The organism is Microcoleus sp. Pol1C5, assembly GCF_036701115.1.
Taxonomy (GTDB): Bacteria; Cyanobacteriota; Cyanobacteriia; order Cyanobacteriales; family Microcoleaceae; genus Microcoleus.
Genome location: NZ_JAUBQE010000017.1, coordinates 57,672 through 115,342, shown reverse-complemented (window position 1 = coordinate 115,342; position 57,671 = coordinate 57,672). Strand labels below are relative to the sequence as shown.

The 57,671-nt window shown below is 46.7% G+C and carries 42 protein-coding genes (2 of these 42 cut by a window edge); 26 read left to right on the top strand and 16 right to left on the bottom strand.

What is annotated here, in order from left to right; genetic code table 11:
- A protein-coding gene (locus tag QUA23_RS11980; protein ID WP_333076204.1) for a DUF262 domain-containing protein crosses the window boundary here: on the bottom strand, positions 1–80 show its beginning. Its footprint begins 430 nt before the window's first position; 80 of the gene's 510 nt are visible here — the first part of the coding sequence; the start codon lies at positions 78–80; the stop codon falls past the left edge of the window.
- 213 nt (positions 81–293) lie between these two features.
- Here QUA23_RS11980 and QUA23_RS11975 point away from each other — a divergent pair, with 213 nt between their 5' ends.
- The 3 genes from QUA23_RS11975 (at position 294) to QUA23_RS11965 (ending at position 5,034) form a co-directional block, all read left to right on the top strand.
- Positions 294–2,216: an ABC-F family ATP-binding cassette domain-containing protein gene (locus QUA23_RS11975; RefSeq protein ID WP_333076205.1), complete on the top strand. Its 1,923-nt coding sequence runs from the start codon at positions 294–296 to the stop codon at positions 2,214–2,216.
- Positions 2,217–2,899: 683 nt separating this feature from the next.
- On the top strand, positions 2,900–4,120 hold the full coding sequence (locus QUA23_RS11970) for a hypothetical protein (RefSeq protein ID WP_333076206.1): 1,221 nt from the start codon (positions 2,900–2,902) through the stop codon (positions 4,118–4,120).
- Positions 4,121–4,455: 335 nt separating this feature from the next.
- Positions 4,456–5,034: a TIGR04376 family protein gene (locus QUA23_RS11965; protein WP_333076207.1), complete on the top strand. Its 579-nt coding sequence runs from the start codon at positions 4,456–4,458 to the stop codon at positions 5,032–5,034.
- 843 nt (positions 5,035–5,877) lie between these two features.
- Here the strand turns inward: QUA23_RS11965 and QUA23_RS11960 are convergent.
- The 5 genes from QUA23_RS11960 to cbiD form a co-directional block, all read right to left on the bottom strand.
- On the bottom strand, positions 5,878–6,885 hold the full coding sequence (locus QUA23_RS11960) for a pirin family protein (protein ID WP_333076208.1): 1,008 nt from the start codon (positions 6,883–6,885) through the stop codon (positions 5,878–5,880).
- Between the two features lie 44 nt (positions 6,886–6,929).
- Positions 6,930–7,145, bottom strand: coding sequence for a hypothetical protein (locus tag QUA23_RS11955; protein WP_333076209.1), 216 nt, complete (start codon positions 7,143–7,145; stop codon positions 6,930–6,932).
- Positions 7,146–7,559: 414 nt separating this feature from the next.
- On the bottom strand, positions 7,560–12,071 hold the full coding sequence (locus QUA23_RS11950; RefSeq protein WP_333076210.1) for a CHAT domain-containing protein: 4,512 nt from the start codon (positions 12,069–12,071) through the stop codon (positions 7,560–7,562).
- 702 nt (positions 12,072–12,773) lie between these two features.
- Positions 12,774–14,375, bottom strand: coding sequence for a glutamine-hydrolyzing GMP synthase (gene guaA, locus QUA23_RS11945; RefSeq protein ID WP_445243259.1), 1,602 nt, complete (start codon positions 14,373–14,375; stop codon positions 12,774–12,776).
- Between the two features lie 347 nt (positions 14,376–14,722).
- On the bottom strand, positions 14,723–15,844 hold the full coding sequence (gene cbiD, locus QUA23_RS11940; protein ID WP_333076212.1) for a cobalt-precorrin-5B (C(1))-methyltransferase CbiD: 1,122 nt from the start codon (positions 15,842–15,844) through the stop codon (positions 14,723–14,725).
- A gap of 803 nt (positions 15,845–16,647) precedes the next feature.
- On the opposite strand from cbiD, the gene QUA23_RS11935 reads away from it, so the two are divergent.
- From QUA23_RS11935 to QUA23_RS11920, 4 genes are all read left to right on the top strand, one after another.
- On the top strand, positions 16,648–18,081 hold the full coding sequence (locus QUA23_RS11935) for an MFS transporter (protein WP_333076213.1): 1,434 nt from the start codon (positions 16,648–16,650) through the stop codon (positions 18,079–18,081).
- 636 nt (positions 18,082–18,717) lie between these two features.
- A complete protein-coding gene (locus QUA23_RS11930; RefSeq protein ID WP_333076214.1) occupies positions 18,718–19,761 on the top strand; it encodes a DUF2235 domain-containing protein in 1,044 nt (347 codons plus the stop codon).
- A gap of 84 nt (positions 19,762–19,845) precedes the next feature.
- Entirely contained in the window at positions 19,846–21,492 is a 1,647-nt protein-coding gene (locus tag QUA23_RS11925; protein ID WP_333076215.1) for a peroxidase family protein, read from the top strand.
- A gap of 62 nt (positions 21,493–21,554) precedes the next feature.
- Positions 21,555–22,892: a catalase gene (locus tag QUA23_RS11920; RefSeq protein WP_333076216.1), complete on the top strand. Its 1,338-nt coding sequence runs from the start codon at positions 21,555–21,557 to the stop codon at positions 22,890–22,892.
- Between the two features lie 272 nt (positions 22,893–23,164).
- Here the strand turns inward: QUA23_RS11920 and rpsD are convergent, their stop codons facing one another.
- A complete protein-coding gene (gene rpsD / locus QUA23_RS11915; protein WP_006631941.1) occupies positions 23,165–23,773 on the bottom strand; it encodes a 30S ribosomal protein S4 in 609 nt (202 codons plus the stop codon).
- A 196-nt stretch (positions 23,774–23,969) separates the two neighbouring features.
- Between rpsD and QUA23_RS11910 the strand changes: the two genes are divergently transcribed.
- Positions 23,970–24,599, top strand: coding sequence for a hypothetical protein (locus tag QUA23_RS11910; protein WP_333076217.1), 630 nt, complete (start codon positions 23,970–23,972; stop codon positions 24,597–24,599).
- 77 nt (positions 24,600–24,676) lie between these two features.
- Positions 24,677–25,024, top strand: a complete 348-nt coding sequence (locus tag QUA23_RS11905) for a rhodanese-like domain-containing protein (RefSeq protein ID WP_333076218.1) — start codon at positions 24,677–24,679, stop codon at positions 25,022–25,024.
- 91 nt (positions 25,025–25,115) lie between these two features.
- Here QUA23_RS11905 and QUA23_RS11900 read toward each other — a convergent pair whose 3' ends face one another.
- Positions 25,116–26,840, bottom strand: a complete 1,725-nt coding sequence (locus QUA23_RS11900; protein WP_333076219.1) for an AAA-like domain-containing protein — start codon at positions 26,838–26,840, stop codon at positions 25,116–25,118.
- Between the two features lie 302 nt (positions 26,841–27,142).
- On the opposite strand from QUA23_RS11900, the gene metK reads away from it, so the two are divergent.
- From metK to QUA23_RS11885, 3 genes are all read left to right on the top strand, one after another.
- The gene (gene metK / locus QUA23_RS11895) at positions 27,143–28,405 is read left to right on the top strand and encodes a methionine adenosyltransferase (RefSeq protein ID WP_242718244.1); all 1,263 of its coding nucleotides are present in this window, start codon (positions 27,143–27,145) and stop codon (positions 28,403–28,405) included.
- Positions 28,406–28,613: 208 nt separating this feature from the next.
- Positions 28,614–29,789, top strand: a complete 1,176-nt coding sequence (locus QUA23_RS11890) for a family 10 glycosylhydrolase (protein WP_333076220.1) — start codon at positions 28,614–28,616, stop codon at positions 29,787–29,789.
- Between the two features lie 459 nt (positions 29,790–30,248).
- A complete protein-coding gene (locus QUA23_RS11885; protein WP_333076221.1) occupies positions 30,249–32,165 on the top strand; it encodes a HEAT repeat domain-containing protein in 1,917 nt (638 codons plus the stop codon).
- A gap of 63 nt (positions 32,166–32,228) precedes the next feature.
- On the opposite strand, the gene QUA23_RS11880 is transcribed toward QUA23_RS11885, so the two are convergent.
- Entirely contained in the window at positions 32,229–32,366 is a 138-nt protein-coding gene (locus QUA23_RS11880; RefSeq protein ID WP_333076222.1) for a hypothetical protein, read from the bottom strand.
- 357 nt (positions 32,367–32,723) lie between these two features.
- Here QUA23_RS11880 and QUA23_RS11875 point away from each other — a divergent pair, with 357 nt between their 5' ends.
- Positions 32,724–34,685: a HAMP domain-containing sensor histidine kinase gene (locus QUA23_RS11875; RefSeq protein WP_333076223.1), complete on the top strand. Its 1,962-nt coding sequence runs from the start codon at positions 32,724–32,726 to the stop codon at positions 34,683–34,685.
- A gap of 313 nt (positions 34,686–34,998) precedes the next feature.
- Here the strand turns inward: QUA23_RS11875 and QUA23_RS11870 are convergent, their stop codons facing one another.
- On the bottom strand, positions 34,999–35,184 hold the full coding sequence (locus QUA23_RS11870; protein WP_332952640.1) for a ribbon-helix-helix domain-containing protein: 186 nt from the start codon (positions 35,182–35,184) through the stop codon (positions 34,999–35,001).
- A gap of 126 nt (positions 35,185–35,310) precedes the next feature.
- Positions 35,311–35,496, bottom strand: coding sequence for a ribbon-helix-helix domain-containing protein (locus QUA23_RS11865; protein WP_333076224.1), 186 nt, complete (start codon positions 35,494–35,496; stop codon positions 35,311–35,313).
- A 213-nt stretch (positions 35,497–35,709) separates the two neighbouring features.
- Between QUA23_RS11865 and QUA23_RS11860 the strand changes: the two genes are divergently transcribed.
- The 5 genes from QUA23_RS11860 to QUA23_RS11840 all read left to right on the top strand — a co-directional run bounded on the left by QUA23_RS11860 (position 35,710) and on the right by QUA23_RS11840 (position 38,301).
- A complete protein-coding gene (locus QUA23_RS11860) occupies positions 35,710–36,189 on the top strand; it encodes a hypothetical protein (protein ID WP_333076225.1) in 480 nt (159 codons plus the stop codon).
- A 160-nt stretch (positions 36,190–36,349) separates the two neighbouring features.
- Positions 36,350–36,514, top strand: a complete 165-nt coding sequence (locus QUA23_RS11855; protein ID WP_333076226.1) for a hypothetical protein — start codon at positions 36,350–36,352, stop codon at positions 36,512–36,514.
- An 87-nt stretch (positions 36,515–36,601) separates the two neighbouring features.
- Positions 36,602–36,865, top strand: a complete 264-nt coding sequence (locus tag QUA23_RS11850; RefSeq protein ID WP_333076227.1) for a hypothetical protein — start codon at positions 36,602–36,604, stop codon at positions 36,863–36,865.
- Positions 36,865–37,248 carry a type II toxin-antitoxin system VapC family toxin gene (locus QUA23_RS11845; RefSeq protein WP_333076228.1) on the top strand — a complete coding sequence of 128 codons (384 nt, stop codon included), beginning with the start codon at positions 36,865–36,867 and terminating at the stop codon, positions 37,246–37,248. The genes QUA23_RS11850 and QUA23_RS11845 overlap by 1 nt, the downstream gene beginning before the upstream one ends.
- A 9-nt stretch (positions 37,249–37,257) precedes the next feature.
- Entirely contained in the window at positions 37,258–38,301 is a 1,044-nt protein-coding gene (locus QUA23_RS11840) for a tetratricopeptide repeat protein (protein WP_333076229.1), read from the top strand.
- Between the two features lie 42 nt (positions 38,302–38,343).
- Here QUA23_RS11840 and QUA23_RS11835 read toward each other — a convergent pair whose 3' ends face one another.
- Positions 38,344–38,928 carry a hypothetical protein gene (locus QUA23_RS11835; protein WP_333076230.1) on the bottom strand — a complete coding sequence of 195 codons (585 nt, stop codon included), beginning with the start codon at positions 38,926–38,928 and terminating at the stop codon, positions 38,344–38,346.
- 66 nt (positions 38,929–38,994) lie between these two features.
- On the opposite strand from QUA23_RS11835, the gene QUA23_RS11830 reads away from it, so the two are divergent.
- Positions 38,995–40,548, top strand: a complete 1,554-nt coding sequence (locus QUA23_RS11830) for an NAD(P)/FAD-dependent oxidoreductase (RefSeq protein WP_333076278.1) — start codon at positions 38,995–38,997, stop codon at positions 40,546–40,548.
- A 229-nt stretch (positions 40,549–40,777) separates the two neighbouring features.
- Complete coding sequence (locus tag QUA23_RS11825) at positions 40,778–42,544, top strand: NFACT RNA binding domain-containing protein (protein ID WP_333076231.1); 1,767 nt, start codon at positions 40,778–40,780, stop codon at positions 42,542–42,544.
- Positions 42,545–42,986: 442 nt separating this feature from the next.
- Here QUA23_RS11825 and QUA23_RS11820 read toward each other — a convergent pair whose 3' ends face one another.
- Entirely contained in the window at positions 42,987–45,074 is a 2,088-nt protein-coding gene (locus tag QUA23_RS11820; protein ID WP_333076232.1) for an iron uptake porin, read from the bottom strand.
- A gap of 300 nt (positions 45,075–45,374) precedes the next feature.
- Here QUA23_RS11820 and QUA23_RS11815 point away from each other — a divergent pair, with 300 nt between their 5' ends.
- The 6 genes from QUA23_RS11815 (at position 45,375) to QUA23_RS11790 (ending at position 55,831) form a co-directional block, all read left to right on the top strand.
- Positions 45,375–46,541 carry a glycosyltransferase gene (locus QUA23_RS11815; protein WP_333076233.1) on the top strand — a complete coding sequence of 389 codons (1,167 nt, stop codon included), beginning with the start codon at positions 45,375–45,377 and terminating at the stop codon, positions 46,539–46,541.
- A gap of 243 nt (positions 46,542–46,784) precedes the next feature.
- Positions 46,785–47,516 carry a sugar transferase gene (locus tag QUA23_RS11810; RefSeq protein ID WP_333076234.1) on the top strand — a complete coding sequence of 244 codons (732 nt, stop codon included), beginning with the start codon at positions 46,785–46,787 and terminating at the stop codon, positions 47,514–47,516.
- Positions 47,517–47,972: 456 nt separating this feature from the next.
- Positions 47,973–49,004 (top strand): GDP-mannose 4,6-dehydratase, encoded by a 1,032-nt coding sequence (gmd, locus tag QUA23_RS11805; protein ID WP_333076235.1) that lies wholly within the window; start codon positions 47,973–47,975, stop codon positions 49,002–49,004.
- A 407-nt stretch (positions 49,005–49,411) separates the two neighbouring features.
- Positions 49,412–50,356, top strand: coding sequence for a GDP-L-fucose synthase (locus tag QUA23_RS11800; RefSeq protein ID WP_333076236.1), 945 nt, complete (start codon positions 49,412–49,414; stop codon positions 50,354–50,356).
- Positions 50,357–51,038: 682 nt separating this feature from the next.
- Positions 51,039–54,266, top strand: a complete 3,228-nt coding sequence (locus QUA23_RS11795; RefSeq protein ID WP_333076237.1) for an efflux RND transporter permease subunit — start codon at positions 51,039–51,041, stop codon at positions 54,264–54,266.
- A 383-nt stretch (positions 54,267–54,649) separates the two neighbouring features.
- Positions 54,650–55,831 (top strand): RtcB family protein, encoded by a 1,182-nt coding sequence (locus tag QUA23_RS11790; RefSeq protein ID WP_333076238.1) that lies wholly within the window; start codon positions 54,650–54,652, stop codon positions 55,829–55,831.
- A gap of 118 nt (positions 55,832–55,949) precedes the next feature.
- Here QUA23_RS11790 and QUA23_RS11785 read toward each other — a convergent pair whose 3' ends face one another.
- The 3 genes from QUA23_RS11785 to QUA23_RS11775 all read right to left on the bottom strand — a co-directional run.
- A complete protein-coding gene (locus tag QUA23_RS11785) occupies positions 55,950–56,321 on the bottom strand; it encodes a DUF4278 domain-containing protein (RefSeq protein ID WP_333076239.1) in 372 nt (123 codons plus the stop codon).
- 242 nt (positions 56,322–56,563) lie between these two features.
- Positions 56,564–56,908, bottom strand: a complete 345-nt coding sequence (locus tag QUA23_RS11780) for a BON domain-containing protein (protein WP_333076240.1) — start codon at positions 56,906–56,908, stop codon at positions 56,564–56,566.
- A gap of 616 nt (positions 56,909–57,524) precedes the next feature.
- Positions 57,525–57,671: the final stretch of a DNA cytosine methyltransferase gene (locus tag QUA23_RS11775; protein WP_333076241.1), read on the bottom strand. It continues 1,116 nt past the right edge of the window; only the last 147 of its 1,263 coding nucleotides appear in the window; the start codon falls outside the window, past its right edge — the gene reads right to left on this strand; the stop codon is at positions 57,525–57,527.

The window sequence follows — 57,671 nt, the reverse complement described above, 5'->3', positions numbered from 1 at the left end:
TCGTAGTCAATTTCTTGCCTTCTTTCGTCAATTTGCTCTTCGGCGATACTGATAATGTCTTGCCTAATTGCTTGAGACATAAGAACCTGCGTCTATATAACTTTGCTTAAGTAACTGTAGCTATAATCAAAGTATAGCAGGACTTAGCCTCATCAACCTGGTTTCTCGGAAAAATCTCGATCGCTAGATGTCTGCGAATAAACCTAGTTTATGACCTCGACGTGCGTAAGTGATGCAGCCGGACTCGATCGAACTTGCGTTAAACTAAGTCAGGTAAATGACTTTCTATAGAGATGACTATTTTTACTCTGCGATCGATCAAAAAAGACTTCGGCATCAAGGAACTCTTGACAGATGCCAGTTTCAGCCTCGATGAAGGCGATAAAGTCGGACTCATTGGCACTAACGGTTCGGGCAAATCAACGCTGCTGAAAATGATTGCAGGCTTGGAGTCGATCGACTCTGGCGATCGCTGGGTCAATCCAGGCTCTAAAATTGTCTATCTCCCCCAACAGCCGGATTTAGACGAAAATCACACGGTTTTAGAGCAAGTATTTGCCGACAGCGGCGAACAAATGGCTTTAGTGCGCGAATACGAGGAAATTTCCGATCAACTGTCCCACGGCAAAGGCGATACCGACAAGTTGATGGCACGGCTATCTGCGGTATCCGAACGCATGGAAGAAGTGGATGCGTGGGATTTGGAAACCAAGGCGAAATTGATTTTGACCAAGTTGGGGATTCAGGATTTTGATGCGAAAATTGCCGATTTGTCCGGCGGCTACCGCAAGCGAATTGCCTTAGCAACAGCCTTGTTGTCCGAGCCCGATGTGTTGCTGATGGATGAACCGACAAACCACTTGGATGCGCTGTCTGTGGAGTGGTTGCAGAACTATTTGAACGGCTATCGCGGTGCTTTGCTGCTGATTACGCACGATCGCTATTTTCTCGATCGCGTTACCAATCGCATCCTGGAGATCGATCGCGGCGACCTTTACAATTATGCTGGCAATTACGCTTATTACTTGGAGAAAAAAGCCCTAGCTGAAGAATCCGCCGCCAGCAGTGTTCGCAAACACGCGGGTGTATTGCGGCGCGAATTGGAATGGCTCAAACGCGGGCCCAAAGCGCGGAGTACCAAGCAAAAAGCTCGGATCGATCGCATTAAAGATATGCGAGCCCAGGAGTTCAAAACAGCCAACGGGAAAGTCGAAATTGCCACAGCCGGCCGCCGGATTGGTAAGAAGGTGATTGAGTTGCTGAATATCTGTAAAGCTTACGGCGATCGCACTTTAATTAAAGATTTTACCTACAATTTCACACCCGAAGACCGGATAGGAATTATTGGTAGCAACGGTGCGGGAAAATCTACGCTGATGGATATCATCACCGGACGCATTCAGCCGGATTCGGGTACAGTCGAAATTGGGACAACCATTCATATCGGTTATTTTGACCAGCATTCAGAGGATTTGACGCCCAACGAAGACCAGCGAGTTATTGAATACTTGAAAAGTGTGGCGGAATTGGTGCAAACAGCGGACGGGGAAATCATTACCGCTTCTCAAATGTTGGAAAAGTTTCTGTTTCCACCCAACCAACAGTATGCACCGATTAACAAACTTTCGGGCGGGGAAAAGCGCCGGTTATTTCTGTTGAAAGTGCTGATGAGCGCGCCCAACGTGCTGATTTTGGACGAACCGACAAACGACTTAGACGTGCAGACTTTGGCGGTTTTGGAGGATTATCTCGAAGATTTTAACGGCTGCGTGATTGTGGTGTCCCACGATCGCTATTTTCTCGATCGCACGATCGACATGGTTTTCGCCTTGGAACCTGGCGGCAATTTGCGTTTGTATCCCGGCAATTATTCGGTGTATTTAGACTACAAGAAAGCCGAAGAAGCTAAGGAAATCCAAGGGCAAAAAGAAAAAGAAAAACTTACACGCCCCGCTGAATCTAACAATTCAAAATCCCCCACTTCCACTCAAAAATCTACCAAAGTTTCCTTCAATGAAAAGCGGGAATACGAACAATTAGAAAGTAAAATTCCGCAGATGGAAGCTGAAAAAGAAGAGATTGAGAAGATTTTGTACAACAATGCTCCCACCGGGTTTGCCGAGGTGAAGAAGTTATCGGATCGTTTGGCTCAGTTGACGCAGGAGATCGATCGGGCGACTGAGCGCTGGTTGGAATTGGCGGAACGCGTGGGTTAATTTGAGTTGTCCGAGTCTTGTCTTTAGCTCCTGCTCACAATGACAGGAGCTAGAGGAATTATGAGTTAAAAAATCTCATGCTGAAACAAATATATATTGACAAATTTCAAAAATTTTTGCTTTTTGTACCAAAAATAGTATTGTAAAAAAAATCTTAGGAATAGTGCTTATTTAGCCGACAATTTGGCAACCTTTGACAATTTATTACCTAAGTGTGATGAAGCTATGGTAGTATTAAAGTTATAAAATCGGTTGCTTGTTATTACTGTCAAGCAAACTGACCAACAAACTTAAGACGAGTAAAAGTCTGAAATCCTTGTTAAAGCTGCAAGGCGATCGGAAACAGCACTAAAAAACCCGCTTTTTTTGCGATCCTCAAGTAAAGCTGTATGTCAAAAACTGTGAAGACCCGGAGGGTGGGGTTGACACAAGCAGTAGAATATGCAGTAAAAGCCAGCGTAACCAAATAAGACTGGCAGCAGCAAACAGGGACTAAAAGGTCCAAAACAGGTAAAAAAAAGTCGATCGGGCAAAGTAAGTTGGCCGAGGACTAAAAATATGGTGATGAGTGAGATACAATTGACCTGTTCTGAGCCAAGAATTGGTCAACATCACAAGTATCCTGTAGAAGTCTGAAGTTGAGAATCTCAGGGTTGTCGAGGAGCGGGAGCAAACAGAAAACTATGCCTCAAAAAGTAATCGCCAAACAGATGTCTTTGGAATCAGCGTCAGATCCGATCGCCGTGAGGGCGACGGTGGAAACAGTGCCAGCCGAAGCAGTGGCAGTAGAGTCCTACGCCGATCAGTTGATGGACGAACTGTTTGAAGGAGTCGATCGAGCATTCGACGGCAGCGACGGACTGCCATCGGAACCAGTGCAGCCTGAATTCGTGGCGCTCAAGTCGATCTCTGTACCTCAAATAGTTTTGTCGCAGTTGGCACCCCCCCAGCCGCAGGGGGGCGAAAAAGACGTAGAAGCGATCGCCCGCCAAGTCGCCCTAGAAACAGCCAAAAAACAGCAGTCCAAACAATCATTCGACAGAATGCTGCTGGGAGCAGCATTTGGGTCGCTGCTGCTAGTCATGGGGTTATGGCTCGCAAGCAGGTCGGGACTGGTGCGCTTGCCCGCCGCCCCCGCACCAGAGACACCCGCAGCAAGTGGCAAAACAGCACCAGACACCCCGTTTGTCGAATACGTGCAGCGCTCCCTAGAAGCGATCGAACAAAAAAAAGCACCCCAAGCTAACGCCCAACTTGCAGGAGTTCCCGGAGCCCCCACCCCAGGGACCCTGCCGAGCATTCCAATTTCCGGCGCGCCGCCGGCAACCGCAGGTCTTTCGACAGCAGTCAACCGCATTGCTAATGCCCTCGAACAAGCTGCGTCGCAGCCGGGAGCACCAGCACCCCAAGTCGTAGTCATCCCTCCCCCCGCTCAGGTGACTGTGGCTCCGGCGGCTCCGGTAGCTGCGGCTCCGGCGGCTCCTCAAACCAGCGCAGTTTCCCCCTCACCTGCTGCTCCAGCCTCCGGTCGTGCGATCGCCGCTGCAGGCAGTCGAGATCCCCTCGCCGCTTCCCCTTCCCCCTCGGACTCTCCCCAGCCAAAGATTTTGGCTCGCGAAACCGAACCGGCACCAGCGCCCCCAGCCCAGCAATCCGCGCCCGCGCCCGAGCAATCGGCACCGGCCGTCAGCAGCGCCCCGACTTCCGCCCACACGCTGGTAGGGATTTTGGAGTTGGGCGATCGATCGGCCGCTTTGTTTGAAGTAGACGGCGTAGCCCGCAGAATTTATGTCGGCGAAAGCATTGGCGCTAGCGGTTGGACGCTGGCAGAAATCAAAAATCAAGAAGCCGTTATCCGCAAGGGAGGAGATGTGCGATCGGTTTTTGTCGGCCAAAAGTTCTAATCCGTTATCAGTTATCAGTCATTAGTCATCAGTCATTAGTTATGAGTTAGGTCATCGGTAATCAGTAATGGGCAGCGATCGGGCTGTATATCACGAGCAGTGAAAACAGTTATAATATAGGAACCGCCAAGACGTTCTTAATTGTTCAAACCATTGCTCTTATTGCTTCTTGCTTCTATCAGTTAAATCGCTTCCCCAATTCGTTACTGAACTTTCTCCTGCTATAACTAACAACTAAGGATCGATAATCGATCTCCAGTGACTAAGAACCAATGACTAATAACTAATGACCAATGACTAATGACTCATAAATGATGACTGAGGAATTATAAAAAATGGGCTTATTTGATGATTTCAGTCGCTTTCTAGAAACCAGATTAGAAGAATTTTTGCGTAGCAATCCCCATCTGGAATTGCAGGCAATAGAAGAACAACTGAAGGAACAAGAAGAAGACACTCTGCGACTGATTCTCGATATCCAAAAACAAGAGAAAAAACTGCAAGCCGAAATTCTCTCTGCCGCTCAAGAAATTCAGCGCTGGAACGATCGCATCAACAAAGCTAAAGCTGCTCAAAGGCTCGATTTAGCTCAAGCCGCCCAAGAGCGGCAAGCCGCTTTGTTGCGTCAGGGAAATCAGCGGTGGGGTCAAATGCAAGGCTGCAAAGAACGGATTGAAAAAGCCAAAGAACTGTACCGCCAAATTCAAGTACGGCGAAAAGAAGTCCGAGCAAAAGCCGCAGAAGCTGCAACTCGAACTACCACCACTAAAACAGAGCAGAATTGGGATACAAAGGGTTGGAATCAGAGTTCAAATTATAACAGTTTTAATGCGGCCGATCCTTTAGAAGAAAAGTTTCAACGCTGGGAAGCAGACGAAGAACTCGATCAAATGAAGCGGAATATAGGCCGATAGTTACCGGAAATTTGGGTAAAAGCCCCCTCCTTCTAGGACGGCTTTAATTAATATCCCGCTTGATGATGGAAATCCCTTAATATCGTCGTCTATCAGCTCAGAAACAGGAACTCCCTTTTCGTCAGCAATTTTGGTGATCTTCTCTTTCAATTGTTTGGTTGTTCTAACATTTATTCTCTCAGTTTCCATGGCACCTTATCCCATTGGGATATATAATATTAGTATGCCACAGCTAGGATAACCGCCCATCCACATGAGATACCAAGCTCAAACGATAAATCGGGAAATAATAATAGCTAGTGGATGGCGAACACCACGAAAAACATAGCTTAGCTAATTAACGTAAGCTCAAACCAGAAAAGTAAATTCTGGGAATTTAAACTATCGTACCCTAGGGCATACGGAAAAATGAGAAATAATTCTCAAACGATTGGGTAGACAAAACCCTCTGGGACTAACTGAATTAGGATCAATATTTGGTTCAATCGAACGGATATTTGGTTTAAGAGCTACCGCGCCGATATATAGTCTGGCGTTGCTGATTCACGGTATGAATAAACTTTTCGCTTGCTCTTACAAAACTCACCCTCAAGCGTGCCCATAGCAATTGCGAAATCTTGAATTCATACCTCTATTCAGCAACGCCCAACCTCATATTTTGGAATAATATCCGTGAAGATTAAGCTGTTACGCATCTAAATTGTATTTTTGGGCGGGCGGGACGGCCACCCCACAAGAATTTGCTCGAATTTGATTGTCAAATTTAGATGCGCGTCAGCTTAGAGTAAAAAAGACAGATTCTGAATCAACAAACAGTTTTTTAATTTAAATCGCTGCGGTTATTCACAACGGTTGCTCTGCTTGAGAAGGTGGCTCTTCTGGCAGCGGAATAAACTCTGTCTCTTGAGGAACTTGAGCAAACCGTCCCTCTCTCCAATCGAGTTTAGCTTGCTCAATGCGCGAGTGCCGACTCGAAACAAAATTCCACCACTTATGCCGCTCACCAACAGGTTCACCGCCAATCACAATACAGCGAGCCTTGCCTGAAGCAGAAATGTTTACTTCAGTGCCTGAATTTAGAACTGCCAACCGATGTTGTTCCAGAGGCACTCCATCGATCGCAAGCCCATCTGTTACGCTGTAAACCGCCTGTTCGCTGTAATTGCCCGGTAAGGCAAATTGCTTGCCAGGAGGTAGTTGCACGTCTAGATAAATCATGGGTGAAAATATTTGAACTGGGGAAGTACGACCATAGGCATCACCGGCAATTAGGGTGAACGAAACTCCTGCATCCTCCCAAACAGGCAACTCAGAAGCCGGATGATGCCGAAACCAGGGGTCGGTTTCTTCGTATTCATCGGGAAGTGCTATCCAGGTTTGAATGCCATGCAGGATGGCTTCTTTGCTGCGCTCGTCGTCAGGCGTGCGTTCGGAGTGGACAATGCCTCGCCCTGCTGTCATCCAATTCACCGCACCGGGACGGATTTCTTGAACGCTGCCCACACTATCGCGATGCAGCAAAACACCTTCAAACAGGTAGGTGACGGTTGCTAAGTTGATGTGCGGATGCGGTCTGACATCCACGCCCCGGCCGGGTGGAAACACCGCAGGGCCCAGATGGTCAAAAAAGATGAACGGGCCTACCAGTGCTAGAACGTCTGAGGGAAGCAAGCGACGGGCTTGGAATCCACCCAAATCTTGAATGTGTGGCTCAATGAGATGCTGGATGGTATCCGTCATAATGTTTATGAAGTTGCGAACGCTAATCGTGTATGTCAAAAGTGCATTATACAAAAAGCTATCCTTGTAGAGGGCGATCGCAATATCAGTGACTGGTCTAAACTTTCCCAATCGAAAGCTGTTGTAGAGTGTCGAGTTCTCAACGAGCTTTCTGCTTACGAGATGATGGAGAGTTCGTCACTGACTTGAATCCGACCTTTGACCAGGGAGCGAATCAGACGATCGAGTGAGCCACGTTCTTCTTCACTGATGGACTCATCAAGGATGGCGGCCATCATGCCGTAGCGGTCAGCTTTGGTAACGCGGTGAGTATCGGTGACAGTGGCAATTAATTCGTTGATAGCGCCGGGGAGAAGATTAACTGGAGACATGGGATTGTTTTGAACTCGACACCTTAATCATCTCGTGGTTTCTTCTAAGAGCAAGTGATAGTGCTGGTTTTTTTCCGTGATAATACTGAAAATATTCGGTGAACCAAGTCCGTGTTACAAGTGATGGAAGTCACAACATTGAAACCAATGCAGCGGTGCAACAATTACAACCCACCTTTCGCCCTTTGAGTGTGAGAGTTATATCAAATCTGCCCTTCATCGGAATTATCCATCTCTCTTCCCTTCCTCTGTATCCTCTGCGTGCTCTGTGGTTTAATCATTCCGATCTAACCGGAATTGATATCAAAGGGCCGGACGTGGGGTGTAAGACACCAGACAAATGATAATTGGGCACACTAAGTACCCAAGAGCAGGTATTAGGTCTCTTGAAGACAGGAAATCAGCTTTTCCGGGTTAACGTTTCTCTGCTTGGCCAATGAGGGTAAAACCGGCCCAATCTACAGGATTAGGATGTTTGACCAATGTCACCAGCATGGCCTTCCGCAGCGCTTGGGCAATATCAGGCGTTAGCTGCATCTGTCGATAAAATTCCGCCATCAACTCGGCTGTTGATTCGTCAGATACTGACCACAGAGAAACTACAACACTCGGAACGCCTGCTGCAATAAACGAGCGCGATAAACCAATGATGCCGTCACCTGTAATACGACCGCGACCCGTATTGCAAGCACTCAAAACGACGAGTTCGGCATTCAACCTCAAATTGAAAATTTCGCTAGCAGTCAGTAAGCCACTGTCACCCTTGCTTGGGGCAAGTGCGATGACTCCAGGTACCCCCAATTCCTCTAGGTCATCCAAAATGCCGTGAGTTGCTAAATGCACGATGCGCGATCGCTCTATTTGCTGTAAAACTGCTACTTTTGTCGCTTTGTCGCCTGTAAGCGGTTCAGCATTCAAAAGCTGAGCGATCGCGATCGCTTCGGCTTCAGCGTGTGGGAGTGATGACAGTTGTTGAGGAGGTTGGTTCGTCGTAAAGGCAACACTTGGCATGGTAGGATTCCCAACCACTAGCGCACCTTTTCCTGAAGCAAGCTGTTGCTGTTTCTTTGTTAAAGACAGCACTTGAATTGAAGGTGCTGTTAAAATAGTATGTTTTTCTATCAAGTAGTTTCCCGAAGTATCTTGCAGCGCGGCAAAGGGAACTAAGAACAAAGATTCATGAGGAATAAAGGTAATTCGCGACGCTGGATCTTGAGGTAGAAGGTCAGCAATTGGTTCGATCAGTAGTTGATAAAGCTCTTGCAATGACGGATCTAAAAATCGTTGCTCGACAAGAGGAATGGTTGGGGTGGGATTTGTAGCTGGTTGGGATCGCTGCTTGTTTCGCAGGCAACTGGGAATGAAGCAACGACCTTGAGTAATCAAGGCTTTTAATGAATTTTTTTCTTCAGCCAAACGTTTCAAACTGATGCGACGAAATTCAATTTTTCCGGTCGGCTGCGTTACCCAGATATAAAGTTCTGAATCTTGCAGCTTTCTTTGACCATCAGCTTCTACAACTTCTTTGATAAGCGAGTAAGAAACTAAAGTGGAATTGCGTTCTTTAGCAATTTGCTGTATTTCCGGAGTGTCGATCGGTTTTATTTGAGTTTCTGATGACTTTAAGGTAGCCTGTGCTGACTGGGCAGAAAAACGGTTGGTCAATAATCTAACAAAAGCTTGCGCCCGTCCACGCTCTGCTATTTCTAGCGCTTCCTTATGCTGATTTTGATTAGCAAGCACTTCTTGTAACATACTATAACTTGTTTCTTGGGTTTCAAAAATTGAAATTAAATTGAGGTCGTTATTTTTTAAATTTGACCGCAGAGATTCCCAAATTTCAATAGCTGAAAATAAAGCTTTGATAGCTTCTGCTGGTTGCTTTGCTTTGTAGAAAGCGTCACCTAAATTGCTGAGTGCGCGGCCTTCGGCGTGGCGATCGCTCAGTTCTCTGGCAATGGCTAAACTTTGTTGGTAAGACTCAATCGCTTGAGGATAACTTTTGACAGCATAGTAAGCAATTCCTAAATTTTCTAAAGCGCGACCTTGAACGAAACGATCGCGCAGTTCTAAGGCGATCGCTAAACTTTGTTTCTGCTCATCAATTGCTTTGGCATAATCGGTTAGGGAATAGTGTACTAACCCCAAATTGCTCAAAGCAAGAGCTTCGCCTCGGCGATCGCGCTGCTGTTTAGCGATCGCTAAACTTTGCTCTTGATATTCTACTGCCCTTGTATACTCTTTTTTAGCGTAATAAACTAATCCCAAATTTCTTAGGATACTCGCTTCTAAATCAGCCGATTTTAGGGAGTGCGCTACTTCCAAACTTTGCTCGTAGTATTCGATCGCTTTTTTATAATTGCCAATCGCGCCGTAAGCAGCTCCCAAACCAATAAAAGCTTGTCCCTTTCCCAATAAATCGGCCCTGGATTCCGCTTGTGCTAACCGCTGCTGCTGGTAAGAAATTGCTTTTTCATAATCTCCGATTGCGTAGTAAGTTGTGCCTAGATTGTTGAGCGCATAGCCTTCCCTAGCGTCATCGCGGGAGAGTCTCGCCAGCTCTAAATTCTGCTGGTAGCAGGCGATCGCTTTGCTGTAGTCTTTCGGCGCAGTTTGGAGGGGCACTCCTGCCTCCTGCCCCAATAATTGTTCCTGAGTTGAGCACTCAATGGCACTCGGTGTCAGGCTTACTAAGCCATTGTTTAGAGGTGCGAGTTCAGGGAACTGAATGCCAGATGGTGCTGGTGATTTTGGTGGCACCGGGGAAGGTATGAATACTCGTGGTTCTGGTGCCACCGGGGAAGGTATGAACACTCGTGGTTCTGGTGCCACCGGGGAAGGTATGAGCGGTGGTGGTTCTGGTGGCTGCGATGGTTGTATTGCTGGCACTGGGGGAGGTATGAGCGGTGGTGGTTCTGGTGGCAGCGGGACAGGTGATGGTGCTGGCACCGGGGAAGGTATGACCGCTGGTGGTTCTGGTGGCAGCGCGGGAGCCACCTCCACCGAAGGATTTGGTGGATTGCTAAGGAAGCTGATCTCACCTGCCTTGATTCCGCTAGTGTTGATGTTGCCCGAACTGATGTTGCCTTCTGAATAAAGGGTGACGCCGCCTCCGTTTCCAATGAAGCTAGAGGTTGTAATTCCACCGGTGGCGATCGCGTTTGTCCCATATAGGAAAATTGACCCACCGTTACCGGCTATCGAGGAAGCGTTCAAGGTGCTGGCGTTCGTATTGATGCTTCCTCCCGTGCTGTAGAGGGTAATATTGCCGGCATTGCCCGTTAAAGTTGAAGTATTCAGGTTTTCCGCTGTGATGTCCCCGGACGCTACCAGCGCGAGATCTCCGCCATTTGAAGTAATGGATGCTGCTTGAATGCTGTTTGCAGCGCCTAAAAAAACTGAACCTGCGATCGCGATATTGCCAACTTGAATGCTGGCAGGTGAAGAACTCGCGGGCGCTAGAGTGCTGTTTTCAGTGAGGGGAGTGGGTACGTTGCCAGCCGTTAAAACCAACTGCGGTCGATCGCTAGATGCGGAACTGATAGCGAGATCGCCGGATGCGATCGCGCCTTTGGCTTGCACTTCCAGAGAAGCGCCTGCGTAATTACCAAAAGAGACGTTGCCGCCTGAGACGATCGTAGAACCGCCTGAACTTGCCAAGTTGCCGGGGCTACCTTGCAGTGTGGCAATTGAGAAATCGCTGCCAGCTCTAAAGAGGGCATCACCTGATACAGTACCGTTACTGGTAAGTGTGATGCGGCCGCCAGCGCTCAGTAAGCTTTGGGAGTGATTGCGAGCCTGGATGTTTATTTCGCGATCGCCCTGCACGGTTAGGTTTCCACCCGCATTAGTAACAAAAGAGTTAGCCGCGCTGTCGCGGATACGGACAATTTCCCCCGCTTGCAATTTCAAGTCACCGGTCGTTTGTAGTTGCCTGTTTGCTAGGGTCAGGTTACGGGCCGCTGACACAGTAGCCGTTTGAGCAGACACTGCTAAATTTTGGTTGGCACCTGTTGCCTGAGTGTCGGCAATTGCCACATCGCCCGCTTCTACCCGCAAGTCTGAATTCGTTAGCTGTACGCTTCCGTCGCTGTTAACTGTAACGCCTGTAGCGTTGCTGCTACCCCCTGTCAGCAGTTGGGACAGGGTGAGGGGACTCAACGGCACAGAAGCCGAATCTAGATTAGAAGAGGGGGAAATTTCTAAACTCAGGAGATGTCCTGCTTGAGAAATGCGGACTAAGTTTTCTCCTGGCACCGATGCGATCGCAATTTGCCCGGAAGGTGCTGACAAAGTACCGGGACTGAAAACTGTTCCGCCTATTAAAGCTAGGGTTTGCCCGTTAGGTACGCGCAGTTGACCGAAATTTGCGATCGCCCCTGGCTGAGCTGTACCAAAATTTAAAGTGCTTGGCGTTCCTATCAGCATAGCGTATTCATTAACGCCAACTGCCTGAAACCAATTGTTGCCAAATCCGATTCCGGTTGCTGTCGTTGCCAAGAATGAACCAGGCACGTTTAGTTGAGCGTTGGAACCAAAAACAATCCCCGCCGGATTCATCAAAAATAAGTTAGAACTACCGCCTATTACTTGAATTAAACCGTTAATATAAGAAGCATCGCCACCCACAACTCGCCCTAAAATATTGCGAATATTTGGATCGGAAATAAAGTTAACAATTTGACCGTCTTTGAGTCCAAACTGCTGAAAGCTATGAAAGAGATTAGTGCCGTCTTTTGAGAGCTGTCCCCCGTTGATGTTAAATTGATTGCCGGAGGCATTAACAGCAGTTCCTGTGCCATCGGGAGACGGAGTAATTGGCTGTCCTGTAGCAGCAGGTGAGAATAGTAAAAAACCTAAAGATATTACCCAAGTATAAGTCAAAAGTGGCTGTTGATATCTTTGAGTTATTCTTGTTATAATCATTAGCTCTCTCCTAAAATAAATTGTTTGCTGAGCGCGCTTAAATTATAATAAAACTTTTTCATCAAAAAACATGAGTGGAGTTTAAGCTAAGCACGTTAAAAAGTGCACTCATAGATCAAGTGGCGAACGTTGATAGAACCCATTTGAGATATAAGCGGCTGCAAGCCTTATCACCATCAGCCTAATAACAATAGTCTGGAGAGTTTTTAGTTCCTAGTCTGAAATTCGTGATTTTTCCTTGGTATTTCGATTGCGGAATCACCTTGAAAACCATATTATACGGTTGGTTATCAAACACTGTCCGAAGTCTTGTAATAAAACAAAGATTAACCTTGGGACTTGTATCAACTAGAGTTCTCTAAAAATTACTGACGAGGATTTTGCAAGTCTCTATCCCAGCATTTGCCCGTTCTATTCCCCTACTTTGCCACAACCGGAAAAAACAAGGATTCGAGGATGATCCACTCTTCGTCTGTGAGGCTGGTAGAGTAGGGCATAACTGCTGGATACGAATTTTGCAGTCACTTTACTTCAAGTAAAAAATGTCAAATGGGTTCTATAAAAGCGATCGCCCTTTTCACTCCTCCATCCCCGGAAGCCCGTGAAGCGTACCTATCCCAGAGGGAATCGCCATTTTATCCAAAATCAAAATAAGTAGACAGACAAAAAAATCAGTCCGCCTACTTAATCGCTAACTAGAAATCACTCCCACTCGATCGTTCCCGGTGGCTTAGAAGTAATATCGTAAACCACCCGGTTCACCCCCTTAACCTCATTCACAATCCGGTTCGAGATCAGTTCCAACAAATCGTAAGGAACCCGCGCCCAATCAGCCGTCATCCCGTCTTCACTCTTAATAAACCGCAGAACGATCGGGTAAGCATAAGTGCGCTGATCGCCCATCACGCCTACACTGCGAATCGGCAGCAAAACTGCAAAAGCTTGCCAAAGTTCACCGTACAATCCGTGCCGATTAATTTCTTGGCGAACAATGAAGTCAGCATCCCGCAAAATATTTAGTCTCTCTGCGGTAACTTCTCCTATAATCCGAATCGCCAGTCCCGGGCCGGGGAAAGGTTGTCGGTTCACGATTTCTTCGGGAAGCCCGATCGACCGGCCGACTTTTCGCACTTCATCCTTAAACAATTTTCGCAGCGGTTCAATCAGCTTAAATCGCAAATCTTTCGGCAAACCGCCGACGTTGTGGTGGCTTTTAATTTTAACAGCAACTCGTTCGCCACTTTTCGGGTCTGCATTAGTGTCAGCCGACTCAATCACATCAGGATAAAGAGTACCTTGTGCGAGGTAGTCAAAGGGGCCCAGACGCTTCGATTCTTCTTCAAATACGTTGATAAATTCGTGACCGATCCGCTTGCGTTTTACTTCAGGATCGGTAATCCCTTCAAGTTGAGCTAAAAAGCGTTCGCGAGCATTAACATACTCAACATCAATGTGGAATTGCTCTTTAAATAATTTTACCAACCGTTCTGGTTCATACTTCCGCATAAACCCTTGGTCGATAAACATACAGGTAAGTTGGTCGCCGATCGCCTTGTGCAGCAAGAAAGCCAAAGTAGAAGAATCTACGCCGCCGGATAAAGCCAGCAAAACTCGTTTATCCCCCACTTGCTCTCGAATTTCTCGAATCGATTCCTCCACAAAAGTAGCGGTCGTCCAAGTCGGTTCGCACTCGCAAATGTGGTAAACAAAATTGCGAATTAAAGCTATTCCCCCGATCGAGTGAACTACTTCTGGGTGAAACTGAACGCCGTACAAATTTTTCTCGTGGTGAGCAACAGCAGCACACGGAGTATTGTCAGTGTGAGCGAGGATCTCAAAACCCGACGGTAACTCGGAACACGAGTCTCCGTGACTCATCCACATCGTGCTACCTTCTTCGACATTTGTCAGCAAATCGGTCGGATCGTCAATAAATAGCGATGCCTTGCCGTATTCGGCTAACTTAGCCCGCTCTACCGTGCCTCCAAGCTGCTTTACCATCAACTGCATCCCATAACACACTCCCAACACGGGTATTCCCAAATTCCAAATGTCTGGGTCGCAGTGGGGTGCTTTTTCATCGTATACAGAACTCGGACCTCCTGAAAGAATAATTCCTTTAGGATTGATAGCTTTTAACTGTTCTGCCGTAGTCCGGTAAGAAATAACTTCTGAATATACTTGAGTTTCGCGAATGCGACGAGCAATCAGTTCGGAATATTGCGAACCAAAGTCGAGAATCACGATCGTCTGGCGATCGATCTGCCCCAGAGAAGAGCTGGTGAGGTCTGATTCAGTTTTTATTTGAGTAGTCACGGTTATTGCGTAATTGCTAATTGCTAATTGGGCAGAAATTAGGGGATGTATTTGTAGCGGCTTCACTACAAGGCTGAGGAAGGCGAGCAAGCATTAGTCGCTAGGAATAAATCTTATTTATACTAGATTGCAGTCAGCGCTCGTAGTCTATTAATAGGGTCGAGGGCAAGCATAGATTTACTTCAATCCTTACCCTAATTAATTAAACTCTGGCGTCAGAAACTGCGTCCCCAAGCAACCTAGTATAATTAAGGTCTAGGGACAAAGAATTATTACTTGTTAAATATTATCCCTGAGCGATGTTTTCAACAGAATTCAGGGATATTCACACTACATTAACAAATTTGGGTCAAAAATGTATCTCCTATTTCACTTTTAACAATAATTTTGCGATCGCGCCCGAACATCACCGATCCCACGGGGATGTGCAAGTTAGTGTGAGTAAAAATGCAATCCGATGACCGCAAGTCTATTTGTCGGGCGATGTCGCCGTAAATTCGATCGACCCAATTGTTGCCAGTTTGAGCGTCCAAAGCCCGCAGTTGTCCGAGAGCCTCTTCGGCTGTTGCTGCGGCAAAAATTGCGGAACACGCATCAGCCGGCATTCCAGCCTTAGCACAGTAAGCTGTGAGAATTTCCCTGCGCCCGTCAGCGAGGTGGTGGTGAGTGTGAAAAATTCCCGCCGCCAATTTCATCAGCTTCCCGTGATAGCCAAACAGCAAAATTGACTGCACCCCCTGACATCCGGCTTCTACCAGCAGCGGGCCGAGCCAATTAGCGGTTTTGACTAACCTCTCAGGATTAATCCCCAGTTGTCGAGCCAAATCCAAGCCGTTTTCGCCGATGCAGAAAACCAAACAGTCAAACAGTTTGGCTTTTTGTTGCAGTTGTTCGCGGTAAACTTCCAACTGTCCCGGGGCGCTCAGCGGTTGAGAAATGCCTGTTGTACCTAGCAGCGAAAGTCCTTCTACCACGCCGAAAGCTTCGTTAGAAGTGCGGGTGGCTAGTTGCCGACCAGACGGCAGAATCAGGGTGACAGTAATTTTTTCTCCCCGTGCGAGTTCTCGGCTCAGATTCGATCGCAACAGTCGCATTGCGTAATCATAGATTGCCACTCCTCCACCTGCTTTATGATGTCCAATTCCCTCCCCGCCAACAATCTGTATTTGTTCCCCCTCTCCTTCTCTCCCCAATTCCACCATTGCCCAAACGGGGGTATTGCGAGTCAGATCGAGATTGTCCCCCGGATCGGAGCGAGTCACTCCTAAAGCGGTACCAGTTTTGAGTACAGACGCCTGTTCGATCGGAATTTCTGCGGTTATTTCTGGTTCCAGTAAATTTACTGATACGCTCTCTAGAGACTGGATACCCTCACGCAAGCACCGCAAAGCTGCAAGTGCGGCCGCACAGGCAAATACTGGCAGTGTATACCCGGATAAAGGTTGAGTTTTTGTCACAATCTAATGCAAAAATCCGTAAATTTGCCGATAATTGACATCACACATTAGCAGTGATAACTTTCAAATGTTTGAGTTTAATTCTAGAGTTTGCTATTATCTGCAGTTAGCATAATTTTTGTCAAGTAATAATTTTGTCCTACCAGTTGCCGATCTCACCCACACTTTGTTGGATGTGCGTTAGCGAAGCCCTCGTAGAGGCTCGCCAATAACCCACTCCGAAGCTTTAGCTGCACCTGGAGGCAATTTTTACAAAAAACCCGGACTCTCTCGCGAGCGCTGGGACTGAACAAACGGATTCCAGGAATTAGGTAAAAATAGTTAGCAACTATACTCCGCAAGTCGATCGTGTTTCATTCTATAGATTTATCTAGCCGTAAAGGTTTGAGAGCGGAATGGAGGATCGGGCGCGAAATTTGTTTTAGCCCTTGGGGTGGCTTGTTTGAGGCGGAATTCGAGCAATTTTTGGCAGGCGAAATGCTGCGCTCGCTTCCTTGTTAAGCCCTAAAACCTACTTTTGTAAAATTAGCAAACTTATATCTCCCAAGCGGTTGATGTCCCAGCGATCGCTTGCCATCTATATTAATAACCATTACCCGGAAGTACCAGTCTAGCTTTCAAGCTCACATCTTGAAGGCGGGGCTGGTTTTATCTTAAGAGGCTAGCTCAGAAATTTTGAGCGTAGAGATTAAATTTTATTGACACCTGCGCGTGAAAAATAATTTAATGACCAGCCAGCCTTAAACCCTTGCCACAGCAGGATTGGGCAATTCTTTAATCTCCGACTAAAATCCTATTACTTTATGTTTGAACCAGTTGCAGAGTTAAATGAACCTCTATCTCTTCAGACTCCTGAAATATTAGACAATCAAATATCTCAGCTCGTTTTATCTTCAAAAACTGATCTCAAAATTTCTAAACAAGAGGTTCGATCGACCCTGAAAGCCTCAACTCTAGACGGCGTTTTTGCCGCTATCTTTGAGTCGGCGACCGGCGGCGTCCTGCTGAGCAATTTCTTGCTGCAACTCGGGGCGAGCAGCGTGGAAATAGGTATATTCTCCGCTATTCCGATGGTGGTAAATCTCCTGCAACCATTAGGAGCCTACATCGCGGACCGGACAACCAGCCGCCACTGGTACAACCTTTTTGTATTCGGCGTGTCGCGGCTGCTGTGGCTGGTGCTGGCAGTGGCAATTGTTTGGGGTTCCCAGCACCAAGACCTCCACCAACTGCTTCAATGGACGCTGGTAACAGTCTTAGCAGCTAGCGTGCTGGCAGCTTTTGCCAATTCTAGCTGGTTCAGTTGGATGGCTGCTGTGGTTCCTCAGCGCTTGCGGGGACGCTATTTTGGCTTTCGCAACAGTGCTGTCAGCCTCATCACTTTGCTGGGAGTGCCGTTGATGGGATTGGGAGTGTCAACTTGGGGCGCCGATCCAATTTTCGGCTACGGTATTGTTTTATTTGTGGGTGTTTTGGCGGGAATGATTAGTTTGGGGTGTCAATTCTTTATGGTTGATGTGAATCCCCAGGTATACAAAAAAGACGCTGGGAGCGATCGGCTTACAGAGAAAAAAGAAAAGCAAATAACAGATTTTGTGCCTTCTGTGCTGAAAGATTCTAATTTTTTAATGTTTATTCTTTACTTCAGTATGTGGACATTTGCAGTTAATCTCAGCGCACCTTTTTTTAATATCTACCTGCTGAAAGATTTAAGCTTGGATGTGAGTTTGGTAACGATTTACACCAGCTTAAGTTCCGGTGCAAATCTACTTCTGCTGATGTTTTGGGGTAAGTTGGCCGATCGCTGGGGAAATCGCCCCCTGCTAATTGGGGTGGGGCTGGTGGTGGCGATAACGCCTTTGTTGTGGTTGGGTACGGGCAATTACCCGTTTGCGGTTTGGGTATGGCTGCCGCTGCTGCACTTGTTGGGGGGAACGACTTTAGGGGCGATCGGGCTGTGTAGTAACAATATTCAAATGGAGATAGCGTCGATCGAGCAACCTTCGACTTATTTTGCGATTGCCGCAGCGGTTTCTGGATTAGCTGGGGCTTTGGGAACTACCGCCGGCGGCTTTCTTGCCGAACTTCCCGGCATGAGTTTGGGGGCACTGTTTGCCCTCTCGGCTGCTGTGCGGCTATTCGGCTTGCTGCCTTTGATTTTGGTGCGAGAACCCCGCAGCTTGTCGCTGCGGTCGATCGTCCCCACTTTGGGACGTTTCAATTTAAACCGCGACTAGGAATTTTTCGCACAAATTTACCGATCGAGAAACCAGAAAAGCCCACAGATTGTTACAAGCTTCAAGCATATGACTGAAAACCTGAGACTGGTTGAAACAAATTTTCATCCAAAACATAGTCCAAAGCTGCTATGTGTTCTGCCAATATGTCACCATTATCTTGCAGCCAACTGACAAATAGATCAGATATAGCTGTTCTAAAAACTGACCTGGCATAGCGTAAATGTGTTTAAATGTTTCTTAGCTAGGGCGTCGGAGCGCTACTTCTGTTAGGAGAATCGAGCATTTTTCCCTAACCAAAGCTACTATTTCACGCTCTGAATTTTTTACGTTTTAGGAAAAGCGAGCATTTTCCCAGAACCAAAGCTAATATTTCACACTGTAAATATTTTAATTTACGAAAAATAAATAAAATTAACATTTTAATACAGCCAGCTAGACTATAAAGTGTTTTGGGACTAATATCCTGAGAATCGAAATAGCTAAAGATTGCCCAACCAGATAACAATTTCGTCGAGCAAGAAATTAGGAGGGCTTGCCTGAAGCGACCCAAAAAGGGGAACGGGGAATCTCAAGTAACCGATTAGCAATTACAGGTCGCTATCAAATTTTCAGATTCAAAGAGAGAATATAAAAATGACGAAACCAGGGAAACGTCTGATCGTTTGCTGTGATGGAACTTGGAACAAACTAGATACTACTTGCCCAACTAATGTGGTTAAGCTTGCCCAGGCAGTGAAACGGACAGCCAGTGACGGGGTTCCGCAGATCGTGTTTTATGACGAGGGAATAGGAGTAGACAGTAACAAGATTATGGGCGGAGTCACTGGGCTGGGAATCGATAAAAATATCCAAGATGCCTATCGTTTTCTTTCTTTCAACTACGATCGCGGTGACGAAATCTATCTATTCGGGTTCAGTCGCGGTGCTTACACAGTCAGGAGTCTAGCGGGGATGATCTATTGCTCCGGTCTCCTATCCCGCCGTTATGTTACCAAGGCATCAGAAGCTTACGAGCTTTACCGTAACCGAGGCATTAAACCAAATGATGACAAAGCAAAGAGTTTCCGCAAAGATTACGGAAAAGATTACGGCGATCGCGTCCCGATTACCTTGCTTGGTTGTTTCGACACCGTTGGAGCGCTCGGTATTCCTCTTGTACCCGCCTTGAAGAAGTTTGAGGGACAGATCAAAACAAGGTACAAATTCCACGACACCACTTTAAATAAGGATATTGAGAATGCGTTGCACGCCGTTGCGATCGACGAAATTCGCGAAGTCTTTGATGTTACCCTGATGAAGAAAAATCCTGATGCCCCGAACCAGAAGCTTCGTCAAGTTTGGTTTCCAGGCGAGCATGGCTGCATCGGCGGTGGTACGCCAGCATACCGCGGGTTATCAGATGCTGTCTTGAAGTGGATGTTGGATCAAATCAGTGACCTTGAATTGAAGCTTGAATTCGAGCCAGAGGCCATTGAGGATATCAAGCCTGATTATAAGGTTCCATTTCAAAACAATCCTGGGTTCTTCAAATTGGCAGGAATCAAGTGGCGCGAGGTGGGGGAGACCCTTGAGGATCTTCATGAAAGCGCGATCGAGCGCTTGAAAAAAAGCCAAGACTATCGGCCTAAGAATCTGCAAAAAATTCTCTCCAAAGTAATTGAAAATATAGAAAAATGATAAAACTTTATCAAACTCTCAGAACCGAACATCAGAAAATTTTGTAATCTACCTAATCTACAACAATCGAAAGGAAAAGGAATCATGACAAGAGATACATCTAGAGATGGATTGAGCAACAAAGCTTTAGCATATACGTTGACTCACTTCAAACCAATTTGGGATTTAGTTCAAAGTTACGAGCCTCTAAAACGTAAACTAAACAAATTTTTTCTAAATAGCATCATTTACAAACTTCCGACTCGCCCGCTTCCCTATAGCTTAATGGGCTTAGATCCCAAAATTCCAGGGACAGATATTCCCAAAAAAACTGATACCTACATCTCTTGGGATTCACTTACAGACAAGACTTATACTGGGCGACATTTACCTCCCGACCCAGAATTTAACAAAGAAGGGAATTTACCACCACTGGACAAATTAAAGACCTTATTCCAAAAAAGAAATGGAAAAACCCTTTATTCGGAAAAATCGACTCTGCTCTTTCCCTATTGGGTGCAGTGGTTTACAGATAGTTTTCTGCGGATAGATCAGCAAAACCGCTTCAAAAACACCTCCAACCATCAGATTGATATGTGTAATGTTTACGGGTTGACTCGCAAACAAACAAATATGCTCAGAGCTTTCAAAGACGGTAAATTTAAAACCCAAAAGCTCAAGCGCAAAGATGGCGTAGAAGAAGAGTATCCACTCTTTTATTATGCCGATCCTGAGCAGGGTATTATCGATCCTCAATTTGAAGGTCTTCATGCACCCCTTAATGATGAGAAAAGACAGCCCCCCGAAAAGAAAGGCAAGCTATTTGCAATGGGAGTTGAACGGGCAAACGTCCAAATTGGCTATGTCATGCTCAACACTTTATGTATCAGGGAGCATAATCGAATTTGTGATGCTTTGTCCAAAAGCTATCCGGAATGGGACGATGAGAGGCTCTTCCAAACCGCCAGAAATATTCTCATGGTGATTGTTCTCAATATCATTATGGAAGAGTACATTTTCCACATTACGCCCTATAATTTTAGGTTTTTTGCCGATCCTGAAGCTTTTACCAAGGAAAGTTGGTATCGAGAAAATTGGATGGCGATTGAGTTTAGTTTTGTCTATCGCTGGCATAGTGCGATTCCGGAAACCTTTATCTATGACGGCCAAGAAAAATCCATGTACGATTCCCTTTGGAATAATCAGATGTTAATTGATAAAGGGTTGGGTGCATTGATGGAAGAAAGTTGTTCCCAACCAGGCACTAGAATTGGTTTGTTTAACACACCTGATTTTAAGATCGCAGGAACACCCTATACATTTATTGATGCTACCGAACTAGCATCTGTTAAACTCGGACGGCAGGCGCAGTTAGCCAGTTATAACGATTACCGCGAAATGTGTGGTTATCCCAGGGTGACTGATTTCAATCAAATTACGGGTGACGAATACGCTCAACAGAAATTAAAAGAGTTGTACGGTCATGTTGATAAGATTGAATTATTTGTCGGATTGTACGCTGAAGATGTCCGGAAAAATTCAGCAATTCCGCCTTTAGTAGCACGGATAATTGGCATTGATGCTTTCTCCCAAGCTTTAACTAATCCTTTGCTATCGCCTAAAGTCTTCAATAAGGAAACTTTTTCAGAGGTTGGTTGGGAAATTATCCAAAATACCAAAACAGTCTCTGATTTAGTGAATCGTAATGTTCCTCCAAGCGATCCCAAGTACAAAGTCTCCTTCGATCTTTAAGTTGTAGCTGACAACTAAGACTCAAATTAGTTGGGGGCGCAAAGACACCTGCGCCCTCAAAAATGAGGAATAAAAAGGCGATCTTTTCGCAAGCGCTCGCCTACGGCAATTCGGAGCAATTGCACCAGCAGCTATACTATTTAACAGAGGCAACGGTTGGTGTAGAACCTTTTTTAGCGATTAACCGAAGGTTATTTATGAGCAAGAAGTTATTTACCGAATATCCCGAACAGGACGAACGCAAATACTACGATCTTTTGGTTGAGCAAGCCAAGCTTCGGATGGATAATCTTTACGGGGATAAAGAGCGGGCGCTGCGAGATACTCACGCCAAAACTCATGCTTGCGTTAAAGGAACTCTGGAAATTTTTGACTTTGATGAGGAAGCGATTAAACGGGAATTGGGCAAACGCGCTTCGTTAAGTTCTTCGCGACTCAATACTCTTTCCCTTAAGCAAGGTTTGCTGGCAAAACCCAAAGAATATCCTGTTTGGTTGCGATTTGCTAACGGGGCTACCAAGGTATACAATGATTACGCCAAAGATTCGCGCTCAATTTCAGTGAAAGTGATGGGGGTGGAAGGGGAAAGACTGGCGCAAAGCCACGAGTCAAAAACCCAGGACATCATTGTTCACAATTCAGAGATATTTGTGAGCCAAACCATCAAAGACTACTACGGCTTTTTTTCTGCTTTGGTTGAATCACCAGAGACATTGAAAAAGTGGCTAATTCGACATCCCAGACACTTTCTAGCGGTGTCAACGCTTACGGGTAGCCGGACTCCGAAGAGTTTGCTAACAGCCAAATATTGGAGCGGTTCACCCTCTGCTTTGGGTCTCAATCCCGATTTCGATCCCTCCCAGCCTGGTATAGTTCCTGTCGAATATCCGGCGGTAATTAAGTATGGGTTTACTCCGGTTTCATGCAAACCACCGCACGAGATAATTCCAGAACAATCTCGACCGGGAATCCCTAAAATTCCCTTTGTCGATCGCGCTAAAGCCTTGGGTTTAGATCCCAATAAACCAGACAATTATTACCGGGACGATCTAATTCAAGCCTTGGCGAAACCTGATGCCCAATACTGGTGGGATTTTGGCATCCAGTTCCAAACCAGTCTAAAAATGCCGATCGACGATGGCATCAATGTCTGGAAGGAAAAGGAATCACCCTTCTTGAGAGTAGGTCGTCTCACCGTCAAGCATCAGATTATTGATTATGAAAAACAATCTGATTTCAACGAAAACCTGAGATATTCTCCTTGGAACGGCTTAGCAGTTCATCGTCCAGTAGGTGCGATCAATCGGATACGCGGTGTTGTTTACCCCGTTGTAGCGAATTATCGCCTTCAAAAGCGAGGTCTTGTCCACCAAGAACCAACCGGAGAAGAAACATTTTAAAGGAAAAATTTGGGGTTCGGACATCATTTAATGCCCTCCGCCAGGTCTCTTCTGAGAAAAGGGCAACTCAAGGAAGTTAACAAGCGAAACCTTCAAAAAATCCCATCCCTTTTTAGGGGGTGGGAGTGTTGAAAATTATGAATTCTTAGTCCTCAGTCTTTAGTCCTCATTATTCAGTAGCAATTAATCAATAACTGGGTTCGTACCCAATTATTAATTATTCTGCTAGCAACCAACTGATGACTAATGACCAACGACTGATGACTAATAACTTAAGCTTGCCGCGAGTAGTATTCCACCACTAGCAGTTCGTTAATCTGTAGAGCAATCCACTCGCGTTCGATAACGCCGTTAACTTTGCCAATTAGTTTTTGCTTATCAAATTCCAAGTGATTCGGCAAGTGAGCCAAGCCTGGGTCTTTGAGATTAGCTTCTACCATTGTGCGCGAGCGCTCTCTATTTTTCACCGCAATCACATCACCAGGCTTGCACTGATAGCTGGCGATATTGACTTCACGGTCATTGACAGTTATGTGACCGTGATTTACCAATTGTCTAGCGGACGGAATGGTTGGAGCCATTCCCATCCGAAACACAGTATTGTCCAAGCGCATTTCCAAAAATTGCAGTAACACTTGACCTGTGGAGCCCGTGACACGGCGGGCTTTGCGGACGTAACGGAGCAGTTGGCGTTCCGTCACACCGTAATTGAAACGGAGTTTTTGCTTTTCTTGCAAGCGAACCGCATACTCAGAGAGCTTTTTGCGGTTTTGACCGTGCTGTCCAGGCGGATAATCTCGTCTGGGGGTTTTGCGGGTTAGACCCGGCAACTCTTTCAGGCGACGGACGATTCTCAATCGGGGGCCTCGATATCGAGACATTTATTTTCCTCTCTAATATCTGTATGCAATTTTATGCAGACTCTATATTATATGTGTGTAACGGTCAAAATTCCAACAAAGATCGATAAAAAAACGATCGACCGCAGCGCGATCCATAATGTGCGGTAAATTCTGAAGGAAAAGCCGATCGCTCGATCGCCCCAATCAGCCAAAAAAACTCACTACTCGATCTGCCATGCACAACCGCAATTTCTCCCGCACTTCTTCCCCAAAACCAGCACCGACAGGCTCAAGCCCTACCGCGCGCTGGATTTTGGCTCTCGGCACGCAGCTAGCAGCACTTGGTTTGTTAGCCACAGCACTGCCCATCTCACCAGCATCAGCCATCACTATTAGAATCCCTCGCTCTAGGAATCCCTATCGCGTCTGCGCCCTGGAACTAATCGAAGCCGGAGTGGGGGCAGAGGCCGCCGCCGCCGCTTGTGCTGACGCCCTCCGCCCCCGCGACATATCTAGATGCGCCCTCCAAATCAACCGCAAAACCAATATTTCTGGTGTCGAAGCGCTCTCTAGCTGTCGCCGGGTGAGGCGTCCCAAGGAATTGGCTACTTGCGTAGTGAATATTAACGGCAAAAGTCGAACTCAACCTGCTGCTCCCCTGGTAGTGCTTGATGGATGCCGCCGCAGTTTATTGCCACAACAGTTTGCTGAATGCGTAGTCGGTTTGAGCGGCAGGCTCGACTTTCCCACTGACCGGTTAATCGCCACTTGTCTTGACCCCAGCGACAGCGTGAGCCAGTTGGACGGGCGCCCTGCACCTACCCCTCCTGTGGAGCTAATTCCACCGCCTTCGCCCATCAATTAATAACGGTTGACTGTTAACGGTTGACTGTTAACGGTTGACTGTTAACTAATAACTGATGACTACTTTTTCCTAATCAAATGTCAGAAATTTTTGCTCAAATTACAGTCGAAGAATTAGCTCGCCAATTAGCAGAAACCAATGCTGAGAAATTGCAGCTTGTAGATGTGCGGGAACCTTACGAAATTGAACTCGCGGCGCTGCCGGGATTTGTAGCTTTTCCGCTGAGCGAGTTTGCCGAATGGTCTGGTGAAATTGACGCTAGACTCGATCGCGACAAAGAAACCTTAGTTCTGTGCCATCACGGAGTGCGATCTGCTCAAATGTGCCATTGGTTAACCGAGCGAGGATTTACCAACGTTAAAAATGTCGTTGGCGGCATAGATGCTTACTCAATGGTGGTCGATCGAACCGTCCCCCGCTATTAATATCAAATCCAGTTCTCAACTATCGTTTTTTTATAGTCCGCGCAGGCGGACTTTGTATGTGTAGAAACGAATTATATTTCCCAGGAAATACCTAATTAACAGCAGCAAATCGAAAATTTAAAAGCGTACTCATAGTGAGCCGATCGCGCCCCTCCCTTTTCGAGTCATAAAGAGCCTCATCAGCCGCCAGTAGCAGCGTTACGGCCTCATTTTCCTCGCTCGGAACAACGCTGGCAATTCCTAAACTAATCGTTACCACAGAATTAGGCAGGCCGTCAAGACTCTGCGGGTTAAAAACAATCTTCAAATCTTTCACTTTCGCTCTAATTTGTTCGGCAACAACCAGAGCCGCCGACGCATCAGTTTCAGGTAAAATAACAGCAAATTCCTCGCCACCGTAGCGAGCAGCTACATCAGCAGGACGCTGGAGCGATCGGCGAATTGTCTGAGCTACCGCTCGCAAACAATCATCTCCAGCTTGATGTCCGTAGGTATCATTATATATTTTGAAATAATCGAGATCGCACAAAATTAAGGATATCGGAGAACCCTCGCGAGCCATGTGTTTCCATTCGGTTCGCAAGCAACTATCAAAATACCGTCTGTTGCCAATTTGAGTAAGTTCGTCCACATTCACCAAAGCTTGCAGCCTTTGATTTTCTTGCTGCAACTCCTCCAAACCAACAGCCGACCACTTGTCCTCGCACAAATTTTGCCCTTGAAAATACAGCCGATATAATTCGCAAGACAAACTACAGTTATTTCCCTCTAATTTGACCAGTCCCATGCTGTCTAACTGATAAGCCATCAAAGGTTCGAGGTGAATGCTATTTTTAGCATCGACAACTTGTTGGAATGCGGAGGCGAGTTCGGGCTGCTGTTGAATGGCGATCGACTGATTTTGCAAGTAGTCGCTATAAATTCCGCTGTGAGTAGGAGCTGCTGTTAACAGTTCTGCCAACTCGGCTCGCCCCAGTTCCTCCCCAGGCTCATCCCGATCGACGGACAGGCGGTTTTGTTGCAAAATTGCCAAGTGATACAGCGCTAAATGCACTAAATAAGGATGCCCGCCTACCATGTTCATTAATTGCTGTATCGGATCGCGATCGCTCCAGCTTAGTCCATATCTACACGCCAAATCTTGAACTTGTTCCGCAGTAAATTCTGAGAGTTTAATCGGCATTCCTACATTAAATGGAGATTGATTAACATTCAAATCAATATAAATGGCTGTTGAATGAATAACCACGGTGCGGAGTTTTTGCCAAGTTGGGCTACCGCGAGCTTGTTCGTACCAAAAACGGATCACAGACAGAAAATCTTGAGCAATATTGGTGCGTTCAAATACTCGATTGATTTCGTTGATTACCAAGACAACAGGACTGTCAATTTGCGCGAGCAAATAGTTTTCAAAGTAAATAGTGCAGCTTACTTTGCTGCCCATATCTTCATCCCAGAATTTATCAATATTTGGTTCGAGTTTGAGTTGCCGAGCGACATTGACACAAAGCCAGCGCAAAAATTTATCTAAACTAGCAAAAACCGCTGCGTCGGCTTGCTGAAAGTCTACATTTACTGTGCGGTATCCACGATCGACTGCCGCGTCAATTATCCGCAGCATCAGCGAACTTTTGCCCATTTTTTTGGGAGCTTTAATGCGAACGAGGCCTCCGGGTTTGCTAATTTCTGTACAGGCCAGGGCTTCGGCCCCTGAGCGCTCAATATAAAATCGAGAGTCAAGCGGTATCGGGCCGCCGGGAAAATCTAGCTCGGCAACTGTTTGGATCAAGTTTGGTGATTTTTGGAGTCCTGCCATAGTCGTTGCACAAGGCGATACCCTGACTTTATCTTACCTTTGTCAGGTTAGGAGATAGACGAGCGGTGTCCAAGATCGATCGACAATCCTAAAAAATCTAAGTTTTTAGGGACTTCCCGGAACTGACTTTGCTATAGTAGTGTCACTTTACCCAGTCTCAAACCCTGCTTCAACACGGCTCTGCAGATCGACAAAAATTCGAAGGTAGCCCAGACGCGATCGTTCTGAGCCTTTACCTGAAAAATAACTCGTCGGTCGTCGATGTCGCGCAGGAAGAGTCCCTATCTAAGGAGAAATAATCATTGTCACGCCGCTACCTGTTTACCTCTGAATCGGTCACTGAAGGCCATCCCGATAAAATCTGCGATCAAATTTCAGATACGATTTTAGATGCCTTACTGACTGAAGACCCCAAAAGCCGCGTCGCAGCAGAAGTTGTCGTCAACACCGGCTTAATGCTGCTGACGGGCGAAATTACCACTAAAGCTCAGGTAAATTACATAGAATTAGCCCGGAAAAAAATAGCCGATATTGGCTACATCCACGCTGACAACGGCTTTTCGGCCAATAGTTGCTCAGTGTTGGTGGCTCTTGATTCTCAGTCTCCCGATATTGCTCAAGGGGTGAATACAGCCCACGAAAGCCGGGAACAATCGAGTGAAGAGGAATTGGACGCCATCGGCGCTGGCGACCAAGGTTTGATGTTCGGTTTTGCTTGCAACGAAACGCCGGAAATGATGCCTCTGCCGATCAGTTTAGCGCACCGGATTTGCCGTCAACTGGCCGCAGTCCGCAAAACCGGTCAGTTATCTTACCTGCGTCCCGACGGCAAAAGCCAAGTTACAGTCATCTATGAGGACGGCAAACCTGTTGGCATAGATACGATTTTAATTTCTACGCAGCACACCGAAACGATCGGCGACATCACAGACACAGCGGCAGTTCAAGCCAAAATCAAAGAAGACCTTTGGACTGCGATCGTCCAACCCGTGTTTGCCGATATTAGCGTGAAGCCGGATGCAGAAACTCGCTTCCTTGTCAACCCCACCGGCAAATTTGTGGTCGGCGGGCCTCAAGGAGATTCGGGTTTGACGGGCCGCAAAATTATTGTGGATACCTACGGCGGCTATTCCCGCCACGGCGGCGGCGCTTTTTCTGGGAAAGACCCCACCAAGGTAGACCGCAGCGCGGCTTATGCTTGTCGCTACGTTGCTAAAAATATTGTAGCGGCTGGTTTAGCCCAAAAGTGCGAAGTGCAGTTGAGTTATGCGATCGGCGTTGCGCGGCCTGTTAGCATGATGATCGAAACTTTTGGCACTGGAAAAGTTGATGACGATCGCCTTTTAGAAGTTGTGAAGCAGCATTTTGAACTGCGTCCTGCAGGAATCATTCAAGCATTTAACTTGCAGAATTTGCCTGCTGAAAGAGGCGGTCGTTTCTATCAAGATGTGGCGGCTTACGGTCACTTCGGACGCACTGATTTAGATTTGCCTTGGGAGGAAACTGATAAGGCGGAACTTTTGAAAGAAGCTTTGAGCCAGAAGTTGTCAGGAGTAGCTGGATAGTACGATTTTGGGGTGCGCGCCGCGCACCTTATCCATAAATAATATCGGGTGCTTCCAATGAATGTAGGGTGCGTACTCCGCACCTTATCAATAAATAATATAGGCGCTTCTTCGGCGCTTCTTATCCATAAATAATACCGGGTGCTACCAATCAATAACGTAGCGGGTGCAGTGCCCACCTTACAACAAAAAAAGATTAAATAAATAAATGGGATTTTTCACACCTTTCCAATCAGCAATTCGCAGTTTTGCCTCTTCCCTCCAACAGCGGTTGGCAACAACTGGATTTTCTGCACCAAATCCAGCAACGCTGCCCAGTTCGTTTGCGACTAAAAATCCTGGTGGAATTCGCGGCGTTTGGATAACCAGCACTGACTCCAAAGTTCTCACATCAAAAGAGCGAATTGCTGAGGCAATGGACTTTCTCGCAGATACGGGATTTAATACCGTTTTTCCTATAATTTGGAGCCAGGGTTATACGGCTTATCCTTCTAAAATTATGCGAGAAAAATTTGGGGTGGAAATTGACTCGCGCTATCAAGGTCGCGACCCCTTAGCAGAAATATGTGTTGAGGCAAAGAGAGTTGGTTTAAAAGTAATTCCTTGTTTTGAATACGGATTTGTGAGTTCTTACAATCGCAAGGGCGGTCATTTGCTGGCTAAAAAACCTGAGTGGACCGCCCGTGATGTCAGCGGCAATTTACTTAAGAAAAATAACTTTGACTGGATGAATTCTCTTGACCCGGAAGTGCAAGACTTTGTGCTGGGTTTGATGCTGGAAGTTGCTAAGAATTATCCGGTAGACGGCGTTCAAGGAGACGATCGCATTGCGTTTCCGGTAGAAGGCGGTTACGACGAAAAAACGGTTAAACGCTATCTAGAAGAGTGCGGTAAAGCAGCGCCGTCGGATTGTAAAGAACAACATTGGCTGCAGTGGCGTGCTAATATTATTACTGAGTTTGTAGCTCGTTTACACCGAGAAGTGAAAGCTATTAATCCTGATTTGTTGCTATCGATGTCGCCGAGTCCTTATGACTGGGGGCTGGTGGAATATTTGCAAGATTCTAAAGCTTGGGTTGACAAAAATTTGGTGGATCTGCTTCACCCGCAGTTTTATCGTCGCGATTTTAATGCTTACAAACAATTGGTCGATAAAATGATGTCGGGACAGCTTAGCGGGCAGCAAGTAAAGTGCGTGTCGCCCGGTATTTTGTTGACGAATCGAGGCAGTAAATATAGCATAACTCCCCAACTTTTGTTGCAAGTAATTGCTTACAACCGCTCTTGCGGGATTCAAGGAGAAGTGATGTTTTTTTACGAAGGTTTGCGAGATAACGATAACGCTTTGGCTAAGGTTTTGAAAAAAGGGCCCTATGCTCGTTGAGAGATTGTCCCGCAATCAAGCTGTTTCCGGTTGGCTGCGGTCAACCCAGCCGATCGCTATTTCAAGCCAAGTTGGTATAAAATAAGATGTTGCACCATTCTCAATAAGCTTTGATGAACAGGCAAGATGGCTGTTCCACAAAGGGTGAGTTTTCTTGTGGAACAGCTATCTTGCCTGTTGCTGACAATGGTGCAAGATGTGAGGATAAAATAATATAGCAGAGTTAGGCAAGTTAAAAGCGCAGCGATGCCAATCAGCAAGCGCTACTAATTGTCAAGGTGATCGCCCAAACAAACCCGATAATTAATAATTGGGGAGTTGCAAAAATAGTGGAATAAGACATATTTTAGAAGTGGGTGCAAGCTTTTTTTTAGAAGTAGCGTTTTGTAGACGCCATATTTTTTAAAGACAGTTTAAAAGAGCAATCTCAACCGCTCGCCAAAATATTAGGATAAATCAGTGACCTCAGCAGCAAGCCTCATCCAACAGCTACCCGAGCTCAGCGATGCTCAGTTCCATCAAAAATATTTGAAACAAAAACAAGGGATGCACACCTTGGCGACTATATTGCCGCAAGTAGAACAGCAAAGTCTGGCTTTGCGGGCAGTAAAATTAGCTCTAAAAGTAAATTTAAAACTCGGCTCGAAGCTAGCAGGAACGGTAAAGCCAGAATTTCAAACAGCCACCATAAAATTAATCGACAAAATCCCCGCTTCGCCGCTGCTCAAAATTCAACTGCTGGCCCTAACAAGTTCCGATATGGCAATTCCGATGCTGGTGGCGGCATTGAACCACAAAGAAAGTGCAGTGCGCCTTGAGGGGATTCGAGCGATCGGGAAAATCGGCTCCGAAGCAGCAGTAATTGAATTAGCCCGATCGCTCGAATCCCAAGATTCCCAAATCCAAGCTTGGGCTGCTTGGGCTTTAGGAAAAATTGACTCGAAACCAGCAGCCGCAGCACTGCTCAAAGCCATTAAACACCCAGAGTCCAAGGTGCGCGCCCGGGCTGTTTGGGCCTTGGGCAAAATTAACCCGAAAACAGCCGTCCCCGCGCTGCTGAAAGCCCTCAACCACCCAGACTCCGAGGTGCGCTGGCGGGCTGCGGTCAACTGCGGGAAAATCGGCGTCTCTGAGGTAGTTCCCGGGCTGCTGAATGCCCTCAGAGACGAAAATCACCTCGTCCGCGCTAGGGCGGCGGCGGCTTTGGGGAAAATCGGCGATTGTGAGGCAGTACCCGGCTTAATAGAATTGCTTCACGACGATCCCGACTCTTATGCAGTTTCTTTGAGGGCCGCCGAGGCCTTGGGACAAATTGGCACAGAAACGGCTGTGGCGGGGCTGGTACAAGCCCTCAAGCATAACGACTCAGACGTGCGCGGCAGTGCAGTTTCTGCCTTGGGGGAAATCAGCAGCGAGGCGGCTATGGTGGCCGTAATCGGGTCGCTCTCGGATCGAGATATTTTCGTGCGCGGCAGGGCGGCGGTGGCCCTTGGAAACATCAATACAGAGGGAGATGCGAAATTGCAAAAAATGGTGGTCGCGGGACTGGCAAGCGCAATTGGCGACAGCGAATCTTATGTGCGGTGGAGAGTTGCTGCTGCTTTGGGGGAAATTGGGACAGAGGAAGCTGTGGCAGGTTTGGTGCGGCTGCTGGGAGACGAAACTTCAGGAGTGCGCCAAAACGCTGTTAAATCCCTCGGTCAAATTGGCTCAACGGCTGCTATTTTGGCTCTGGAAACAGCTTTAAATCGCGAATTTGCTGACGTTCGGGCGCTGGCTGCCCAATACTTGGCGGATGTCAGGACTGAGGCAGAAACAGTTGATTTTGATTCCTCAGTCTCTGCAGATTTATCGGGTGAAAAACTGCCGAAAATCCTGATTGCTTCGCAAGCAGAAGCCAGCGAATACATTGTTGACCGCGCTGCGGGGCGCGAGATTAAATACCTGATCTCGATCGGCAGTCCGGGCTTGCCCGAACCCAAAAATTTTCATCAAATCCAGAAGCGAATGTGCCTGGAGTTTAACGACCTCGACACTCCCGTTGACGACCCCGATCAAATCTTGCCTAGTCTTGAGGATGTACTTAAAATTATTGACTTTGCCCTCAAAATGTCACCACAGGGAGGCAGTTTGCTGATCTGCTGCCAAAGTGGGATCAGCCGTTCAACTGCCACAGCTTTGACTGTTTGTGCTGCGCTGTTGGGTCGCGGCAAAGAACGGGAAGCTTGGGCCGTTGTGCTTGCCGCCAGACCCCAAGCCAAGCCGAATCGCTGGATGGTACACTTGGCCGATGAAGCTTTGGGTAGAGACGGTAAGCTAGCACTGGCGATCGAATCGACCACGGCAACTCCAGAACTCGCAATCGCCAACAGTTGACTCCCAGAAAGCGGGTTTCTTTTCGCAAGCCCTACAGTTATACTCAACTAACGACACTTTACCTCAGACTTGTCTGTGCGGGGCAACGGTGCCAAAAGTCGATCGCCAGGGTGCAAAAGTTCGATCGGCTGCTGCATTTGTGACATTCTGTGCTACAAAGTTGTCGGATGATCGACAAAAACCGTCAAGCAATCGTCGCATTGCTGGCAGCCAAAGTCCAAAGCGAAGGAATCAGGTGCATTGTCAACAGACAATATCAGCTTTGGGCTACTCACAGGCAAAACAGGTCAAAGAAAATTTTCTGCCTGCTGAATTCCATGCTTGGAAAAAATTTTCTTTATTTTGCCTGCTACAGACTTTTACCAGCCGAAAAAGTAATTTGACAACAGCCATCAACAGCCTAATTATCTATTAGACATCCACCGAATTTAAGTTTCTCCTCTGACTCGACAAGAGTTTGAGATGCTTTTTCACAGATGTCTACTGGAAAATAGACAAGATTTTCCGTTTGGAAAACTTAAGAGCATGGTAGATTTCAACAAAAGACAGGGGTTGCATATGTCAAAAATTAACTTGCTAAAAAAAACAGGGAACGAAGCAAGTTTATCGGTTGCCGTTTCGGAATACCAGGGCGAGTTCAATCCAGAAGAACCATTTAACCCGCAGAAAGAACCTGTGGCAACGCGAAAGGTAAACCAAAAAAATAGCAAAGTAGGTAAACTGATGCCGCTCTTTATTTCTGAACAAGTCGCTTCTATAGAAACCCCACATAAGAAAATCCCTAGCCAGGATTTTGTAGAAATATCATGTTTAAAACTCCGCAAAATGTTGCCATATAAAATTGGCGGTTGGTCCATCCATAAAAAAATTGGCGGCGGGTATTTCCTGGCAATAGGAATCGGATTCATTGGCTCCCTGAGTGGGCTGGTGATTGCCGATTACTACCAAGGACAAGGATTAGAACAATTCAATGACGCTCACCTACAAGCGCAATTGCTGGGAAATTTTAAAGATGCGGCGCTGGCAGCACAATTGCAGGGAGCGCAGCTAGATTCTTTTGTAGATAATCCTGCCAAGCTGGAATTGAAAGAAGAGCAGTTTGTCAAGAGTATTGTTCAGGCAAAAGAGCTGCGGTTACGCATAGAGAAGTTTGCCGACAGCCAACCTGCTTGGCTGGCAGTAAAGCCGGAAGTTCTCAAAAGTTTACTGCAAGATTGCACCGAAGATTTAGAATCCTACGCCGATACTCTCAAGCCAACTTTGCAGGAAATCCAGCAATCGCAACTGTCACCTAGGGAGATAGAGTCTGCCAGAAAAATTTTGGCGACAGTAAGCGGAGAAGGTGTAAAACAGCTCAACAGCAGCCTTGAGAGATTGAGCCAAATCCTCGATATTGCCCAGCAGCAAGAGGGGCAAGGCGGTGAAGTGATGGAAGACGCTCAAGGAATGGAAAAAGCCATAATTATTATTAGTATGCTGCTGTCGGTCGTGGTAGCCGGAATGGTGGCTGACCGCACCAGTCGGGCGATCGCCAAACCAGTCGTGAGCGTCACTCAGATTGCCGAACAAGTGGCCGCTGAGTCGAATTTTGATTTGCGAGCCCCCGTCACCGGACAAGACGAAATAGGCTCATTAGCTGTGTCTCTCAATCATCTAATCGAGCGAGTTTCCGAACATACAAAAGAATTGAAACACGCTAAGGAAGCGGCAGTCACCGCTAACACTGCTAAAAGCCAGTTTTTAGCAAATATGAGCCACGAGTTGCGGACGCCTTTAAATGCGATTATCGGCTACAGTCAACTACTTTCAGAAGATGCTCAGGATGCGGGATGTGATGAGTTTGTACCCGACTTGCACAGGATTCAGAAGGCGGGCACGCACCTGCTATCTTTGATTAACGATATCCTCGATTTGTCAAAAATTGAAGCCGGGAGGATGAAACTCGAAATCCAAGAGTTTGACATCGAATCCCTGGTTGACAATGTTGCGTGTGCTGCGAAACCGTTGGTAGAGAAAAATGGCAATGTTTTGGAGATTGAGTGCGATCGAACTGCGGGTATCATGCACGCAGATTTCAAAAAAGTGCGGCAGGTTTTGATGCACCTGCTGAGTAATGCTGCTAAGTTCACCAAAAACGGCAGGGTGAGACTGAGTGTCAGGCGCATTGAAGGAAGCGGCAAATTGAATGCAGCAGGGCGATCGGCGATTGACGATTCAATGCCTGCCGATGAAACTCATTCTGCGGCGATCGCTTGTCCTCTGCTGAATGTTGAAGAGTCGGATTGGATTTGCTTATCGGTTAAGGATACCGGAATTGGAATGTCGCAAGAACAACAGCACAAATTATTTGAAGCTTTTGTGCAAGCTGACTGTTCAACAACGCGACCTTACGAGGGCGCTGGATTGGGGCTGACACTTAGTCGCTACTACTGTCACATGATGGGCGGGGAAATTTTGGTAGAAAGCGAAGAGGGGAAAGGGTCTATTTTCACTGTGCGGATACCCGCAGGAAATGGGTAATGTGATGTTTGGGCGAGAGATTTAGGGGGTAGGCAGAGGGGCGAAAATTTATGTTTCAAACCTCTGGCGGTATGTCCCAATGCTTTAGTCTGGCTAGTGGGGGCGATCGCACTCTATTAATTCTAATTGGTTATTTTACCAATTCAAACAGCACAAACCACTGGCTCCTGAACTCCAACCTAAATCGATTCTAATAAATTTCATTTAGTATTATTGAACCGCGAAGACGCGAAGGAAGAATCAGGAAGAATCAGGAAGAATTAGATAATCTTCTACGGGGAAAAGAGTAAAAGATCGATCGCATAAACTGCACTCAACTTTTATCTTGTTTCTCATCGGATGGTGGGGACTGTTTTTGCATTTGTTTTTGACGTTCCCTCACAGCTTGTTCCAAAATGAATGCTGACAAGCCGCTGATTGAACGGCGTTCCTCATTTGCCCACTCTTGAAGTAGGTCATAGATTCCTTCTCCTATCGAGGTTGATATGCGTTTAGACATTAGAGGTTAATTGTTTCTTATTTAAGCCGATCGCCGTTGTCGAGTATTTTAGACAATTTTGTCGAATATGCAGCATAATGCTGCTTTTGCACAGCACTATGCTGCTATTGCACGCCCCAACTGCACTCAACTCTTCTCCTGCTTGTCATCCGATGGCGGAGGCTGTTGTTTCATTTCCTTTTGGCGTTCTCTGGCTGCTTGCTCCAAAATGAATGCTGACAAGCTGCTGACTGAACGGCGTTCTTGACTTGCCCACTCTTCAAGGATGTCATAGATTCCATCGGCTAAATAGGTCGCTAAGCGTTTGGTCATCAGAGATTGATTATTTTTTAGTTTAAGCCGATCGTAATTGTGCTGTATCTAGACCATCCTGTCGAGTTTGGCTCATCCACAGCATTTATGTGTGCTATATCTATGCTATAGTTTCAAAAAGTCAAAAGCCAGCGCTGAACTTTCGTCGGGCTCGCGCTGGCTTAGGGCTCCCCAAATACAAGGAGACAATCCACATAAAAGGAGACTATTACTATGGTAAAGCCTGTGAGCGACGGCAGCGAATATAACCGCGGCTATCAACAAGCTTTAGATGACTTTGGCATCACGCAACTGCTGTCGGGTATCCGCAGCTACTCTGATGAGGATTTTGATGCCGATCGCGCGCGCATGACTGGGCCAGAAATCGAAAGCTTGGCGGTGTTTCTGATTCTGCGCGTCGGGGCGAATCTCAAAGGAAGTACGATCGCCCGCTACCTCAACACTCTCAGAAAAGCCAATTCTCCGACGATCGCCCGCGGGGCGATCGAACTCAACCCAAATTCGATCTCGAAAACACCTGAAAAGTCAAAGCAGGGCGATGGCACTTCTTGGGCGATCGTCCGAATTTTACCGAATGCTGAGCACTATACGATCGCGCGTTTTGTCAACCGCCAAGATGCCGACGATCGGCGGAGGGCGTTGTGTCGGTTTATTCCAGGGGGTGTTTTTGAGGTTGTGTGCGATCTGGCCTAATCAATAAACACAAATCCCGTAGTCCGTCGGGGGTTTTAACCCCCGCCGGACTGTTGCAACAGGTGTAAAATATCAGTTGGAATGAACTTTTGCTAAAAGCTCGATCGCTTCAAAACCGCTTGTACTACAATTAAAATCTCTACTCTCTTTACTAAAACCGATGGAAACCATCAATCTTAAAGAAGAAGTCCGCAGCTTAATCGATAAATTACCTGAAAACTTTACCTGGCCTGACCTAATATCGGCAGTTTATCTCAACCAAGCCATGAAATCCGAACCTATTCAAGTTAAAGGCATAAAACAAGGTAAAAACATCCAACTATAAGAAAATATTAACATTCCTGACGGCTCCTTAGTTCTGATTGAAGCCCGGGAAGTTTCGCCAATCAACAACGAGGAGAAGTGGAAAAGGATGAAGGAGTTTTTAGTGTCTTTGTCAGATGAAGACAGAGAGGAATGGCGAAAAATTGCAGAATTTCTAGAGGGCGATCACGCAACTAATAGAGAATCACCAAAACCATTCCCTCCGCCACCAAAACCTGCGCCTCCGCCACCGAAGGCTCCACCTATGCCTCCTAAAAAGCGCCGCGCGCCGCTGTTTGGGAGCGATCGCGAGGTGATTACCATATCTGATAATTTTGATGAACCGTTAGAAGATTTTCAGGATTATATGTAATGAGAATTCTGTTAGATACTCATACCTTAATTTGGTTTTTTGCAGGCGATTCTCAACTTAGTGTCACTGCACGGATTCTAATTGAGGACGAAGATAATAAACTGGTCAGTATACCAAGTATTTGGGAGATGGCAATTAAGGAAAGTAAACGGCTGCTGAATTTGAGTGTGCCTTTTCAGGAGTATATCGGGCAAAAACTCAGTTTAGAAGACTTTAATCTCCTGAAGATCAATTTAGATCATCTGAATGCGATCGTGACCATGCCTTTTCATCATAAAGATCCGTTCGATCGCTTGCTCATTGCACAATCAATGGTGGAAGGGATACCGATATTAAGTAAAGATTCTGCGTTTGATGCCTATTCTATTAATCGACTTTGGTAAATTATGAAAATGATGAAACAATTTATTAGCAGTGTTTTGGTTTTGGGTGTGTGTCTGACTCCTCTGACTGTGCCGCTGATGGTTCAACCGAGTTGGGCGCAAAGTCAAAATTCACAGATTGAAAAATTAAACCAACTCATAGAGCAAGCAATACAACAGGGACAGCAAGGACAAGAAGCGCGACAGGCAATAGAAACATGGCAGCAAATTCTAGCCATTGCGCGACAATTAAAAGAGAAAAAAAGTGAAGCTCTAGCACTCAATTATATTGGTCTTAACTACGACAGCCTTTCCCAACCGCAAGAAGCATTGAAATACTATAACCAAGCTTTACCAATTATGCGGTCAGCGGGCGATCGCAGGGGGGAAGCTGCTACTTTGAATAATATTGGTGCAGCGTACAACAGCATCTCCCAACCGCAAGAAGCATTGAAATACTTTAACCAAGCTTTACCAATTACGCAGTCAGCGGGCGATCGCAAGGGGGAAGCTGCTACTTTGAGTAATATTGGTTTAGCCTACAACAGCATTTCCCAACCGCAAGAAGCATTGAAATACTTTAACCAAGCTTTACCAATTCTGCGGCAAGTGGGCAATCGCAGGGGGGAAGCTACTACTTTGAATAATATTGGTTTAGCGTACGACAACATTTCCCAACCGCAAGAAGCATTGAAATACTATAACCAAGCTTTACCAATTCTGCAGCAAGTGGGCGATCGCAGGGGGGAAGCTGCTACTTTGAATAATATTGGTGCAGCGTACAACAGCATATCCCAAACGCAAGAAGCATTGAAATACTTTAACCAAGCTTTACCAATTATGCGGTCAGCAGGCAATCGCAGGGGGGAAGCTGCTACTTTGAATAATATTGGTAGAGTGTACAACAGCATTTCTCAACCGCAAGAAGCATTGAAATACTTTAACCAAGCTTTACCAATTATGCGGGAACTGGGCGATCGCGCGGGGGAAGCTACTACTTTGAGTAATATTGATGCAGTAAACAACAGAATTCAACCGCCAAGCAGAACAAATATCCCGCCAATTCCCCAATGAACCAGGTTATTTCCCTGCTGTATTGCACGCAATTAAGAAACGCTAAACTCTCCCCCACAAAGCTAAGCCGCCGCCCCTTCCCCTAGCGGCAATTATCCCATCTTCTACCAGAAAATATGCAAAAAATGCCTGTTTCCCCACACTCAAACTAAAAAAATCCGCCTCCCGTGCTTCACCGCCGCGAATAAATCCTTGATACACAGTTTTACCCAACACTTTCACAGTAATTCTGGTAAAATCAAAAGCTAAAATATTATTAGGCAAAAACTTAGTCGGCCCAGAAAGAGTGAGTTCGATCGCCCCAACTTGCACCGAATTTTCCACCCTGCCGATTTCGCGATTCTCTTCCCCTTCAGCAACAGGTTCCGCCGAATAAGCAATTTGAATTTTCGCAATCCACTGAGGGATGTAACGTCCGGCACCCAAGACAATTCCCGCTTTTTGTCGAGTCTTTTTCGTGCCGGTGATAAAGCAGAGTTGCCAGTTGCCGATTAATTGCTCGAAAGAATAGCGAATTTTATTTTTTTTCGCGTTTTTCTCAGCTTCGAGGAGGGCGGCAACTACGGCGTTGGAAGATGGTTTAGAATTAGATTTAGCGGCTTGTTCGAGAATAGATATATTTTCCATTTAATATACAAACCAGTTTTATTGTTGGTAACAGAGATAATATTAGCTGAATTAGCGGAGAAAAATATGGTTGCGATCGCCCCCACAGACACAGAAATCATCGTCATCGGCAGCGGGATAGGCGGATTGACTTGCGCTGCAATGCTCGCCCGCTATGGCTTTGAGGTTGTGGTTTGCGAAAGCCATTCGATCGCGGGCGGCGCCGCACACGGTTTTGAACGCGGCGGATTTAGCTTCGACTCCGGGCCCTCCCTGTACTCCGGATTATCCTACAGCCCGTCTGCGAATCCCCTGCGGCAAGTTTTGGATGCGATCGGCGAAAAACTCCCCTGCATCACCTACGATACCTGGGGTTGCTGTTTGCCAGAAGGCGATTTCGACACATCCGTCGGTGCGAGTCAATTTGCCGAAGTGCTCGCACAACTGCGCGGCGGCGCAGCAGTCGCCGAATGGCGGCAACTCCAGCGCATCATGGAACCCTACGCCAAAGCTGCCACAGCCTTGCCCTCCCTCGCTTTGCGCTTCGATTTGGGCAGTATTTTTACCCTCGGCCAATTTGCGCCGGCTTTCCTGCAAAGTGCTGGCGACGCGATCGCACTTGCAGGCCCTTTCAGCAAAATAATGGACAAAAATGTCAAAGATCCCTTTGTCCGAAATTGGCTGAATTTGTTGTGCTTCCTGCTGTCTGGACTTCCCGCCGACGGAACGATCGCAGCCGAAGTCGCTTTCATGTTCGCCGACTGGTATCGCCCCAATGCAGTTTTAGACTATCCGATCGGCGGTAGTGCAGCTTTGGTAAACGCCCTGGTACGCGGTTTAGAGCGCCACGGAGGGCAGTTGCTGCTAAATTCCCACGTTGCAGAAGTTTTGGTGGAAAACAACCGGGCTGCCGGCGTGCGGCTGCGATCGGGCAAAATTATTCGATCGCACAAAGCCGTCGTCTCCAACGCTTCCGTTTGGGATACCCTGAAACTTTTGCCTGAAACCTCAGTCCCGCAAAGGTTTCGGCAACAGCGGCAGGCGACGCCAGAGTGCGACAGCTTCATGCACCTGCATCTGGGAATTGATGCAGCCGGAGTGCGATCGGACTTGGCTTGTCACTACATCTTCGTGAAAGACTGGGAAATGGGCGTTTCGGCCCCTCAGAACGTCGTTCTCGTCTCGATTCCCTCCCTCCTCGACCCCGACCTCGCGCCTCCGGGAAAGCACGTCATTCACGCATATACCCCCGGAAACGAGCCTTACGATTTGTGGCAAAAGCTCGATCGCACCAGCGAAGAGTACAAGCTGCAAAAACAAGCGCGCGCCGAGGTAATGTGGGAAGCCTTAGAGAGAATTATCCCCGATATTCGATCGCGCTGCGAAGTCACCTTAGTTGGGACACCCCTAACCCACGAAAGGTTTTTGCGCCGCCATCGCGGTTCCTACGGGCCCGGAATTCGGGCGGGTAGCGGCTTGTTTCCCGGACCTAGAACACCTTTAGCGGGGCTTTTTTGCTGCGGAGATTCGACATTTCCGGGAATTGGTTTGCCCGCTGTTGCTGCTAGCGGGGCGATCGCAGCCAATACGATCGCACCTTTGTACAAACATTTGCAATTGATTGGGGAAGTTATTAGTTAGTTGTTATTAGATATCTGCCATAATTCTTGTGGAACAGTTACCCTGCCTGTTCAAAACCTGCTTTTTAGGAGATGTCTATTAGTTATTTGTTATTTCTTAACGAAATTATGGAAGAGCTTTCCGAGGGAAGGACGGAAAGCAAAAGTAAACAATAATTTTATATAATTAGTAAAATGTGACCGATATCTGTCAGCATAGAAATAGATAGTTCGATCGCCCTGAGAATACCGTGCAACCCGTAGACTTTACAACTTTAACCGCCACTTGCAGCGAACTGCGAGGCCAATGGCTGCCAGCGCGCTTAGAACAAGTCTACCAGCGCGATCGCTTCACCGTGTCCCTGGCCTTCCGCACCATGAAAGGGCGCGGCTGGATTGACCTTTCCTGGCATCCTGTGGCCGCCCGCATCTGCGTCGGCGACCCCCCGCCCCGCATTCCCGATACCTTCACCTTCAGCGAACAACTGCGGCACCAACTCAGCGGTTTAGCCTTAGTTTCCATCGCCCCTGTTTCATCCTGGGAAAGAGTCATCGACTTGCAATTCGCCAAACGCCCCGGAGAGCCCGCCCTCTGGCACCTCTACGCCGAAATCATGGGCAAGTACAGCAACGTCATCCTCACCGCCCAAGACAACCTCGTTGTCACCTGCGCCCACCAAGTCAGTGCCAAACAATCCACCGTCCGTCCCATCCAAACCGGGCAACCCTACGAAATGCCCCCGTCTTTGACCGATGCAGTGCCGAGTCTGAGCGAATCTCAAAACCGCTGGCAATCGCGAATTAGCCTGGTTCCTGGGCAATTAAAGGGCAATCTGTTGAAGAATTACCGAGGGATGAGTAAAGCCTTAGTTTTGTCAATGATTCGATCGGCTTCTTTAGACCCCGAACAATCCACCGACAGCCTGAATCCCGACGACTGGCAGCAACTATTCCAGCGCTGGCTATACTGGCTGCAATGCCTAGAAAACTCTAAATTTCACCCGAGTTTTACCCCCGAAGGCTACACCGTAATCGATTGGCCCGCACCAGATGCAAAAGAGGCAGAAACTGCAAACGAATCTAACTCCTCTGTTCCTTCTTCCTTCTCTTCGGTTCAAGAATTACTTAACAGCTACTACACAGGCGAAATCAATCAAGAAGTATTCGCCCAACTGCGGCATCAGCTTACCCAAAAACTCAACAACGTCTTAGCCAAACTGCGCCTCAAAGCCAACACATTTAAAGAACGCTTGCAGCAATCAGCAGACGCAGACACCCACAAATCCCAAGCCGACTTGCTGATGGCAAATTTGCAGCATTGGGAACCGGGAATGAAATCAATTTCTCTCCCCGACTTTGAAACCGAGAAACCAGTTATCATTTCCCTAAACCCGGAAAAAAACGCCGTTCAAAACGCTCAAGCCCTCTACAAAAAACACCAAAAACTTAAAAGAGCCCGCATTGCAGTAGAACCTTTGTTAGCCGCTGTACAGGAAGAAATCGACTATTTAGAACAAGTTGAAGTCGCACTTTCAGTATTGGAAACCTACCGCAACACCCAAGATTTGCAAACCCTCGCCGAAATCCGCGAAGAACTGATCCAGCAAAAATATCTAGACGTACCAGATTACCGCAGTACCGACAAAAATGCTGCGATCGAATTTCACCGCTACCAAACCCCCAGCGGCTTTGAATTATTAATCGGGCGCAACAATCGCCAAAACGACCAACTCACTTTTCGCACCGCTAACGACTACGACTTGTGGTTCCACACCCTAGAGATTCCCGGAAGCCACGCTTTGCTGCGTCTCAAACCCGGTACAGTTGCTGAAGAAACCGATTTGCAATTTGCGGCCGACATGACTGCTTACTACAGTCGCGCCCGCCACAGCGAACAAGTTCCCGTGGTTTATACAGAACCGAAATATGTATACAAACCCAAAGGCGCAAAACCGGGTATGGTTGTATACAAGCAGGAGCGAATTGTCTGGGGTAGACCGCAGCAAGCTCCGGCTTGATTTATATAAAGTGAGCAAAAGGTCGATCGCCCATCGAAACCTCGTTTTTTCGCAAAATAAAAGGTTTGGTAGGCATCAACCTACGTATAGACCGGGTTTTTGAAACCGGTTTTATTATACAAAGTGCAAAAAAGTGCGATCGTCCTAAAAATTAAAATTCGCCTGTAATGTAAAGTTTTATTACAGAAAATTAAATTTTGTTGTTATAGTACCCCTTAAGAGAGATGATATTTCTTTTAGAACCCTTTGCAAAGAAACGTGCAACTTGGGTTTCCTCACTGTGAGAACAACACTGTGGGAACACAACGGATTTAACTATTTGTGCAGACCAGCTTTTGCTAAAGCTGGTCGTTTTTGTTTAAACATCAAACCCAAGCTCGGACAATTTTAGATTTTAGATTAAAACCGCCAATATAAAATCTAAAATTGGTGTGGGCTGCTCCTAGAAAGTAAACGTCGTTCTGACCACCCCAATCACCAAATCAGAATTATTCTTATTGTGGTCAGGAGCAGTCAGCCAAATCAGACCGGGAGTGATAGCAATATTATCGCTCAACTTAAACTGATAAAAACCTTCAACGTGCAGCGAAGTATCCTTATCTTCCGGCAAAGTCCGATTAGTAGAACTCGTCACCCGCGGCTCCATACCTACCACAATCCCCGCCACATTTCCTTCTTTCAACAAATCGGGAAAAGCCAAAGTAACCGCCCAGTTCCAGATTTTTTGATCTCCCCGCTGCACAGAACCGGTAGGAGTAGCCAAGTTCGATAAAATGCGCTGGTTTGTGTAACCCGCCCAACCGCCAATTGCCAATCTCCGGTTCAACCGCCACGAAGCTTGCGCGCCGTAGGAATTGCTAGAAACTGGCAGATTGCTATCGCCGTCGAGCCCGAAGGAACCGAGACGCACCGGGAAATTAGAAGCATTGCTGCCTGTACCAGTAACAAAGTTGTAGGAATTAACGTAAGTTAAACCTAAAGCCATGTTGTCGTTCGGTTTGAAAGTCAACTGAGCCAAACCGCCGTAAGAACCGTTAAACAAACCATTTCCCCGCGTCGGGTCCGCAGCATTGCCGGCCATATATCCCAAACTCAGTTCGAGTTTTTCCCCAAACTGATGCCGCAGAGCGATGCCAGAACCGCCAATCAAATAGTAAATTGGGTTGCGAGTACCGAAGTTAGAAAGAGCACCGTAGCTGCCGTCTCCGTCAAAGTAAGGGTTGACAGTGTTGGTAAAATCATCAGCAGCGCCGGCATTAGCTTCGAGAATTACAGTCGTGCTTTTGCCGAGAGGGAATTGGTAAAGCAGCGCATCTAAACCTACTGTATTGCTAGCCTCGCCAAAAGGCCCCGCATTAAACCGCAATTCCCCTTCAGCGGTTTTCGTATTATTAGTAGAAAATGAACCCAAATTTAAAACTTGCAATCGAGTTCTCAGCAAATCTTCTCCAGAGAAACTCGTGTCGAAATTGATCCGAACCCTGCTGCCAAAAGCCGTGGCTTTATCAGCTTCGCGGCCCTCGGCATCTTCTCCCCCGGCGATACCAGCCAAACCAAATATCACTTCGCCGTTGAGTTTAGTCGTAGTTGAAAACTGATTTGCTTCCAATTCAGAGGCGCGCGCTTCCAAAACATCGACGCGGCCCCGCAAAGTTGCCAATTCCGCCGCAAATTCTTCTTGCAACCTTTGCACAGAAGCCAAATCTTCTCGCGTCGCCAGATTTCTGGAACCGCCTTGAATCAGCTCGCTAACTTTATCTAAACACGCATTTAAACCTGCTGCAAATTCGTAGCGAGTCATCGCCCGGTTGCCGCGAAAAGTGCCGTCAGGATAGCCAGCTATGCACCCGTAGCGCTCTACTAGAGACTGCAAAGCTTGGAACGCCCAATCGGTTGGCCGAACGTCGGAAAGTTGCGACACAGATGTTACTTGGCCGGCCGCATCTTCGCTGCTACTGCCTTCTGTGCTGTATTGGTTGATTTGTTCTAAAACATTAGACTGTGCTTGAGGTTGGGCACTTGAATCAGTGGATTGCGAAATCTGATCGGGCTGCGCGGCGGATTTTTCCGCGCTTAAATTAGCCGGTGCAATGGCGGGTGGCGTTTCGCTTAAGTTTGCGGGCGCTACTGTGGGGATTTGCTGCGCGACTGGTTGTTCGGCACTTAAATTTGCGGGCGCTACTGCGGGTTTGGTTTCGCCTAAATCTGCTGCTGCAACTTCCGGTGCTTTTGCTTGTTCGGCAACTGGGGCGATCAAATCGTTAGTGAAGCCCTCGTAGAGGTTTGCCCTTTCTTTCTCAATAGTTTCAACAGTTGATTTGCTAGCTAGTGAAGCTGGTTCGGCTGTCTCAGGCTTTGCTGTCTCAGACTTGGCTGCCTCGGTTGCAGCACCTGCTAATTGCAATTTATCAGTTTGAGCTGCCGTGGCAATTTCTACAGGTTGCTCTGCTAGCGCCGTCGAAGATACAACTAAACTTGCTGCCAATACAGCGGGACTAACTAAAAGTCCCTTCCACAAAAATTTGGACATTTTTCCTCACACCACATTGAGCCGATCGCCGATTCCGAAGATTTAGGCGCCCGCAAATCACCTTCAGTATTCCGCCTAATAGTATTTCTTGTCAACTATCGGGGAAATCACTGCTGGAGAGTGCAGTTTTGCTGTGGTTGATTTGACAAAAACTCCGTTTATTCCCAAAATCCTTGGTTTGACCTAGATACCTCGATAGAAACCTGGTTGATGGCTGGATATTGCGTAAGTTGATCCCTCAGTAAGACTAATATTGACAGCACTGGCGCTAACAAATCGTTTGATCGGCTACAAATACAAGTGAAAAAACTCAAATACGCCCTAGTTCACGAATGGTTGACGCCCTTAGCTACTGGCGGTTCAGAACTCGTAGTGCAGGAAATCCTCAAACACGTAGACGAGGCAGATGTCTATGCCCTCATCGACTTTGAATCGGCCAATCCCGAAAGCTATCTTTTCGGGCGACAGATTGGCACAACATTTTTGCAACACTTTCCCGCAGCCCGCAGCGGTGTCCAAAAATATCTGCCATTTCTGCCGATCGCGATCGAACAACTAGATCTGCGAGAATACGACATCATCCTCTCATCATCCCACGCTGTCGCCAAAGGCATCCTTACCAGTCCCCAGCAACTGCACGTCTGCTACTGCCACACTCCCATGCGCTACGCTTGGGACTTAACTTTTGACTATTTGCGTAGCAGCAAAGCCGGACGGGGCATCCCGGGGCTGCTGACGCGATATTTGTTGCATCGACTGCGGCAGTGGGACGTAATTTCCGCCAATCGCGTTGATTATTTCATCGCTAACTCTCAACACACTGCGCGCCGAATTTGGCGATGCTATCGGCGGCGGGCCGAGGTGATTTATCCGCCGGTAAATATCGAGCGATTTTCCTTGATGCGGCAAAAACAAGACTTTTACGTCACAGTTTGTCGGTTGGTAAGTTACAAAAACGTAAGTGCGATCGTCGAAGCATTCAATCAACTCGGGCATACTCTACTTGTCATCGGCACCGGGCCAGAATTAGACATGATTCGGCAAATCGCCAAACCTAACGTGCAAGTGCTCGGCTGGCAGCCCGCCTCCATAGTTGAAAAGTACATGGCAGAGGCAAAAGCCTTTGTATATGCAGCTTGCGAAGATTTTGGCATAGCTTTGGTAGAGGCTCAAGCTTGCGGAACACCAGTAATTTCCTATGCAGCAGGGGGCGCTTTGGAGACAGTGCTCGACATTCGCCAACACCCAGACACAGGGACTGGTTTATTTTTTTCCTCCCAAACCGCAGCAGCATTAGTCGAAGCTGTCAAGGAATTTGAGCAGTTGCAAGGCAAATTTCGGCCAGAAATCTGCAGGTTGCGCGCTGAACAGTTTGCTCCCGAGGTTTTTGGGCAGCGCTATCTAGCTTTTGTGGAACACTGCTATCAGGAATTTCACTCCCGTGATTTTACCGAGTCTGGGGCTTGAGAGTGCCAGAACCCGATAGCGGGACAATCTTCCTTCTGCCTTTGTATAAGTGCCTTCAGAAGACCTCTGCATAAGTGCCTTGTGCCTTTTTCCTTCTGCCACCAGAAGCCCTCTTCCTTCTTCCTTCTGCCTTTTGAAGCCTTCAGAAGGCAGAAAATTGAGTATTGGAAACATAATTGAGAGAACAAAGCGTCTTGAGGCTTTATGATCAGGACTGTGTGTGGTGTGAAGTGAAGGAGTAAGATGACTGCCGACAGCCAACTAATCTCCGGCAAGGTAATTCGAGCGATCGCAAGACGCGGTTTTGGGTCTGTCCTGCAAGGAGATAGACGCATAAGTCGTTCTCTACAGAGCCTCGACGGAGAACTTTTCAAGCGGTTATTTGACATCCTGTTTTCCTTATCGGTTCTGATCCTGTTTGCTCCGGTTTACCTGCTTTTGGCTTTCTTAATCGCCTTAAGCTCGCCCGGTCCTATTTTTTACGTACAGGAACGAGTAGGCAAAAACCGTAAAAGGTTTTATTGCCTTAAATTCAGAACGATGGTGGAAAATGCGGACGATATATTGCTGGAAATCATGGAAAATTCTCCGCATTTGCGTCAAGAGTTTGAGGACAATTTCAAGCTGAAACAAGACCCTCGAATTACCTGGATTGGAAGATTTTTACGAATGACCAGTTTAGACGAGTTTCCCCAGTTTTGGAATGTTTTAAAAGGAGATATGAGCGTCGTTGGACCGAGACCTTTAGTTGAAGAAGAACTGCCGAGATACGGTAGTCACATCAACAAAATTCTCACCATAAGGCCTGGAATTACAGGCTTGTGGCAAGTGTCCGGTCGCAACGACATTCCCTATCCCCGCCGAGTCCAAATCGACCTCTATTACGCAAATGACAAAAACCTTTGGATGGATATGTGGATTGTTTTCAAAACAATTGGAGTTGTGATTTTTCCCAAAAATAACGGCGCATATTAATTTTTGTCCGCAGTCAGCAATCGGTAGTTAGTTTTATTTGTTACTGACCACTGATGCTGACTACTGACAATCCGCGACAAACTCTTTGTCAAAACTAAACAGTTCCTGGGTGCCGATCGAAGAATTGTGAGCTTAACTAAAGAGGCAAATACTTAAATAAACCTACATCTTCTTCATCTAGAAAGATCAGTTCTTCTAGATAGACTACTTTAGGTTTAGGTGCTAAACTTAACTCTATAACCTTTGGCTTAAGGGGGATAGCCTACTTATCTTGGGATAGCCCACTACCCAACAGCGTAGGAAGTAAACTTCAACTGGCTTTAGGTAACTAAAGTTAAGTTTGAGTAAGTTTTATAAAGCAGTTAATGTAGAGTTTGAGAATACGGCCGGCAGGGAGCAACAGCCTCTGCCAAAAAGTTTATTGTGAATTAACACAGCCTGTCACAGGAAAATCAGATGACGCAACGCAAGCGAGCGCTAATAACAGGTATTACAGGTCAAGACGGCTCCTACTTGAGCGAATTACTGTTAGAGAAAGGATATGAAGTTCACGGCATTATCCGGCGCAGTTCTAGTTTCAATACCGATCGAATTGACCACATCTATGTCGATCCTCACAGCGAGGGTGCACGCCTGTTTCTACACTACGGCGACTTGACGGACGGCACCACTCTCCGCCGGATATTGGAAGAAGTTCAGCCGGTAGAAATTTATAACTTAGGCGCTCAATCTCACGTTCGAGTCAGTTTTGACTCGCCGGAATATACGGTTGACACAGTAGGGATGGGAGTATTGCGGCTGCTAGAAGCAATTCGGGACTATCAGCACCGCACCGGCATAGAAGTGCGGTTCTATCAAGCAGGTTCTTCGGAAATGTTTGGTTTGGTACAGGAAGTTCCCCAGAAGGAAACAACTCCTTTTTATCCCAGAAGTCCTTACGCCTGCGCCAAAGTTTACGGGCACTGGCAAACAATAAATTATCGCGAATCTTACGGACTTTTTGCCTGCAATGGCATCTTGTTCAATCACGAATCTCCCCGCCGTGGCGAAACTTTTGTAACTCGCAAAATTACTCGCGCCGTTGCCAGAATAGTTGCCGGCAAGCAGAAAAAGATTTACTTGGGCAATCTCGATTCTAAGCGGGACTGGGGCTATGCTAAAGACTACGTGCAGGCGATGTGGCTGATGCTGCAACAAGACAAGCCTGACGATTATGTCATTGCTACCAACGAGACCCATTCTATTAAGGAATTTCTCGATTTGGCTTTTACTTACGTCAATTTAGATTGGCAAAAATATGTAGAGTTTGACGAACGCTACTTGCGGCCTGCAGAAGTCGAACTTTTGATTGGCGATTCGACTAAGGCGCGCCAGCAATTAAATTGGGAACCTTCTGTAACTTTTCAGGAGTTAGTACATTTAATGGTAGATGCTGACATGAAAGCTTTAGACCAGCAAGGTCGAGGTTCGGGCAACGGATTTGATTAAGTCGCTAAACCAAGCGGTCAGTGCAAACAATTTGTAGGGGTAGGGCCCCGTGTCTACCCCTTTGGCGAAAGGCGTGCACCAAAGGACTGCGCCTGCACACACTTCACAAATGATGAGAGGGTTGTTACGGTATTAGCCTAGCGCGATCGGCATTCAAAGAACCAGCTTAATTGCTCGCAAAAATTTCGGCTGTGCGGGCTAAAAAAAACATTAAAATGATAGTTGTGGAGTCGCGACCCCTATATCTAACTTTCGGGTATGCACGGCGCAAATTGTCCCTATCTACTGCAGCTAAAACAAATGTGTGGGCAACCTCATCCTATAGCTGAAAGCTTTTTTTGCTAAAGCAACAATTTTAGAATTGAAATTGTCGATCGACCTTTATTCAAAATCCCGAGGCTAAAATTATGACAAGCTTGGATTTAAGCAGCAAACGCATTCTAGTCACGGGCGGCGCCGGTTTCTTGGGCCGTCAGGTAATCGACCAGCTAGTGAAAGCAGGGGCAGATGCTGATAAAATTTCGGTAACTCGATCGCGCGACTGCGACCTCCGCGTCATGGAAAACTGCAAGCGCGCCGCCGAAAAACAAGATATTATCATTCACCTCGCCGCCCACGTCGGCGGCATCGGCTTAAACCTAGTCAAACCCGCTGAATTATTTTACGATAATTTGATGATGGGCGCGCAACTAATCCACGCCGCCTACGAAGCAGGAGTCGAAAAATTTGTCTGCGTAGGCACTATTTGCGCTTATCCCAATTTAACCCCAGTTCCTTTCAAAGAAGACGACCTGTGGAACGGCTATCCAGAGGTAACTAATGCACCTTACGGAGTAGCAAAAAAAGCCTTATTAGTGCAACTGCAATCCTACCGCCAGCAGTACGGATTCAACGGTATCTACTTGCTACCAGTAAATCTGTACGGCCCGGAAGATAACTTTGACCCGAAAAGTTCCCACGTCATCCCCGCATTAATTCGCAAAGTTTACGAAGCGCAAGAAAGGGGAGACAAAACACTGCCCGTTTGGGGCGACGGCAGCCCTAGCCGCGAGTTTTTGTATTCCACAGATGCCGCGCGGGGAATTGTGATGGCAACGCAAGATTACAGTGAATCTGACCCGGTTAATTTGGGAACGAATAGTGAAGTTAAAATTCGCGATTTAGTGGAAACGATTGGCGAATTGATGGGATTTGAGGGAGAAATTGTTTGGGAAACGGACAAACCGAACGGTCAGCCGCGCCGCTGTTTGGATACCCAAAGGGCTAAGGAAAAGTTTGGTTTTGTGGCGGAGGTGAAGTTTAAGGAAGGGTTGAAAAATACGATTGAGTGGTATCGAAAACACGCAGTTTAAGTGTGAAAAACCCGGTTTCAGGAAGAAACCGGGTTTTTTTTAGGAAATAGGGTGAATGGCAGTAAATCAGCAGAAAGAACTTTTTAGTAAAGCTGGCTCTTCTTTACTTAGTGTGCCCAACCATTAGTTGAAGTAGTTAAAACTCAAGCTATGTATGAATCGAAGGAAAAAATGGATCCAAATCAACTAAAGTAAGACCGGAAACCCTTGCTGTGTAAAAATTTAGGCTATTAATTTCAGATAAATGAACACACGAAGTACGGAAGATCCGGCATATTTAGCCTTCCATACCGTAAATCCGCAACACCGAATAAGAATGGAGTGGCGGGTTTTACAATCAACCTGTAGGTAAGGCCAACAATATAATCAACCTACCCCCACGATAGCGGTAAATCGCCATTGCTTTCGATCTATAAAAAAGCCGATCGCAATTTCTGCCAATCTGTATTGTGGGCGATAGACTACCTCTAAAGGAATATTATAAAAAACATTTTTGACAATTTATTAAAATTTATTATACTACTTGTCAGGTGCGGAGCGTAAATACTCTCTCACTCCCTATACAAAATCAAGCCTGACCGAAAACAATTTGGTCACTAGCCCCGCGATTCATTCCTTTGCAGGCTGAGTGACGGTGTAAACTTTCCAATTGTTTAATCTAAAATCTAAAATCTAAAATCAAATGACAGCCGACAAACCCGGATTCAGCATTAGCGCGACCGCGATTCGCCGCCACATCGGCACCCTCATGCTGACACTTGCGATTATAGTCGTGGGCATTTTCTACATCACCCAACTGCCCGTTGACTTGCTGCCATCCATCACCTATCCCCGCATCAGCGTGCGCTTAGACGCCCCCGGAGTCTCGCCAGAAGTTGCAGTTGACGAAATTACCCGCCCCCTGGAACAAGGACTTTCAGCGACAGAAGGAGTCACGCAAGTTTTTTCCCGCACCCGCGAAGGACAAGTCAGCGTCGATTTATTTTTCAGACCAGGGGGCGACATCAACCAAGCCCTCAACGACGCGACAGCCTCCGTCAACCGAATTCGCAACCGACTTCCCGATACAGTTGAATCGCCCACTCTGTTTAAATTTGACCCTTCTCAACAGCCGGTTTACGAATTTGCCCTGACTTCAGACTCGCGACAAGGGGTAGATTTGCGGGTATTTGCCGATGACGAATTAGCCCGGGAAATTAACGTTATTCCAGGAGTAGCTTCGGTTGACGTTTCCGGCGGCGTTCAAGAAGAAATTCAAGTTAATATTGACCTGAACCGACTGCAAAGTCTAGGAGTTAATCTTAACGACGTTTTTAATGCTTTGCGCGATCGCAATTTAGACACTTCCGGCGGTCGGCTGCGGCAAGAATCTAACGAACCGCTGACGCGAACCATCGGCCGCTTTAGAACAGCCTCTGAAATTGCCAATCTTTCCTTTCAAGTATCCGGTTCCAACCCGCCAAAACGAGTTTACCTGCGCGATTTTGCCCAAGTCAATGACGGCACGGAAGAACAGCGAGTCAAAGTTTTTCTCAATCAAAAACCTGCCGTTAAAATTAGCATCTTGAAACAGCCGGACGCCAACACGATTACTGTTGTAGACGGAGTGAAAAATCGCATCAAAGAAATGCAGGAGTCCGGCTTGATTTCGGCGGACATGAGTGTAGTTACTACCTTAGACGAATCCCGATTTATCCGCAATTCATTAGCCGATGTGGCGAATGCAGGAGTTTCTGGGGCAGTGCTAGCTGCGGTCGCAGTTTTGTTCTTTTTAGGTTCTCTCAGACAAACGCTGATTATTTCTCTGACTATTCCCCTGTGTACTCTAGCAGCAATTATTTTAATGCGGCTATTCGGCTTGTCGCTGAACTTGTTTAGTTTAGGCGGTTTAGCATTAGGAATCGGTCAGGCGATCGATACCAGCGTAGTTATTTTAGAAAATATTGTAGTCGGTCTAGACAGCAACCCTCATCTGAAAAAAGGCAGAATCAAAGATCGAAAAGAACGCACGATAGAAGAGTCGGTAGAGCGGAGTGAAGAAGTAGAATCAGCAATGGTTGCCTCTACAGCGGCAAACTTAGTATCAGTGCTGCCATTTTTGCTGATCGGTGGCTTCTTTTCGCTGCTATTTAACGAATTGATTTTGACAATTAGCTTTGCAGTAGCAGCGTCTCTGCTAGTAGCTTTAACGGTAGTGCCGATGCTGACTTCTCGCTTGATGGGAATGTCTTATTCCAGCGGTATCAGTCAGTTCGGGCCGATAAAACATTTCAACCGCGGTTTTGAAAACGGCACGCGAGCCTACGGTTCAATGCTGTCAAAAGTGCTGGGTTTGCGGTTAATTATCATTGCCCTCGCTTTTGTGATTTTAGGTGGCGGCACTTGGGTGATGGTGGGACAAATTCCCCAAGAAATTTTGCCAAGAGTTAATACAAGCCAAGCCAGATTATTTGCTTCATTTCCTCCGGGTACTAACTTGGAAACAAATCAAAAAGTGATTGCTGCTGTCGATAAAATTCTACTAGAACAGCCAGAAACAGAGTACACTTTAACGACAGCGGGAGGGCTGCTGTTCGGCAACAATACGGTTGAAAATTTGCTCCGGGGAAGCAGCACAATTACGCTCAAATCTGGTACCAATACCACCGATTTTACAGAAAGAATGACTGAGGAATTGAAAAAAATTGACCTTCCTAAAGGAACTCGTCTGCGGCTAGTTCCAGAATCGATTAGGGGTTTAGTTTTAACTAATTCTCCAGTGCGGGGTGGCGAAATTGATGTCGTGGTTCAGGGGGAAACTGAAGAATCATTGGAGGAAGCAGGTCGTCAGATATTAAAAGAATTAGATGAGAAGGTAAAATTAGCCCGGTTTCGGCCGGAGGCAGACGCGCCGCAGTCAGAGGTACAAATTCGTCCAGACTGGGAAAAGGCCGCTGTGTACGGGCTGACAGCCCAAGATATTGGGGAGACAATTCAGACAGCAATTGAAGGTGCTGTTCCCACTCAATTGCAGCGGGGAAACCGATTAATAGATGTGCGGGTGCAGTTCGATCGCAATTCTGTAAAAAATACTTCCCAACTCGGACAAATTCCCTTATCTGGCGGCAATAATACCATCATCCGTTTAAGCGACGTAGCCAATATTGCGATCGGCAAAGCGCCAGCAGAAATTCAGCGCCTCAATCAGCGGCAAGTCTTCTTAGTTGTCGGAAACTTGAATAAGGGTGCAAGTCTGGGCGATGCTGTCCAGCAAGTCGATGCAGTTTTATCAGAACTTAAGTTGCCGCCAGGAGTAAGAATTCTGCCGAGTTCGGCTGCTGAAACTAATGAACAATTGCAAACTTCTCTCAAGCTTTTGGGGGGATTGGCGACTTTTCTAGTGTTTGTAGCGATGGCGGTGCAGTACAATTCTCTGGTCGATCCGCTGGTGATTTTGCTGACAGTGCCGCTGGCGTTGGCGGCGGGAGTATTCGGGCTTTATGTGACCAAAACTGCGATCGGTGCGACGGTGATGATCGGTGCAATTTTGCTCGTGGGAATTATCGTGAATAACGGCATTATTATGATCGAGTTGGCGAACCAAATTCGGGAAGAGGAAGGGGTCGATCGCACAACGGCAATTCTCAGGGCGGCACCTCAGCGCTTGCGACCGATTTTGATGACAACTATTACTACAGTTTTGGGTTTATTTCCCCTAGCTTTGGGCATTGGAGAGGGTTCGGAATTCTTGCAACCGCTGGGTGTGGTGGTGTTTTCCGGTTTATCGCTAGCGACGCTGCTGACGCTGTTTATTATTCCGTGTTTTTACATTTTGCTGCACGACTTCTTCGGGATGTTTGCAGCGAAGAAGAAACCGCAGGCGGTTGCTATTCCCGTGCAGAAGACGGCGAGAAAGACTCCGAATTTATAAAATGTAGTGTCAGCTTTTTACGCACTTCGACGCAATCCGGCAGGGGTTTAAACCCCTGCCTCAAAGCGAAAGTCGGTTAAAACCGACTCTAGATTTTGACTGGAAGTGCGATCGATTTTAGTCTTCTTTCAGAGGACTTTAGCTGTGAGACAGGGAATTCATTCCCTGTCTGACTGTCGGACTTACAAACAATACCGCTACTGCATTTGATGTGAAGTTGACGCCACAACAATTAGTGGGTAAGGTGCGTCAGTAAACATTCTATGACTCCCAAAAGAAATTCCCGACTGACGCACCCTACAAGAATTAGTGTTTTTGACATCGGAAAGTGTATGTGTTACAATAATACTACATAAAAACTGGCAAAACCAACTTAAACAAAAATGCCCTACGAAAAATTAGACATATCAGCCCCAAAACCAGTATTATCTTGGGCAAATCACGCCCTGGGCGAAAAAGAAACCAAGATGACCGCTAACGTAGCATCTTTGCCCTTTGTATTCAAACACGTCGCACTAATGCCCGACGTACATTTAGGAAAAGGTGCTTTAGTCGGTTCAGTAATTGCCACAAAAGAAGCAATTATTCCGGCTGCTGTGGGCGTTGATATTGGCTGCGGGATGGCTGCTATTAAAATGCCTTTCACCGCTAACAAATTAGAAGGCAAACTCAAACAAATTCGCCTCGATATCGAAGCCGCAATTCCCGTGGGATTCGCGGAAAACAAGGAAGTAGAAAAAACTGTCACCAACTGGCAGGGATGGGGCGAGTTTAAGCAACTTCATCAAGGCGTGCAGCACCAAAACAATAAAGCCTTAAAACAAATGGGTTCCCTCGGTGGCGGCAATCATTTTATTGAGGTTTGCGTTGATACTGAAAACTTTGTTTGGCTGATGCTGCATTCCGGTTCTCGCGGCATTGGAAACTTGCTCGCACAGCAGCACATCGAGACTGCTAAAGATTTAGCTAAACTGGCAGAAATTAATCTGGCTGACAAAGATTTGGCTTATTTTGTAGCGGGCACGCGGGAATTTTCGGCTTACTGGCACGATTTGCAGTGGGCGCAAGATTATGCTCGCTTTAATCGCGATGTAATGATGAATCGGTTTAAGCGAATTGTGGAAAAGCACGTCGCGGGCGGCAAATCTGTTAAGCCTTTATTAGAGGTGAATTGCCACCACAATTACGCGGAAAAAGAGGTGCATTTTGGGGAAGATGTGTATGTGACTCGCAAGGGTGCGGTGCGCGCGGATGTAGAGGATTACGGGATTATTCCGGGTTCAATGGGGGCGAAATCTTTCATTGTTAAAGGGAAGGGAAATGCTGAGAGTTACTGTAGTTGCAGTCACGGCGCGGGGCGCTTGATGTCTCGCAATCAAGCGAAAAATGTATTTACTCTCGATGATTTTGTGCGGCAGACTGAGGGGGTTGAGTGCCGGAAAGATGAGCAATTTTTAGATGAAATTCCGGGGGCTTACAAGCCGATTGATGAGGTGATGAGTCAGCAGTCGGATTTGGTGGAAGTTGTGGCGACTTTGAAGCAGGTGGTTTGTGTCAAGGGTTGACAGAAACTTGTTTATTTGTACTTCTGCCTGGAAAGTGCTTTATGGGAAGAGGGGGGAAATCAAGCCGCTGTTGATTCCCCCCCTCTTGACAAACGCTGTGTTTTCTGAAGCTTTTTCTCTAACAAACCATCTGTCTCGACTCAATTTCTAGCAAGCGCAGCAGTCTTTCATCGCCATTGGCTTTGGCTGCTTGCTTTCTACGATCGAGAATATTGCAAATATTCGCTTGGTGGACTTGCGCCACTTCCACAACTGTTGGGTAAGATTCAACCGCCCCTGGGGTGCGAACTGCTGCGCTATCCCGATCGCCAGCTTGAGAATCTCGCTTTGTAGTATAGTTTGTACCGCCGTATTTATTTGGGGCGGGAATGTGTCTCGGATAGCGATAGTTCCAGTTTTGGCCCCGATATTTGCCCGCGACTTCGCCTTCGATCATATCGACAGTCGGAATGTCGTACTCATAGTGTGCGCCGCGATAAGTGAGTTTCATATTTTTTGATCCTTATATGTATGGAGATAAAAAGGGCAGTCAGACTAGCTTGGGTTTTTTTGGCTAAAACTTTTTTAGTTTCTGTATTCAATTATACTGTTTTTTAATATGAATTCGTTAAATTTACAAAAATTAATATTTTGAGGGGCAGAGGGCAAGAAAAAACCCGCCGCAGCGGGTTTAATCGAGCTTTTGACTAATTCGAGCCGCGCCCGGAGCGAAACTGCTTCGGTTCCGAAGCACTACCCGACTGTCACCTGATCGGTTTGCACGTTTGTTGCACCTTCTTCAGCAGAGGCGATCGCTACCAACTTGTCGAGAATTTCCTGACTGGCAACTTGACCTTTGAGAACAACTGTGCTGCTGAGCTGAGCAACCCAAACAGTATCGATATCAGCAACTTCTGGATCGGCGTCAAAAGCTAAAGCAACCCGCTTCGCCAAGCCGCTTTCGTCAAAAACTCCCTCAGGGCCGACTTTAGCAGGATCGATGGATTGCGCTTGTGCTGCTTGCTGTACTACTTGTGCCATCGGTTCAGCCGGGGCTTCAGGCTTTTCGAGTCCGAACAGTCTTTTAAACCAACCCATATTAGTTGAGTCTCCTGAAAATACACTTTTTCCAAGATAGCTCTAGAATTCCAAAAGACTCGTAATTGTTGCAAAACTCAGCGAAATTTATCAAAATGTTTTATCGGGAGACTTTTACAATCTAAAATCTTAAATGGTATCTAGATGTTGATGTTGCTATTTGATGTATAGGACGATCGCTGGGCCTTGGATAGCAGAGGCGTAGTCGAAGCAGTTCCCCCACTGTCACCTTAAAAAAAACTGCACAGCGCGCCGGAATACATTCTCGGTTTGTTTAACTACGCGGGACATCTCTTGCACGTCATCGAACTGTGTCCACCGATACAGGGGACGGTAGCCCGCGCTTAATTAAGGGTAGTCCTGCATATAGGAATCCTTGCATGAGTCGTAAATTTTTTACCCCACCCAAACCCTCCCCGAACCCGCTCGCTGGGGAGTAAGAAATTCACAAATGATGCGAGGATTGCTATAAGTAGTTATGCGATTTGATCTAACCCGGTCTGTAGAAGGAAATGAAAGGCAAAAATCACTACTTGTTTACCAATTAGCAATTACTAATTTCCAATTTCCAATTTCCAATTACTAATTCCCCGTTAGAGATAATTAAATCTAACTCTTAACTTTTTAGATAATATTGTTCTGCTTCCGACCAATTCAGCTTAAGCAACGAATCATCTCCCCATGTCAGCTTGAGACTCGGCTTAATTGCTGTCACGCCCAAAGCCCTAATAATCTGCGCTGCGACAGCTTTCGCCAATAGCGG

Coding starts and splice junctions, on each gene's coding strand:
- QUA23_RS11970 (WP_333076206.1), top strand. CDS start 2,900: ATGCCTCAAAAAGTAATCGCCAAACAGATGTCTTTGGAATCAGCGTCA.
- QUA23_RS11795 (WP_333076237.1), top strand. CDS start 51,039: ATGACAGCCGACAAACCCGGATTCAGCATTAGCGCGACCGCGATTCGC.
- QUA23_RS11875 (WP_333076223.1), top strand. CDS start 32,724: ATGTCAAAAATTAACTTGCTAAAAAAAACAGGGAACGAAGCAAGTTTA.
- QUA23_RS11860 (WP_333076225.1), top strand. CDS start 35,710: ATGGTAAAGCCTGTGAGCGACGGCAGCGAATATAACCGCGGCTATCAA.
- QUA23_RS11920 (WP_333076216.1), top strand. CDS start 21,555: ATGAGGAATAAAAAGGCGATCTTTTCGCAAGCGCTCGCCTACGGCAAT.
- QUA23_RS11965 (WP_333076207.1), top strand. CDS start 4,456: ATGGGCTTATTTGATGATTTCAGTCGCTTTCTAGAAACCAGATTAGAA.
- QUA23_RS11830 (WP_333076278.1), top strand. CDS start 38,995: ATGGTTGCGATCGCCCCCACAGACACAGAAATCATCGTCATCGGCAGC.
- QUA23_RS11835 (WP_333076230.1), bottom strand. CDS start 38,928: ATGGAAAATATATCTATTCTCGAACAAGCCGCTAAATCTAATTCTAAA.
- QUA23_RS11850 (WP_333076227.1), top strand. CDS start 36,602: ATGAAGGAGTTTTTAGTGTCTTTGTCAGATGAAGACAGAGAGGAATGG.
- QUA23_RS11880 (WP_333076222.1), bottom strand. CDS start 32,366: ATGCGACGATTGCTTGACGGTTTTTGTCGATCATCCGACAACTTTGTA.
- QUA23_RS11935 (WP_333076213.1), top strand. CDS start 16,648: ATGTTTGAACCAGTTGCAGAGTTAAATGAACCTCTATCTCTTCAGACT.
- QUA23_RS11905 (WP_333076218.1), top strand. CDS start 24,677: ATGTCAGAAATTTTTGCTCAAATTACAGTCGAAGAATTAGCTCGCCAA.
- QUA23_RS11890 (WP_333076220.1), top strand. CDS start 28,614: ATGGGATTTTTCACACCTTTCCAATCAGCAATTCGCAGTTTTGCCTCT.
- QUA23_RS11930 (WP_333076214.1), top strand. CDS start 18,718: ATGACGAAACCAGGGAAACGTCTGATCGTTTGCTGTGATGGAACTTGG.
- QUA23_RS11865 (WP_333076224.1), bottom strand. CDS start 35,496: ATGACCAAACGCTTAGCGACCTATTTAGCCGATGGAATCTATGACATC.
- QUA23_RS11785 (WP_333076239.1), bottom strand. CDS start 56,321: ATGAAACTCACTTATCGCGGCGCACACTATGAGTACGACATTCCGACT.
- QUA23_RS11820 (WP_333076232.1), bottom strand. CDS start 45,074: ATGTCCAAATTTTTGTGGAAGGGACTTTTAGTTAGTCCCGCTGTATTG.
- QUA23_RS11925 (WP_333076215.1), top strand. CDS start 19,846: ATGACAAGAGATACATCTAGAGATGGATTGAGCAACAAAGCTTTAGCA.
- rpsD (WP_006631941.1), bottom strand. CDS start 23,773: ATGTCTCGATATCGAGGCCCCCGATTGAGAATCGTCCGTCGCCTGAAA.
- QUA23_RS11855 (WP_333076226.1), top strand. CDS start 36,350: ATGGAAACCATCAATCTTAAAGAAGAAGTCCGCAGCTTAATCGATAAA.
- QUA23_RS11870 (WP_332952640.1), bottom strand. CDS start 35,184: ATGTCTAAACGCATATCAACCTCGATAGGAGAAGGAATCTATGACCTA.
- QUA23_RS11900 (WP_333076219.1), bottom strand. CDS start 26,840: ATGGCAGGACTCCAAAAATCACCAAACTTGATCCAAACAGTTGCCGAG.
- QUA23_RS11780 (WP_333076240.1), bottom strand. CDS start 56,908: ATGGGTTGGTTTAAAAGACTGTTCGGACTCGAAAAGCCTGAAGCCCCG.
- QUA23_RS11950 (WP_333076210.1), bottom strand. CDS start 12,071: ATGATTATAACAAGAATAACTCAAAGATATCAACAGCCACTTTTGACT.
- QUA23_RS11845 (WP_333076228.1), top strand. CDS start 36,865: ATGAGAATTCTGTTAGATACTCATACCTTAATTTGGTTTTTTGCAGGC.
- QUA23_RS11910 (WP_333076217.1), top strand. CDS start 23,970: ATGCACAACCGCAATTTCTCCCGCACTTCTTCCCCAAAACCAGCACCG.
- QUA23_RS11955 (WP_333076209.1), bottom strand. CDS start 7,145: ATGTCTCCAGTTAATCTTCTCCCCGGCGCTATCAACGAATTAATTGCC.
- QUA23_RS11790 (WP_333076238.1), top strand. CDS start 54,650: ATGCCCTACGAAAAATTAGACATATCAGCCCCAAAACCAGTATTATCT.
- QUA23_RS11840 (WP_333076229.1), top strand. CDS start 37,258: ATGATGAAACAATTTATTAGCAGTGTTTTGGTTTTGGGTGTGTGTCTG.
- QUA23_RS11975 (WP_333076205.1), top strand. CDS start 294: ATGACTATTTTTACTCTGCGATCGATCAAAAAAGACTTCGGCATCAAG.
- gmd (WP_333076235.1), top strand. CDS start 47,973: ATGACGCAACGCAAGCGAGCGCTAATAACAGGTATTACAGGTCAAGAC.
- QUA23_RS11800 (WP_333076236.1), top strand. CDS start 49,412: ATGACAAGCTTGGATTTAAGCAGCAAACGCATTCTAGTCACGGGCGGC.
- QUA23_RS11810 (WP_333076234.1), top strand. CDS start 46,785: ATGACTGCCGACAGCCAACTAATCTCCGGCAAGGTAATTCGAGCGATC.